The 54181-nt window shown below is 74.5% G+C and carries 53 protein-coding genes (1 of these 53 cut by a window edge); 33 read left to right on the top strand and 20 right to left on the bottom strand.

Annotated elements, in window-relative coordinates; all coding sequences use genetic code 11:
• On the top strand, positions 1-303 hold the end of the coding sequence (locus tag F6X51_RS22505; protein WP_150965919.1) for a patatin-like phospholipase family protein. The gene continues 1095 nt to the left of window position 1, outside the view; only the last 303 of its 1398 coding nucleotides appear in the window; its start codon lies beyond the left edge, outside the window; it ends in the stop codon at positions 301-303.
• 17 nt (positions 304-320) lie between these two features.
• Here the strand turns inward: F6X51_RS22505 and F6X51_RS22500 are convergent, their stop codons facing one another.
• Positions 321-1595, bottom strand: coding sequence for an FAD-dependent monooxygenase (locus F6X51_RS22500; RefSeq protein WP_150965934.1), 1275 nt, complete (start codon positions 1593-1595; stop codon positions 321-323).
• 1183 nt (positions 1596-2778) lie between these two features.
• Between F6X51_RS22500 and F6X51_RS22495 the strand changes: the two genes are divergently transcribed.
• Together F6X51_RS22495 and pncA are read left to right on the top strand one after the other, a co-directional pair.
• Positions 2779-3753: a quinone oxidoreductase family protein gene (locus F6X51_RS22495; RefSeq protein WP_150965918.1), complete on the top strand. Its 975-nt coding sequence runs from the start codon at positions 2779-2781 to the stop codon at positions 3751-3753.
• Between the two features lie 163 nt (positions 3754-3916).
• The gene (gene pncA, locus F6X51_RS22490; RefSeq protein WP_150965917.1) at positions 3917-4579 is read left to right on the top strand and encodes a bifunctional nicotinamidase/pyrazinamidase; all 663 of its coding nucleotides are present in this window, start codon (positions 3917-3919) and stop codon (positions 4577-4579) included.
• A gap of 29 nt (positions 4580-4608) precedes the next feature.
• On the opposite strand, the gene rimO is transcribed toward pncA, so the two are convergent.
• On the bottom strand, positions 4609-5982 hold the full coding sequence (rimO, locus tag F6X51_RS22485; RefSeq protein WP_246696956.1) for a 30S ribosomal protein S12 methylthiotransferase RimO: 1374 nt from the start codon (positions 5980-5982) through the stop codon (positions 4609-4611).
• A 479-nt stretch (positions 5983-6461) separates the two neighbouring features.
• Between rimO and pabB the strand changes: the two genes are divergently transcribed.
• The 5 genes from pabB (at position 6462) to F6X51_RS28125 (ending at position 10154) form a co-directional block, all read left to right on the top strand.
• Entirely contained in the window at positions 6462-7871 is a 1410-nt protein-coding gene (pabB, locus tag F6X51_RS22480) for an aminodeoxychorismate synthase component I (protein ID WP_150965916.1), read from the top strand.
• On the top strand, positions 7868-8497 hold the full coding sequence (locus tag F6X51_RS22475) for an anthranilate synthase component II (protein WP_150965915.1): 630 nt from the start codon (positions 7868-7870) through the stop codon (positions 8495-8497). Before pabB ends, F6X51_RS22475 begins: the two co-directional genes overlap by 4 nt.
• Entirely contained in the window at positions 8484-9335 is an 852-nt protein-coding gene (locus tag F6X51_RS22470; RefSeq protein ID WP_150965914.1) for an aminotransferase class IV, read from the top strand. The genes F6X51_RS22475 and F6X51_RS22470 overlap by 14 nt, the downstream gene beginning before the upstream one ends.
• Positions 9332-9736 (top strand): DoxX family protein, encoded by a 405-nt coding sequence (locus tag F6X51_RS22465; RefSeq protein ID WP_150965913.1) that lies wholly within the window; start codon positions 9332-9334, stop codon positions 9734-9736. The genes F6X51_RS22470 and F6X51_RS22465 overlap by 4 nt, the downstream gene beginning before the upstream one ends.
• 244 nt (positions 9737-9980) lie before the next feature.
• Positions 9981-10154 (top strand): hypothetical protein, encoded by a 174-nt coding sequence (locus F6X51_RS28125; RefSeq protein WP_191970215.1) that lies wholly within the window; start codon positions 9981-9983, stop codon positions 10152-10154.
• Positions 10155-10169: 15 nt separating this feature from the next.
• Here the strand turns inward: F6X51_RS28125 and mazG are convergent, their stop codons facing one another.
• Positions 10170-11015, bottom strand: coding sequence for a nucleoside triphosphate pyrophosphohydrolase (gene mazG, locus F6X51_RS22460; protein ID WP_150965912.1), 846 nt, complete (start codon positions 11013-11015; stop codon positions 10170-10172).
• A 760-nt stretch (positions 11016-11775) separates the two neighbouring features.
• On the opposite strand from mazG, the gene F6X51_RS22455 reads away from it, so the two are divergent.
• The 3 genes from F6X51_RS22455 to F6X51_RS22445 all read left to right on the top strand — a co-directional run bounded on the left by F6X51_RS22455 (position 11776) and on the right by F6X51_RS22445 (position 14956).
• Positions 11776-12879, top strand: a complete 1104-nt coding sequence (locus tag F6X51_RS22455) for a replication protein RepA (RefSeq protein ID WP_150965911.1) — start codon at positions 11776-11778, stop codon at positions 12877-12879.
• Between the two features lie 152 nt (positions 12880-13031).
• Entirely contained in the window at positions 13032-13688 is a 657-nt protein-coding gene (locus F6X51_RS22450) for a winged helix-turn-helix domain-containing protein (RefSeq protein WP_150965910.1), read from the top strand.
• 140 nt (positions 13689-13828) lie between these two features.
• The gene (locus tag F6X51_RS22445) at positions 13829-14956 is read left to right on the top strand and encodes an aminotransferase class V-fold PLP-dependent enzyme (protein WP_150965909.1); all 1128 of its coding nucleotides are present in this window, start codon (positions 13829-13831) and stop codon (positions 14954-14956) included.
• Between the two features lie 20 nt (positions 14957-14976).
• Here F6X51_RS22445 and F6X51_RS22440 read toward each other — a convergent pair whose 3' ends face one another.
• The 3 genes from F6X51_RS22440 to F6X51_RS22430 all read right to left on the bottom strand — a co-directional run bounded on the left by F6X51_RS22440 (position 14977) and on the right by F6X51_RS22430 (position 18522).
• Entirely contained in the window at positions 14977-15801 is an 825-nt protein-coding gene (locus tag F6X51_RS22440) for a hypothetical protein (RefSeq protein WP_150965908.1), read from the bottom strand.
• A gap of 371 nt (positions 15802-16172) precedes the next feature.
• Positions 16173-16586, bottom strand: coding sequence for a hypothetical protein (locus tag F6X51_RS22435; RefSeq protein WP_150965907.1), 414 nt, complete (start codon positions 16584-16586; stop codon positions 16173-16175).
• Positions 16587-16839: 253 nt separating this feature from the next.
• Entirely contained in the window at positions 16840-18522 is a 1683-nt protein-coding gene (locus tag F6X51_RS22430; protein ID WP_150965906.1) for an acyl-CoA synthetase, read from the bottom strand.
• Between the two features lie 332 nt (positions 18523-18854).
• Here F6X51_RS22430 and F6X51_RS22425 point away from each other — a divergent pair, with 332 nt between their 5' ends.
• From F6X51_RS22425 to F6X51_RS22410, 4 genes are read left to right on the top strand one after another with little or no spacing between them, the layout of a single operon-like run.
• Positions 18855-20597 carry an ArnT family glycosyltransferase gene (locus tag F6X51_RS22425; RefSeq protein ID WP_150965905.1) on the top strand — a complete coding sequence of 581 codons (1743 nt, stop codon included), beginning with the start codon at positions 18855-18857 and terminating at the stop codon, positions 20595-20597.
• A gap of 8 nt (positions 20598-20605) precedes the next feature.
• Positions 20606-21439: a glycosyltransferase family 2 protein gene (locus F6X51_RS22420; protein WP_407658665.1), complete on the top strand. Its 834-nt coding sequence runs from the start codon at positions 20606-20608 to the stop codon at positions 21437-21439.
• Positions 21433-21810, top strand: coding sequence for a lipid-A-disaccharide synthase N-terminal domain-containing protein (locus F6X51_RS22415; protein ID WP_150965903.1), 378 nt, complete (start codon positions 21433-21435; stop codon positions 21808-21810). The genes F6X51_RS22420 and F6X51_RS22415 overlap by 7 nt, the downstream gene beginning before the upstream one ends.
• Positions 21811-21841: 31 nt before the next feature.
• Positions 21842-22465, top strand: coding sequence for a pyridoxamine 5'-phosphate oxidase family protein (locus tag F6X51_RS22410; protein WP_150965902.1), 624 nt, complete (start codon positions 21842-21844; stop codon positions 22463-22465).
• 13 nt (positions 22466-22478) lie between these two features.
• Here the strand turns inward: F6X51_RS22410 and metC are convergent, their stop codons facing one another.
• The gene (metC, locus tag F6X51_RS22405) at positions 22479-23669 is read right to left on the bottom strand and encodes a cystathionine beta-lyase (RefSeq protein WP_150965901.1); all 1191 of its coding nucleotides are present in this window, start codon (positions 23667-23669) and stop codon (positions 22479-22481) included.
• 246 nt (positions 23670-23915) lie between these two features.
• On the opposite strand from metC, the gene F6X51_RS22400 reads away from it, so the two are divergent.
• From F6X51_RS22400 to F6X51_RS22350, 11 genes are all read left to right on the top strand, one after another.
• Positions 23916-25004 (top strand): amino acid ABC transporter substrate-binding protein, encoded by a 1089-nt coding sequence (locus F6X51_RS22400; RefSeq protein WP_150965900.1) that lies wholly within the window; start codon positions 23916-23918, stop codon positions 25002-25004.
• Entirely contained in the window at positions 25001-26203 is a 1203-nt protein-coding gene (locus F6X51_RS22395) for an amino acid ABC transporter permease (RefSeq protein WP_150965899.1), read from the top strand. The genes F6X51_RS22400 and F6X51_RS22395 overlap by 4 nt, the downstream gene beginning before the upstream one ends.
• The gene (locus tag F6X51_RS22390) at positions 26200-27330 is read left to right on the top strand and encodes an amino acid ABC transporter permease (RefSeq protein ID WP_150965898.1); all 1131 of its coding nucleotides are present in this window, start codon (positions 26200-26202) and stop codon (positions 27328-27330) included. The genes F6X51_RS22395 and F6X51_RS22390 overlap by 4 nt, the downstream gene beginning before the upstream one ends.
• 362 nt (positions 27331-27692) lie before the next feature.
• Complete coding sequence (locus tag F6X51_RS22385; protein ID WP_150965897.1) at positions 27693-28715, top strand: PAS domain-containing protein; 1023 nt, start codon at positions 27693-27695, stop codon at positions 28713-28715.
• An 85-nt stretch (positions 28716-28800) separates the two neighbouring features.
• Complete coding sequence (locus tag F6X51_RS22380; RefSeq protein ID WP_150965896.1) at positions 28801-29553, top strand: amino acid ABC transporter ATP-binding protein; 753 nt, start codon at positions 28801-28803, stop codon at positions 29551-29553.
• 164 nt (positions 29554-29717) lie between these two features.
• On the top strand, positions 29718-30083 hold the full coding sequence (locus F6X51_RS22375; protein ID WP_150965895.1) for a hypothetical protein: 366 nt from the start codon (positions 29718-29720) through the stop codon (positions 30081-30083).
• A gap of 171 nt (positions 30084-30254) precedes the next feature.
• On the top strand, positions 30255-31139 hold the full coding sequence (rarD, locus tag F6X51_RS22370) for an EamA family transporter RarD (RefSeq protein WP_150965894.1): 885 nt from the start codon (positions 30255-30257) through the stop codon (positions 31137-31139).
• Positions 31140-31238: 99 nt separating this feature from the next.
• Positions 31239-33659 carry a hybrid sensor histidine kinase/response regulator gene (locus tag F6X51_RS22365; RefSeq protein WP_246696955.1) on the top strand — a complete coding sequence of 807 codons (2421 nt, stop codon included), beginning with the start codon at positions 31239-31241 and terminating at the stop codon, positions 33657-33659.
• A gap of 59 nt (positions 33660-33718) precedes the next feature.
• A complete protein-coding gene (locus F6X51_RS22360) occupies positions 33719-34627 on the top strand; it encodes an EamA family transporter (protein ID WP_150965893.1) in 909 nt (302 codons plus the stop codon).
• Between the two features lie 138 nt (positions 34628-34765).
• Entirely contained in the window at positions 34766-34972 is a 207-nt protein-coding gene (locus F6X51_RS22355) for a hypothetical protein (RefSeq protein ID WP_150965892.1), read from the top strand.
• Positions 34973-34982: 10 nt separating this feature from the next.
• The gene (locus F6X51_RS22350; RefSeq protein WP_150965891.1) at positions 34983-35303 is read left to right on the top strand and encodes a hypothetical protein; all 321 of its coding nucleotides are present in this window, start codon (positions 34983-34985) and stop codon (positions 35301-35303) included.
• Between the two features lie 7 nt (positions 35304-35310).
• On the opposite strand, the gene F6X51_RS22345 is transcribed toward F6X51_RS22350, so the two are convergent.
• Positions 35311-36348, bottom strand: coding sequence for a P1 family peptidase (locus F6X51_RS22345; protein ID WP_150965890.1), 1038 nt, complete (start codon positions 36346-36348; stop codon positions 35311-35313).
• A gap of 380 nt (positions 36349-36728) precedes the next feature.
• Here F6X51_RS22345 and F6X51_RS22340 point away from each other — a divergent pair, with 380 nt between their 5' ends.
• Positions 36729-38402: an ATP-binding protein gene (locus F6X51_RS22340; RefSeq protein ID WP_150965889.1), complete on the top strand. Its 1674-nt coding sequence runs from the start codon at positions 36729-36731 to the stop codon at positions 38400-38402.
• A gap of 14 nt (positions 38403-38416) precedes the next feature.
• Here the strand turns inward: F6X51_RS22340 and cysC are convergent, their stop codons facing one another.
• The 6 genes from cysC to F6X51_RS22310 all read right to left on the bottom strand — a co-directional run bounded on the left by cysC (position 38417) and on the right by F6X51_RS22310 (position 42495).
• The gene (cysC, locus tag F6X51_RS22335; protein ID WP_150965931.1) at positions 38417-39022 is read right to left on the bottom strand and encodes an adenylyl-sulfate kinase; all 606 of its coding nucleotides are present in this window, start codon (positions 39020-39022) and stop codon (positions 38417-38419) included.
• 236 nt (positions 39023-39258) lie between these two features.
• Positions 39259-39672 carry an acyl-CoA thioesterase gene (locus F6X51_RS22330; protein WP_150965888.1) on the bottom strand — a complete coding sequence of 138 codons (414 nt, stop codon included), beginning with the start codon at positions 39670-39672 and terminating at the stop codon, positions 39259-39261.
• 50 nt (positions 39673-39722) lie between these two features.
• Positions 39723-39917, bottom strand: coding sequence for a hypothetical protein (locus F6X51_RS22325; RefSeq protein WP_150965887.1), 195 nt, complete (start codon positions 39915-39917; stop codon positions 39723-39725).
• 224 nt (positions 39918-40141) lie between these two features.
• Entirely contained in the window at positions 40142-40432 is a 291-nt protein-coding gene (locus F6X51_RS22320; protein ID WP_150965886.1) for a hypothetical protein, read from the bottom strand.
• 161 nt (positions 40433-40593) lie between these two features.
• Positions 40594-40779, bottom strand: coding sequence for a YegP family protein (locus tag F6X51_RS22315; protein WP_150965885.1), 186 nt, complete (start codon positions 40777-40779; stop codon positions 40594-40596).
• A gap of 162 nt (positions 40780-40941) precedes the next feature.
• The gene (locus F6X51_RS22310; protein WP_150965884.1) at positions 40942-42495 is read right to left on the bottom strand and encodes a DEAD/DEAH box helicase; all 1554 of its coding nucleotides are present in this window, start codon (positions 42493-42495) and stop codon (positions 40942-40944) included.
• Between the two features lie 607 nt (positions 42496-43102).
• Here F6X51_RS22310 and F6X51_RS22305 point away from each other — a divergent pair.
• Both F6X51_RS22305 and F6X51_RS22300 read left to right on the top strand, forming a co-directional pair.
• Complete coding sequence (locus F6X51_RS22305; protein WP_150965883.1) at positions 43103-44530, top strand: lipopolysaccharide biosynthesis protein; 1428 nt, start codon at positions 43103-43105, stop codon at positions 44528-44530.
• Positions 44530-45762 carry a GNAT family N-acetyltransferase gene (locus F6X51_RS22300; protein WP_150965882.1) on the top strand — a complete coding sequence of 411 codons (1233 nt, stop codon included), beginning with the start codon at positions 44530-44532 and terminating at the stop codon, positions 45760-45762. The genes F6X51_RS22305 and F6X51_RS22300 overlap by 1 nt, the downstream gene beginning before the upstream one ends.
• 58 nt (positions 45763-45820) lie before the next feature.
• Here F6X51_RS22300 and F6X51_RS22295 read toward each other — a convergent pair whose 3' ends face one another.
• The 3 genes from F6X51_RS22295 to F6X51_RS22285 all read right to left on the bottom strand — a co-directional run bounded on the left by F6X51_RS22295 (position 45821) and on the right by F6X51_RS22285 (position 46971).
• Positions 45821-46177, bottom strand: a complete 357-nt coding sequence (locus tag F6X51_RS22295; RefSeq protein WP_150965881.1) for a hypothetical protein — start codon at positions 46175-46177, stop codon at positions 45821-45823.
• A 128-nt stretch (positions 46178-46305) separates the two neighbouring features.
• Positions 46306-46659 carry a hypothetical protein gene (locus F6X51_RS22290; RefSeq protein ID WP_150965880.1) on the bottom strand — a complete coding sequence of 118 codons (354 nt, stop codon included), beginning with the start codon at positions 46657-46659 and terminating at the stop codon, positions 46306-46308.
• An 84-nt stretch (positions 46660-46743) separates the two neighbouring features.
• Positions 46744-46971 (bottom strand): hypothetical protein, encoded by a 228-nt coding sequence (locus F6X51_RS22285; protein WP_150965930.1) that lies wholly within the window; start codon positions 46969-46971, stop codon positions 46744-46746.
• A 173-nt stretch (positions 46972-47144) separates the two neighbouring features.
• Here F6X51_RS22285 and F6X51_RS22280 point away from each other — a divergent pair, with 173 nt between their 5' ends.
• Entirely contained in the window at positions 47145-47432 is a 288-nt protein-coding gene (locus F6X51_RS22280; RefSeq protein WP_150965879.1) for a hypothetical protein, read from the top strand.
• Between the two features lie 50 nt (positions 47433-47482).
• Positions 47483-47638: a hypothetical protein gene (locus F6X51_RS28120; RefSeq protein WP_191970213.1), complete on the top strand. Its 156-nt coding sequence runs from the start codon at positions 47483-47485 to the stop codon at positions 47636-47638.
• Positions 47639-47655: 17 nt separating this feature from the next.
• Here F6X51_RS28120 and F6X51_RS22275 read toward each other — a convergent pair whose 3' ends face one another.
• Together F6X51_RS22275 and F6X51_RS22270 are read right to left on the bottom strand one after the other, a co-directional pair.
• A complete protein-coding gene (locus tag F6X51_RS22275) occupies positions 47656-49095 on the bottom strand; it encodes a protein adenylyltransferase SelO (protein WP_150965878.1) in 1440 nt (479 codons plus the stop codon).
• Between the two features lie 109 nt (positions 49096-49204).
• Entirely contained in the window at positions 49205-50380 is a 1176-nt protein-coding gene (locus F6X51_RS22270; RefSeq protein ID WP_246696958.1) for an SMP-30/gluconolactonase/LRE family protein, read from the bottom strand.
• 288 nt (positions 50381-50668) lie between these two features.
• Between F6X51_RS22270 and F6X51_RS22265 the strand changes: the two genes are divergently transcribed.
• Together F6X51_RS22265 and F6X51_RS22260 are read left to right on the top strand one after the other, a co-directional pair.
• Positions 50669-52021 carry an L-serine ammonia-lyase gene (locus F6X51_RS22265; protein ID WP_150965876.1) on the top strand — a complete coding sequence of 451 codons (1353 nt, stop codon included), beginning with the start codon at positions 50669-50671 and terminating at the stop codon, positions 52019-52021.
• Positions 52022-52370: 349 nt separating this feature from the next.
• Positions 52371-53594 carry an acyl-CoA dehydrogenase gene (locus tag F6X51_RS22260; RefSeq protein WP_150965875.1) on the top strand — a complete coding sequence of 408 codons (1224 nt, stop codon included), beginning with the start codon at positions 52371-52373 and terminating at the stop codon, positions 53592-53594.
• An 85-nt stretch (positions 53595-53679) separates the two neighbouring features.
• Here F6X51_RS22260 and F6X51_RS22255 read toward each other — a convergent pair whose 3' ends face one another.
• Entirely contained in the window at positions 53680-53874 is a 195-nt protein-coding gene (locus tag F6X51_RS22255) for a hypothetical protein (RefSeq protein ID WP_150965874.1), read from the bottom strand.
• Positions 53875-54181: the final 307 nt, after the last annotated feature.

Below are 54181 nucleotides of genomic sequence, written 5' to 3'. Positions count from 1 at the left end.
GCCGAGATCGACGGGCGCTTCGGCCAGACCACCGCGACGCCCTTCGACCAGAAGTACATGCAGGCGCTGTTCGCCCACGGCGAGCGCCTCGGCCGCGACGGCACGGCCTTCGCGGGGCTGACGCCGGAGGGCACCCTGGCGGGCCAGTCCGGCGCGGGCGCCGACGCGGCCCTGGCGACGGGGGCGATCGCCGACGCCCCGTCGGCACCGCGTGCCGAAGCCGCCCCCCGCGCCGGGGCCACGCCCCGGGCCGGGGCCGCGCCCCGGGCGCAGCCGGCGACCCGGGAGATGGCCGGGCGCTGAGGCGCCGCGCCGGACCCCTAGATCCGCCGCCGCGCCCCCTTCGCCCCCTTCGCCCGCATCAGCTCCGGGGCGCCGAGGCGCGGCAGCACGCCCTCGCGCATCACGAGGCGGCGCAGGGGGCCGATCGTCGTCATGGCGAGGAGCCCGAGGCCCCGCAGGGCGTCCACCGGCAGCAATTCGGTCAGCAGGCTGCGGTTGAGGGCGTCGACCGCCCCGGTGCGCAGGCCCGCGTCGCGGCGGCGGCGGCGGCCGAGCCCGTCGAGGGCGGCCCGGCCCCCCGGGTCGCGGCGGTCGCGCAGCGCCGCCAGCACGGCGTCGCGGAGCGCCGCGGCGTCGCGCAGGCCGAGATTCAGCCCCTGCGCGCCGATCGGCGGGAAGACGTGGGCGGCCTCGCCGATCAGCACGAGGCGGTGCGCCACCGGGCTCTCCACCGCGAGGCCGCGCATCGGCACGAGGCCGCGGGGGCCGTCGATCCGCAGGGCGCCGAGCAGGCGCTGGGCCTGGTCCTCGATGGCGGCCGCGAGCCCGGCATCGGGCAGGCCGGAGAGGTGCCGGGCCGTGCCCTCGGCGGCGACCCAGACCAGGCTGGAGCGGTGGCCGCCGGGCAGCGGCACCAGGGTGAAGGGCCCCTGGCGGGTGTGGAACTCGGTCGAGACGTCCCGGTGCGGCAGCGCGTGGGCCAGCAGCGTGGTGAGGGCGGCCTGGGGGTAGGACCAGTCCCGCACCTTGAGGCCCGAGGCCGCCCGCAGGGGCGAGCGCCCGCCATCGGCCCCGACCACGAGCCGGGCCGAGACGGCGCGGCCGTCCTCCAGGGTCAGGTCGGCGGCGGCCTCGCCCCGGAGGCAGCCCGCCGCGTCGCTCTCGAACAGGGTCAGGCCCGGCGCGGCGCGGGCCCGGTCGCGCAGGCCCGTCACGAGGCGGGCGCTCTCGAGGTTCCACCCGAAGGCGTCGAGGCCGATCTCGCCGGCCCGGAACCGGGCCGGGGGCGGCCGGAACAGGCTGCCGGTGTCGTCGATGATGTGGAGCTCGGCCAGGGGCGCCGCGTGCGGGCGCAGCGCCGGCCAGGCCCCGAGGGCGTCGAGGAAGCGCACCGAGCCGTCGAGGAGCGCCACCGTGCGCCCGTCCGCCACGGGGGCGTGCCGCCCGATCAGCGCCGTGGCGACGCCCTCGCGCGCCAGGGCCAGGGCGGCGGCGAGCCCGGCCGCGCCGGCCCCCACCACCGCGACCTCGAACCGGGGCCCGGGGCGGGCGGCCGGGGCGGGCGGCGCGGATGCCACGGGTTCGGGCGGCATGGTCTCGGGCAAGGGGGTCACCGGCTTCGATCCTGGCGGCGCTGCGGGCGGTCCCGGGCCTCGCCTGATCTAGGACGATGCGGCGCCGCTGTCTCGGCCCGGCGACGTTCGGTCCCGGGCGCGCACGCGATCCATGCGCGGATCCATGCGCGGATCCATGCGCGGATCCATGCGCGATCCGCGAACAATCCGCGAACAATCCGCGAACAATCCGCGCGCGCCGACCCGAGCCGAGGGGGGTGCCGGGCCGGCGCGCACAGACGTCCCGGTCCTCAGAGAAGCGGGCCCCGTCACCTTGACGCAAAATCGTTGAGAAAGTCGCATTCCGGCGCGACCTCGTGCACACAAAGTCGTCATCGGACGGGGACATCCCGCCCGGTCCCGGCCGCCGGACGGGGACCTCCCGATGTTCGCCGAAAGTTCTTGACAATAATCCTAATCCGTGCTTCCTATCCGGCACCGGCCACCCGATCCGAAGGGGGCCTGCCCGGGGCCGACCGGGCGGGCCGGGGTGGACGGGCGGTGCCCGCGTCGGTGGTCTCGGCCATCACCGCCCCGGGCGACGAGCGCGACGCGACGCCTGCTCGGCCTGCGGCGGGGCCACGGGAGGAAATGCCCGGCGGTCCCGACCCTGGTCTGGGGGGTAGCGACAGAGACTGCGGCGGCGCCCATCACGAGGCGGCGTGCGGCGGAGCCTCGCTCTGATCTTGCCGGGGTCGTTTCGAACCCGGGAATCGATGGCGCAGGTCGCGACTGGTCGAAAAGCACCGCGACGCGAGGAAGGCGGCGGCCCCCTGGGGTTCGCCGCGGGACGCCGGGAGACCGGCCAAACTCCTTAAGCGCTCAAGTGGTCTCGCGGCGTCCCGCGTCCCCTTGGCGATCCGAGCGGGCCCTGCCTCCGGCGCCGAACGGCGCGCGGGGCCGAAGCCGTTTGGGGCCGAAGCCGGTCGGATCCGCCCCGGCGCTGACCGGCGGCGATCAGACCCAGCGCGGGCGGCGCCCCCCCTCTCCCGTCCGGGAGAGGGGGGGCGCCGCCCTCCGCTCCGGGGCGTCGCTCCGGGGCGCTGCGATTGGCGCGGGCAGCGCGACGCCCCGGCATTGCCCCGGCCCGGCCCGCCCTTATCTCACCCCCGCCGGCCCGGGGCCGTCCCAAGCCCCGCGCCGCCCAGTCGAGGAGTTCACGATGCCCAAGGCGATCCGGGTTCACGAGTACGGCGGCCCCGAGGTGATGCGCTACGAGGAGGTGCCCCTGGCCGAGCCGGGGCCCGGCCAGATCCGGGTGCGCCAGCACGCGATCGGGGTGAACTTCATCGACATCTACTTCCGCACCGGCGCCTACAAGGCGGCGCAGCTGCCCTTCACCCCCGGCAAGGAGGGCGCGGGCGAGGTCACGGCGGTCGGCCCCGGGGTCACGGGATTCCGGGTCGGCGACCGGGTCGCCTACGGCTCGGCCGAGGGCACCTACGCGGAGGAGCCCCTGGTCGCCGTGGGGGCCGCCGTGCGGGTGCCGGAGGGCATCGGCTTCGACACCGCCGCCGCCATGATGCTGAAGGGGCTCACCGCCGAGTACCTGCTGCACCGGACCTACCCGGTGAAGGCCGGCGACACCATCCTGTTCCACGCCGCCGCCGGCGGCGTCGGCCTCATCGCCTGCCAATGGGCCAAGCACCTCGGCGCCACGGTGATCGGCACCGTGGGCTCGCCCGAGAAGGCGGAGCTCGCCAAGGCGCATGGCTGCGATCACGTCATCCTCTACCGGGACGAGGACTTCGCCGAGCGGGTGCGCGCGATCACCGACGGCAAGGGCGTGCCGGTGGTCTACGACGGCGTCGGCCAGGCCACCTTCCCGGCCTCCCTCGACTGCCTGTCGCCGCTCGGCACCTTCGTGAGCTTCGGCTCGTCGTCGGGCCCGGTCGCGGCCTTCGACATCGGCATCCTGGCCCAGAAGGGCTCCCTCTACGCCACCCGCCCGACGCTGTTCACCCATGCGAGCCAGCGCCCGGTCCTCGACCGGATGGCCGAGAACCTGTTCGGGGTGGTGGCGAGCGGGGCGGTGAAGGTCCCGGTCCACGCCCAGCACAGGCTCGCCGAGGCGCAGCAGGTGCACCGCGACCTCGCCGGGCGCCAGACCACCGGCTCGACCGTGATGCTCCCCTGATCCCTGTCTCCTTGTCTCCTTGTCTCCTTGTCTCCCGTGAGCGCGGGAACCCGGGATCAGGGGACCAGCGGATCCCGGGCCGGACGGATCCCGGGACGGACGGGCCGGGGCGCCGTGCCCCCACCGGGCGGCGGCGGCGGCGGAAGGCGGAAGGCAGGCAGGCATGAGGCTCGAACCCGGCGACGTCCTCCTCGTCATCGACGTGCAGAACGACTTCCTGCCGGGCGGGCGCCTCGCCGTGCCGGGGGGCGATGCCGTGATCGGGCCGATCAACCGGCTGATCGGCCTGTTCCCGCACGTGGTGGTGACGCAGGACTGGCACACGCCGGGCCACGCCTCCTTCGCGGAGAGCCATCCGGGCCGGGCGCCCTTCGACACGGTGGCGCTGGCCTACGGCCCGCAGGTGCTGTGGCCGGAGCATTGCGTGCAGGGCACGGCGGGGGCCGAGCTCGCCCCCGGCCTCGACGCGACCCGGGCGGGCCTCGTGATCCGCAAGGGCCACGCGCCCCTGGTGGACAGCTACTCGGCCTTCCTGGAGGCCGACCGCCGCACCCGCACGGGCCTGTCCGGCTACCTGCGGGAGCGGGGGCTGACGCGGCTGTTCCTGTGCGGCCTCGCCACGGATTTCTGCGTGCTCTGGAGCGCCCTCGATGCCCGCGAGGCCGGCTTCGACACCCTCGTGGTCGAGGACGCGGTGCGGGGCATCGACCGGGACGGTGCGGTGTCGCGGGCCTGGAGCCGGATGGCGGCGGCGGGCGTCCGGCGGATCGCGAGCCCGGCGATCACCGGCCCGGGATCAGGGGATCCCGGGATCCCGGGCCGGTGACGCGGGCGAGGGCCCGCGCGGATGCAGGCTCACACCGCGGTGCCGTGCAGGTCGTAGGCGTCCGCGGCCTCGATCTTGACCGTGACGATGTCGCCGGCGCGCACGGGGCGGCGGAAGGCGACGTGGACGGCGCCGTCGATCTCGGGGGCGTCGTACTTGGAGCGGCCCTTGGCCACGCCCTGGCCGACCGTGTCGATGATGACGGGGATGCGCTTGCCGACCCGGGCCTTCTGGAGGCGGGCCGACACCGCCTGCTGCGCCTCCATGAAGCGGCGCTTGCGCTCGGCCTGCACCTCGGGGGGCACCGCGCCCGCGATGTCGTTGGCGGGGGCGCCCCGCACCGGCTCGTAGGTGAAGCAGCCGACCCGCTCGAGCCGGGCTTCGCGGATCCAGGCGAGCAGCTCCTCGAACTCGGCCTCGGTCTCGCCCGGGAACCCCACGATGAAGGTCGACCGGATGGCGAGGTCCGGGCAGGTCTCGCGCCAGCGCCGGATGCGCTCCAGCTGCTTCTCCTGGTTGCCGGGGCGCCGCATCCGCCGGAGCACGCTCGGGCTCGCGTGCTGCAGCGGCATGTCGAGATAGGGCAGGATCTTGCCCTCGGCCATCAGGGGGATGACCTCGTCGACATGGGGGTAGGGGTAGACGTAGTGCAGGCGGACCCAGGCCCCGAGGGTGCCGAGCTCACGGGCGAGGTCGTAGAAGCGGGCCCGCACCTCCCGGTCCTGCCAGGTGCTCGGGGCGTAGCGGGTGTCGACGCCGTAGGCGCTGGTGTCCTGCGAGACGACGAGGAGCTCCTTGACCCCGGCCTTCACGAGCTTCTCGGCCTCGCGCAGCACCTCCGCGGCCGGGCGGCTGACGAGGTCGCCCCGGAGCGAGGGGATGATGCAGAAGGTGCAGCGGTTGTTGCAGCCCTCCGAGATCTTCAGATAGGCGTAGTGCCGCGGCGTCAGCTTCACGCCCTGCGGCGGGAGCAGGTCGAGGAAGGGGTCGTGGGCCGGGGGCACCGCCTCGTGCACCGCCGCCACCACCGATTCGTAGGCCTGGGGCCCGGTGACGGCGAGGAGGTTCGGGTACTTCTCGCGGATCTCCTCCGGCTGCGCCCCCATGCAGCCCGTGACGATGACCCGGCCGTTCTCCGCCATGGCCTCGCCGATGGCCGAGAGGGACTCGGCCTTGGCCGAATCGAGGAAGCCGCAGGTGTTGACGATGACGACGTCCGCCCCGTCGTGGCGCCGCGCCAGCTCGTAGCCCTCGGCGCGCAGATGCGTGAGGATGCGCTCGGAATCGACGAGCGCCTTGGGGCAGCCGAGGGACACGAAGGAGATGCGCGGGGCGCCGGCCTTCGGGCCGGGCGAGGGGGTCGAGGGGGTCGAGGGGGACAGGGACGAGGGGGACAGGGTCATGGCGGCTCGTGCGGCACGATCGCCGCAGGGTCGGGCGCGCCGCGCCGGCCGTGACGATCAGGAGGATCTCGGGATGCTCCCGGCCCTATACCGGGATTGCGGCGGCGAGGCGAGCCTCGCCGGGGCAGGGGCGGCGTGACGCGGGCGCGGAGCTGGGGCCAAGCTTTGCCGTTCCGGATCAGGGCTTTGAGGGCCGGCCCGGAGGCACCACATCAGGGCGAGGCGTCGAGGTCGGGCCGGGGCGGGGGCCCGGCCCGCGAGGACCGGCGGGCCGCCAGCGATGCACCGCGCTCAGCCCCCGTGCGCGCCCGGCGGCGCCGTGCCGGCTTTCCCCGGGCGGCCGCCTGTGCGAGGCGTGGCGGACGGGAGCGGCCGCGGCCGGCCCGGGAGGAACAAGGCCCCTGGCGGGCGAAGGCCTCTGGCGGGCGAGACACGTGCCTGGCGCGGCACCCACGAGGCGAAGCGAAGTCCGGACGACCATGTGGACCCGTGAGATCCCGTACCTCGATGCCATCGCGGCGGCGGAGCGCCTGGCCCGCCTGCCTGGCCTCGCCTTCCTCGACAGCGCGATGCAGCACGACACGCTCGGGCGCAGCTCGACGGTGGCGGCCGACCCCTTCGGCCGCTTCCGCTACCGCGCCGGGCAGGCGAGCCTCGACGGGCGCCCGGTCCCCGGGGGACCGATCGCGGCGCTGCGCGCCTGCCTCGCCCCCTACCGGCTGGCGCCGGAGGCCGGGACTCCGTTCCCGGGGGGCGCCATCGGGTACTTCGCCTACGATCTCGGCCAGTCCCTGGAGCGCGTCGCCGCACCGCCCCGGCGCGCCGGCCTGACCGACGACATCGCCTTCAACCTCTACGACACGGTGCTGACGATCGACCACGAGGCCGGCACCTGCCGGCTCGTCGCCACGGGCTTCCCGGAGACCGGGCCCGACGCCCGCCGGGCCCGGGCCGAGGCGCGCCTCGACGCCTTCGCGGCCCTCCTGGCGGCGCCGGCCGAGCCGGGCCGCCCCGCCCCGCCGCAGCCCCTCGCCTGGCGCTCGAACTTCGACCGGCCCGCCTACGAGGCGGCCGTCCAGCGGGTGCGCGACTACATCCGGGCCGGCGACATCTATCAGGCCAACATCGCCCAGCGCTTCACCGCCGACCTGCCCCCGGGCTTCGACCCCTTCGCGCTCTATCACCGCCTGCGGGAGACCAACCCCGCCACCTTCGGGGCCTACCTCGCCTTCGAGGGCCTGACGGTGGCCTCGAGCTCGCCCGAGCGCTTCCTCAAGCTCGAGGGCCGCCATGTCGAGACCCGGCCGATCAAGGGCACGGTGCGCCGGGTGGGCGACCCGGAGGCCGACCGGGCGCTCGGCGCGGCGCTCCGGGCCAACGCGAAGGAGCGGGCCGAGAACATCATGATCGTCGACCTGCTGCGCAACGACCTCTCCCGGATCTGCGAGCCGCACAGCGTCGCGGTGCCGGTGCTCTGCGGCCTGGAATCCTACGCCTCGGTCCACCATCTCGTCTCGGTGGTCACCGGCACCCTGCGGGCGGGGAGGGACGCCCTCGACCTCATCGCCGCGACCTTCCCGGGCGGCTCGATCACGGGCGCGCCGAAGCTCAGGGCCATGGACATCATCACGGAGATCGAGGGCGACGCGCGCGAACTCTATTGCGGCGCCATCGGGCGCATCGGCTTCGACGGGGCGCTCGACACCGCGATCGCGATCCGGACCGTGTTCATGAACGCGACCACGGCGGTGCTGCAGGCGGGCGGGGGGGTGACGCTCCTGTCCGAGCCCGGCCCCGAATACGAGGAGACCCTGACCAAGGCCGCCCGCGTCTTCGCGGCCTTCGAGGCGGCTCCGCGAGACGCAGCCCCGCGAGAGGCGGCGCGATGATCCTCGTCATCGACAACTACGATTCCTTCGTCTTCAACGTCGTCCGCTACCTGGAGGAGCTCGGCCAGACGGTGCGGGTGGTGCGCAACGACGCCCTCGACGTCGCCGGCATCCGGGCCCTCGACCCGGAGGCGATGGTGATCTCGCCCGGCCCCTGCACGCCGGCCGAGGCCGGGATCTCCCTGCCGGCGATCCGGGCGCTGTCCGGGGCGGTGCCGATCCTCGGGGTCTGCCTCGGCCACCAGGCGATCGGCGCGGCCTTCGGGGGCAAGGTCGAGCGGGCCTTGCGCCCCCTGCACGGGCAGGCGACCCCCGTGACCCACGAGGGCCGGGCCCTGTTCTCCGGCCTGCCCGCCCCGATGCAGGTCGGGCGCTACCACTCCCTCATCGTCACCCCCCAGCCCGGGATGGAGCGCCAGCTCTCCGTCGACGCGGTCTCGGCCGAGGGCGAGGTGATGGCCCTCTCCCACCGGGCGCACCCGACCTACGGCATCCAGTTCCACCCGGAATCGGTCCTGACCGAGAACGGGCACGCCCTGTTCGGCAACTTCCTCGACCTCGCCCGCGGGTGGCGGGAGGCGGAGCGGCGCAGACCCGCCGAGGCGCGCTGCGATGCTGTGGTCTGACGGACGGCTGGGCCCGGAGGCCCGCGTCCCCTTCGATCTCGGCGACCGCGGGCTCCTCCTCGGCGACGGGGTCTTCGACACCGCGCTCATCCTGAACGGACGGGTCGCCTTCGCGGCCGCGCACCGGGACCGCCTCGTGGCGGCCGCCGCGAGCCTCGGCTTCGCGGTCGAGCCCGCGCGGATCGAGGAGGCGATGCGGGCGCTCGCCGGACAGGTCCCGCGCGGATCGATCCGCACCACGGTGACCCGGGGCTCGGGCCCCCGGGGCCTGAGGCCCCCGGCCGAGCCGCGCCCGACCCTCTTCGCCAGCGCGAGCCCGCTGACCCCCGGCCTCGCGGGCGCCCCCTTACGCCTCTGGCCGACGGGGATCCGCCGCAACGACACGGCGCCGACGGCGCGCCTGAAGACGCTCGGCTACCTCGACGCGGTGCTGGCCGCCCGGGAGGCGGCGGAGCACGGCTTCGACGAGGCGCTGTTTCGCAACACGCGGGGCGACGTCGCCTGCGGCGGGACCGGCAACCTGTTCGCGGTCCTGGGCGAGCGCCTCGTCACGCCGCCGCTCTCCGACGGCGTGCTCGACGGGATCGTCCGCGCCGAGATCCTGCGCCTCGCCCCCGCCTGCGCCCTCGCGCCCGAGGAACGCTCCCTCCCGCTCGACACCCTCCTCGGCGCCGACGCCGTCCTCCTCACGAACTCCCTGCGGTTCGTCGCGCCCGTCCAGGGCATCGGCGCCACGGCCCTCGCCAGCGCCGCGCACCCGGCCGTGGCGCGCCTCACGCGCGCGCTGTCCGCGCGCGTGAGGGCGGAATGCGGCGTCGCGCCCGAGGCCGTCCCATGACGGGGCAGGGGACCCGAACCTGGCTGCGCGGAGCCCTCGTGCTCCTCTACGGCGGCATCGGCGCGGTCCACCTCGCGGCGCCCGAGCGGCTGATGCCGATCATGCCGGGCTGGGTGCCGGAACCTCGCCTCGTCATCCTCGGCACGGGCCTGTGCGAGATCGCGGGCGCCGCCGCGCTCACGCTGCCGCGCCTGCGCGGGGCGGCCGGTCTCGGGCTGGCGCTCTACGCGGTCTGCGTCTTCCCGGCCAACCTCAAGCAGGCGCTGGAGGGCATCCACGTGGAGGGCCTGCCGGATTCCTGGTGGTATCACGGACCGCGCCTCGCCCTTCAGCCGGTGCTGGTCTGGGCGGCGCTCTACGCCTCCGGCCTCCTGGACTGGCCCTTCGGAAAGAGGGCGTGAACGTGCCGGGCGCTCGCCCGCAAACATTACTGCAGCTTGTACGAGTATAAAATCACGCAACCACTGATCGCGGAAGTGCTTCGCCGCTCGTCCCAAGGCATCGGCAGCACGAGCGGAAGAGCACGCTCCTGCTTCTCCCTATGATCGACCGGACATGCGTGACGCAGCTCCCCGCAAGTCCGCATTAACCGTCGTAAAGCCGCCGGCATCGCAAGATTGATCGAAGTCTGGTACGACCCACGACATGCCGAAGCGCAGCGACACGAGCCGAACGAAACAGTCAGGACGGGCCAATCCCTCGGAACATCCGCCCGCGCAGGAGGATGTCGAGCGGGCGATCGCGGCGACCCTCGACCGCTTGGCACCGAAGGGCCGGCGCCCGCCGAAGACCGACGGCCTGCCGGCTCGCAAGACCTGAACCGAGATCCGCGCCCTACGTCGCCCGCTCGTCGCGCTTCACGGCGGCCCAGGCCGCTTCCATGTCGGCGAGCCCGCTCCCTGCGAGATCGCCCCCGTCGGCCCGAAGCCGGTCGGCCATGGCGGAGAACCGGCGCTCGAACTTGGCGGTGCCCCGGCGCAGGGCGATTTCCGGATCGACTCCGGCGTGGCGCGCGAGATTCGCCACTGAGAAGAGCAGGTCCCCGATCTCCTCCGCGACAGCCGTCGGGTCGTCCCCCTGGAGGGCCTCCGCCACCTCGTCGGTCTCCTCACGAACCTTGGCGATGACCTCGCGCGCGTTGGGCCAGTCGAACCCGTAGGACGCGGCCTTTCGGGAGACCTTCTCTGCCCGTGACAGCGCGGGGAGGGCCTGTGCGATCCCGGCGAGGGGCTCGACCGGCCCCTCCCCGCGTTGCGCCGCGCGCGCGCTTCGCTCGTTCCGCTTGATCGTCTCCCACAGCGCCTTGATCTCCGCCGGGTCACGGGGACGCTTCGCGTCGTCGAGGGGGCGCCCGCTCGCGTCGAAGACGTGGGGATGCCGGCGGATCAGCTTCTCGGAGATCGTTCGCGCCACGGCGTCGAACCCGAACGCGCCCGTCTCCTCCGCCATGCGGGCGTGGAAGACAACCTGGAGCAGCAGATCGCCGAGCTCGTCCTTGAGATCGGCCATGTCGCCCCGCTCGATGGCGTCGGCGACCTCGTAGGCTTCCTCCAGCGTGTAGGGAACGATGCTCGCGAAGGTCTGGGCGACGTCCCAGGCGCAGCCGCTGTCCGGATCGCGCAGCTGTGCCATCAGCCGCAGGAGTGTCTCGATCGGAGGGTCGGACGGCGGTGAGACCATGTCGGGTCCTCGTGAGCAGGGGTGCCGCGGGGGCTGATCGGTGCGCACTTAACCCGATCGGATTCGGGTTGGCACGGTGGGTTTTGGGGGTGGGGCTGGGGAGAACTCGCGCATATTCCCTGTATTCCAATTGGACAGGAGCAGGGTTGCCGGCTGGTTCTCCATACCGAACACGCTGCTCCGCCCGTAGGAAAGATATCAGACAGGATTCTCAGAGAGTCAGTTCTGCAAGTTATAGGGGGAGCCGAAAATCCCTGCTCGGCGAAGGGGATGACGGGTGTTCGCGGATCCGACTCTGCGTGGGTCGGCATGCAACTCTGCGTGAGCCCGTATCGAACTCTGCGCGGGTTTGGCGGGGGGGCGTATGGGATTCGGCGCGGGACCGCATGGGATTCGGCGCGATGGCGCGGCCCGGTGCGGTGCAGAGCGGGGATAACCGCCGGGCCGGGGGCGTATGGAACTCTGCGCAGGCCGGAAACCGGGAAACCGGGGCGTATGCAAGTCTGCGCGGCGGCGGGATCCGCCTGAAGCCCCGGCCCCGCCCGGGGAGTCCCCCCGCGCAGGCCCCGGAGAAGCGGGGATTGCCGGGATAAGCCCGGCCCCGGGGCGCGGGGGCCGAGACTCCGGGGGGGCGAATCGTGCGATGAGGATCGGTCGGCGGATCGACCACCGGCGGTTGCGGGAGCGCGCGGCGTTCCGGACCCGGGGGCGCGCCGCCGGGGGGCCGGGGCATCAGGGATCGGGGCTTGGGGATCGCGGCATGGGGATCGAGGACAGACTGGCCGGCATCCGCGACGCCGACCTCCTGGCGGAGGTCGAGGCGGCGCGCGGCGGCTTCCTGTTCGGCGCCATCGTCGAGCACATCCTGCACCGCCAGCGCGAGCGCGACGCCGAGCGCGCGGCCAAGGGCGCCGTCGCCGACCGCCGCGCCGGGATGGGCCGCGACCAGCGCCGCCGGGACGCGATCCGCGAGGTCATCGAGAACGAGCCGACGGCGCCCGAGAACCTGCAGCACATCCACTCGGTGCTGGCCCTGTGCGGCCTGCCCTACCGGGATCCGGGCGGCGCCCGCGAGTTCTTCCGCGAGTACGGGCGCAACACCCTCAGCATCCTGGCGGGCCGCCTCAAGAGCCCGCTGACGGGCGAGATGGAGGCGCAGGGCCTGCCCTACGGCCCCAAGGCGCGCCTCGTCCTCCTGCACCTCTGCACCGAGGCCGTGCGGCAGCGCAGTCCCACCATCGCGGTCGCCGACAGCCTCTCGGGCTTCATGCGCGAGATGGGCTTCGCGGTCACGGGGGGCGAGCGCGGCACCATCCGGCAATTCAAGGAGCAGTTGAACCGCCTCGCCGCCTGCACCATGCAGATCGGCCTCTGGGACGGGGATGCGAAGGCCAGCACCCTCAACGTGCCGCCCTTCCGCAGCCTCGATCTCTGGCGCGGCAACGGCGCCGAGGGCCTGGTCTGGTCGAAGACGGTGCAGTTCCACCAGGATTTCTACGACAACCTGATCCGCCACGCCCTGCCGGTCGACATCCGGGCCGCCCGGGCCTTCTCGGGCTCGGCCCGCAAGCTCGACCTGCTGTTCTGGATCGGCTACCGCCTGCGGGCCCTGCAGCGCCCGCTACGCCTGACCTGGGACAACCTCCACGGGCAGTTCGGGGCCGAGAACGGCAGCATCCGCAGCTTCCGGCAGGCCTTCAAGGCCGACGTGGCCCACCTCGCCGAGGTGTTTCCGAAGCTGCCCGTCGCCCTCGACGACAACGGTATGACCCTGCAGCCGGCCGATCCCGGGGCGCTGCTGGTGCCGCCGCGGCAGGGAAGACGCGAGGGAAAATCCGCCCGTTCCCGGCTCGTCGCCCCTTGAACAAATCATGAGCGGACCCGCGGTTTTCCGGAACAAATCCAGTGAACACCGCCATATTCCCTGAAGGCATGCGGCGCGCCTTCCGCCGGAGGGAATAACGCGCTAGGATGCCCATTCCCTCCGCTGCAGGGAATGGAACGCCCGGAGCCCGCATGTTCCCGTCGGAAGCCGAGATCGAGATCCGCCTCGCCGCGCTGCGCCGCCGCCGCGAGGCCCTCGACCGGGAGATCGCCGACCTCGCCCTCTACCGCGAGCTCGGCCGGCGCCTCGGGGGATCGGGGCCCGGCCTCGAACCCGGGGCGGGCCCGGAGAGCGAGGCGCCGGCCCGGCCGGGGCATCCCGCCGCGTCCGTCGAGGCCGCCCCGGCGCCGGCCTGGGCGGCCCCCGCCCCGCTGCGCCCGAGCCCGAGCGTTGCAAGTCGGGCGGGTTTCGATGGGCCGGGTGTCGACCGGCCGGCCCCGGACCTGCCCGCCCCGGACTTGCCGGTCCCGGACTTGCCCGTTCAGGACTTGCCCGTTCAGGACTTGCCCGTTCAGGACTTGCCGGTCCCGCCGGTGGCCTTCGAGGACGACCCCGTGGCGGCCCGCCGCTACGGCCGGGCGGTGATCGAGGCGGCGATCGGCGTGCTGGAGGCCGCGGGCCGGCCGCTCCATGCCGGCGAGATCCTGGAGCGCCTGTCCGCGCGGGGCTTCACCCTGCCGGGGCAGGACCCGGTGGCGGCCCTCAACACCCGCCTGTGGAAGCGCGCCGGCCCCGGTGGCCCGGTGCGCCGCATGGGGGACGCGGTCTACGCCCTGGCGGAGCCTTGAGGGCCCGGGCCGGCTCGGGCTTCGCGGGCCGGGCTTCGCGGGCCGGAGGTTGCGGGCCAAGGATCGAGGGGCCAAGGTCGGCCCCCCGAAATTCGCGGATCGAGGCCGCCGCGCGGATCCCATCGCATGACCCGGATCGCATGATCTCCGCCGAACCGCTCCCCTGCCAGCGCCACCTCTTCGAGGTGCCGGAGGATGTCAGCTACCTCGATTCCGCGGCCTGGTCACCGCTGCCCCGCGCCGTGCGAGCGGCCGGGGAGGCCGGGCTGCTGCTCAAGAGCCGGCCCTGGTCGCACCCGCGCGCCGCCGCGGCCGAGGGGGCGGAGCGGGCGCGGGCCGCCGCCGCCGGGCTGATCGGGGCGGCGCCGGACGATGTCGCCATCGTCGGCTCGGTCAGCCACGCCGTCGCCACGGCGGCGCGCAACCTGCCGCTGCGGCCGGGCGGGCGCATCCTGCGGGTCGCCGACGAGTTCCCCTCCCTCTGCCTCGCCTTCGACCGGCTCGCGGCGGAGCGCGGCCTCGCGGTCGAGGCGGTGGCCCGCCCCGCCGACGGCGACTGGACGGCGGCGCTCGCCGCCGCGATCGCGCGCCCGGGGGCGCCGCCCCTCGCGGTCGCGACCCTGACGCCCCTGCACTGGGCCGATGGCGGCCTGATCGACCTGGCGCGCCTCGCGCCCCTGATCCGGGACGCGGGCGCCGCCCTGGTGGTGGACGCGACCCAGGCGGCCGGGGCGATGCCGCTCGACATCGCCCGGCTGCGGCCCGATTTCCTGGCCTTCCCGACCTACAAATGGGCGCTCGGCCCCTACGGCGTCGCCTTCCTGTACGCCGCGCCCCACCGGCAGGGCGGGGTGGCGCTGGAGGAGAATGCCGGCAACCGCCCGCCGGCCGCCGGGGCCCGGCGCTACGACCGGGGCGAGCGCGACGACCCGGTGGCGCTCCCCATGGCGGCGGCCGGGCTGGAGCTGATCGCCGGCTGGGGCGTGCCGGCCGTGGCGGCGCGCCTGCGCGCGCTGACCGACCGCCTGGCCGCGGGGGCCGCCGAGCTCGGGCTCGGCCCGCTGCCCCGGCACCTGCGCGCGCCCCACATCCTCGGCCTCGCCTGGCCCGGCGGCGTGCCGGAGGGGCTCGTGGCCGGGCTGCGCGACCGGGGGGTCTTCGCCAGCGCGCGGCTCGGGGGCCTGCGCCTCAGCCCGCACGTCTTCGCCCACGCGGCCGACCTCGGGCGCTGCCTCGCCGCCCTGGCGGAACTCCGGCGCGGCGCCTGAGCCGGCTCCCCGGGCCGGCTTCAGCGGCGGCCGGGCCGGCGCATCCGCAGGCGCTGCGCCCCGAGCAAAGCCGCCGACCAGGCGAGGGAGACGAGGAGGGCCGAGACCAGGGCCGCCGCCACGCCCCGGCTCTCCGCCAGGAGGTGCAGGGTCAGGAGCGTCAGGCCGAAGCCGAACACGCCCCGGATCGCCGTGCTGGCGAGGTGCGCCGTCGCGGCCCCGCCGACGCGCGGGTGCAGGATCACGATGGTGCAGGTGAGGGCCATCGGGAAGGCCGCGATCACCCCCGTGCGGGCCGGGCTGAGCACCGCGCTGAGCCCGATCACCCCGGTGACGAACAGGGCCACGGCGACCGCCCGGACCACGAGGTCGAGCCAGCGCCGCCGGGCCACCGGGCTCGGCGCGTAGCTCGGCCGCGCCCGCGCCCGGCACAGGACGATCCCGGCCCCGTAGACGGCGCAGTTCAGGAGGAGCGCCGTCAGCGGCGTCCAGCGCCCATGCGCGATGGCGAGGGCCGCGGCGAGCCAGGTCAGGACCGCCGGTCCGAAGGCCCGGGCCAGGCCGTGCCCCGGCCCGAGCTTGGCGTAGACGATCAGGAAGGCCCCGGTCGCCGCGTTCGCCGCGAAGCCGTTGAGCGCCGCCGCGGCGATGAAGCCGGCCTCGTGCTGCAGGGCCATGAAGACGTAGGCCGGCCCCGCCGTGACCGGCAGGCTGATCACGAGCGCTCCCCAGAACGGCCCGGCCGCCTCCGCGATGGCGGAGGCCAGCACCACGATGAGGCCGGTCGCGACCGCCCGGACGAGGGGCGGCAGCCAGGGCGCCGAGAACAGGGCGGTGGTGAGCATGGGGGCGTCGCGGCGGCGTTGCGGGCGGAAGTGCCGCGCGCCCGGTACCACGACCCGCGCCCCCCGCGGCGCGAAAAGCGCGGCGGGGAAGGGGCGGGGAAGGGGCCGGGAAGGGTTGAGGAAGGGGTGAGGAAGGGCGGGCATGGGGGCCGGGAGCGGTCCGGCGGCGCGGATGAGCGAAGCTCCGTCTCCCGTGCCGCCGGACCCGGGCCCCGGAGGCCGGCGACGCCTCGTGGGTCCGCCGCCCATGAGAGCACCGCGGCCCTCGGCGTTCCAGGGCCTAAAACGGCTTACGGCCGAGGGCGAAAGGGGGAGCCGGCGGCGGCTGAGGTCCCGCGCGGGGGGACCGCTTGCCCCGCCAAGGCCGCCCGTCAGTGCAGGGAGGCCGAGACCGGGGCCGAGACCGGAATCGGGACCGGGATCGGCGCCTCGTCCGGGGGCGGCGCGGCGGGCCCCGCATAGCCCAGGGCCTCCGCCGCCTGGCCGATGCGCAGCTCCGCCCGGACGGCGCGGGCCTCGAGCGCCGCGACCGCCCGCCGCTCGGTCTCGAGGGCGTCGCGCAGCTCCGCCGCCGCGGCCCCGGCCTCGATCAGGCGGGCCTCGGCCCCGTCGCGCTCGGCCCGCAGGGCCTCGGCCTCGACCGCGGCCGCCTCCAGGCGGGCGGCGAGGTGGTCGGCGAGCTGGTCGGCGGCGGCCTCGGCCCGCTCGGCCCGGGCATTCGTCCTCCGGACATGCTCGACCACGCGGGACAGGAGGGTGAGGAGCTGGTCCGACCGGGCGCTCATCGACGCGGACAATCCCTTCTGGCGATTCGGCGCGGGCGGCCCCGCGCGGTCAAGCTTCTGCCACGCGCCCCGGCCGAAGGCCACCGGGCCCTGCGGGTGCTGCGGCCTGGAATTGTGCGCGGCCAGCAATCATCCAGAAAAGTTCGGGCCCGATGCTGGCCCCGCCGTCGCCGTCCGCCCCCAGCGCGGGCCGGCGCGACCAGCGGGCCGAGCCCGAACCCGCCCCCAGACGGGCTCGGCCCGCATGGATCGCCTAGGAGCCCGTCCCGTCCTGCGCCGACGCCTTCGCCCGCTCGCGCAGGACGTATTTCTGCACCTTGCCGGTCGAGGTCTTGGGCAATTCGCCGAACACGATCGCGCGGGGCAGCTTGTAGGGGGCGAGGCGCTCGCGGCACCACGCGATCAGGGCGTCGGCCTCGACGCTCCGGCCGGGCTTGAGCTCGACGAAGGCCACCGGGGTCTCGCCCCATTTCGGGTCGGGCCGGGCGACCACCGCCGCCGCCGCCACGGCTTCGTGCCGGAAGAGCGCGTCCTCGACCTCGATCGACGAGATGTTCTCGCCCCCCGAGATGATGATGTCCTTCGAGCGGTCCTTGAGCTGGACGTAGCCGTCGGGATGCTTCACCCCGAGGTCGCCCGAGCGGAACCAGCCCCCCGCGAAGGCGGCCCGGGTCGCCGCCGGGTTCTTGAGGTAGCCGCGCATCACCACGTTGCCGCGGAACATCGCCTCGCCCATGGTCTGCCCATCCGCGGGCACGGAGTCCAGGGTCTCGGGGTCGCGCACGTCGAAACCCTCGAGGACGGGGTAGCGCACGCCCTGGCGCGCCATCTTGGCGGCCCGCTCCTCGGCCGGGAGCGCGTCCCAGGCTTCGTGCCAGGCATTCACCACCGCGGGGCCGTAGGTCTCGGTCAGGCCGTAGAGGTGGGTCACGTCGAAGCCGGCCTCGCCCATCGCCGCGAGCACGGCCTGCGGCGGCGGGGCCGCGGCCGTCAGGAAGGCGACCCGGCGGGGCAGGGGGCGGCGCTCCGGATCGGGGGCGTTGAGGAGGAGCTGCATCACGATCGGCGCGCCGCACAGATGCGTCACCCCGTGCTCGGCGAGCGCCTGGTACAGGGCGCCGGCCCGGACCTGGCGCAGGCAGACATGGGTGCCCGCCACCACCGACAGGGTCCAGGGGAAGCACCAGCCGTTGCAGTGGAACATCGGCAGCGTCCAGAGATAGACGGGGTGCCGCCCGAGCCCCCCCGTGATGACGTTGCCGAGGGAGAGGAGCGCCGCCCCCCGGTGGTGGTAGACCACGCCCTTCGGGTCGCCGGTGGTGCCGGAGGTGTAGTTGAGGGAGATCGCGTCCCACTCGTCGCCGGGCATCGCCCAGTCGTGGTCGGGGTCCCCCTCGGCCAGCAGCGCCTCGTAGTCGAGGCTGCCGAGGCGGGCGCCCTCGCCCGCGTATTCCGGATCGTCCACGTCGATCACCAGGGGGCTCACCCCGGCCCGCTCCAGGGCCGGGCCCGCCACCTTGGCGAATTCCCGGTCGGTGATGAGGATTCTGGCCTCGCCGTGGTCGAGGCAGAAGGCCAGCGCCCCGGCGTCGAGGCGGGTGTTCAGGGTGTTGAGCACGGCGCCCGTCATCGGCACCCCGTAATGGCACTCGATCATCTCGGGGGTGTTGGCGAGGAGCACCGCCACCGTGTCGCCGCGCCCGATGCCGCGCGCCGCGAGCGCCGAGGCCAGGCGGCGGCAGCGCCCGTAGAGCTCCGCGTAGGAGCGCCGGAGCGGCCCGTGGATCACGGCGACCCGGTCGGGGAAGACCTGCGCCGCCCGGTCGAGGTAGCTCAGCGGCGTCAGCGGCTGGTAATTGGCCGGGTTCCGGTCGAGGTCCCGGTCGTAGATGGTGTCGCGGGCCGTCTCGGGCGCGGCGTCGGTGCGGGCGTTCATGGCATTCGTCTCCCTGGCGCCACAGTACCGCGCCCGCGCCGCCGGTCCAACGCGTCCCGGCGCACCGCCGTGCCCCTGACCCGCGGGAAGGCCCCGCGCACGATCCCCCGCGGGCCGACGCGGCCGGGCGGGGCCGGCCCCCGCCATTTGACTTTCCGGGCCCAATCATCGACACGGCCGGCCGCGGCCCCGACCTCTCCGGAGTCTCGTCCTCGCATCCCGCGCCGGGGGCCGACGGCCGGTCCGAAGCCGTCGAGGAATGCCGTCCAGGAATTCCGTCCATGAACGCCCCATGAGCGCCCCATGAACGCCCGCGCGGGCCGCCCAACGCCATGACGAGCCTCTCCGCCGGCCGCGTCGCCCCGGGCGATCCGCACGCCCTGCCCGAGCGCCTCCTCGCCGCGGCCGCCGCGAGCCATGCCCGCGCCTGCGCGCTCCTCCTCGCCCTCTGCCTCGTCTGCTTCCTGCCCGGCCTCGCCTCCCTCCAGCCCATGGACCGGGACGAGCCGCGCTTCGCCCAGGCCTCGAAGCAGATGCTGGAGACGGGCGACCTCGTCGACATCCGCTTTCAGGGCGAGGCCCGGCACAAGAAGCCGGTGGGGATCTACTGGCTCCAGAGCCTGAGCGTCGCCCTGGGCGAGGCCGCGGGGGTGCCGCAGGCCCGCACCCGCATCGCCCTCTACCGGCTGCCCTCGCTCGCGGGCGCGGCGGCGGCGGTGCTGCTGACCTACTGGGCGGCGCTGGCCGTCCTGCCGCGCCGGGGGGCGCTGCTGGCCGCCGCCCTGTTCGGGGCCTGCCTGATGCTCTCGGCCGAGGCGCGCCTCGCCAAGACCGACGCGGTGCTGACCGCCTGCTCGGTCGCGGCCCTCGGGGGGCTCGCCCGCGCCTGGCTCGGGCGGGCCGGTCCGCGCCTTCCGCCCGCCAAGGTCCCGCTCGGCAAGCTTCCGCTCGCCACCGTCCTGGCCTTCTGGCTCGGCCTCGCCCTCGGCATCCTGGTCAAGGGCCCGATGGTGCCGCTCTTCGTCGGGCTCGCGGCGCTGCCGCTCTCGCTGCGCGCCCGCTCCGGGGTCTGGCTCCGGGCCCTGCGCCCCGGCCTCGGCCTCGCCCTGGTCCTCGTCCTCGTGGCGCCCTGGTTCCTCGCCATCGCCTGGAAGAGCGGCGGCGCCTTCTTCGGCGAGGCGGTCGGCCAGGACATGCTCGGCAAGGTCGGGAGCGCCAAGGAGAAGCACTGGGCGCCGCCCGGGACCTATCTGCTGATCGTCTTCGCGACCTTCTGGCCGGGCGCGGCCTTCGCGGCCCTGAGCCTGCCCTTCGGCTGGCGCCAGCGGGGGAGCGATGCGGTCGCCCTCCTGCTCGCCTGGATCGTGCCGGCCTGGATCCTGTTCGAGGCCGTGCCGACGAAGCTGCCGCACTACGTGCTGCCCCTGATGCCGGCCGTGGCGATCCTCACCGTGATGGCGGCGACGGGGGGCGCCCTCGATCCGCGCCGGCGGGGCGCCGTCGCGGTGGCGCTCCTGGCGGTGCTGATCCCGCTGGGGCTGATGGCCGGCCTGTCCTATGCCGGCTGGCAGCTCGACGGGCGCCTGCCCTGGGCCGGGCTGCCGCCGCTGGCCGGGGCGGCCGGCCTCGCGGGCCTCGCCGTCCTGGCCTTCGCCCGGGCCCGGGCCGAGCGGGCCCTGGTCCTCGCGGTGCTCGCCTCCGCCCTGGTCTCGCCCGCGGTGTTCGGGCTGGTGCAGCCGGCGCTCCCCGCCCTGAAGGTCTCGCCGCGCCTCGCCGCCCTGCGCGACGGCCTCGCCTGCCCCCATCCGCAGGTCGCGAGCCTCGGCTACCGCGAGCCGAGCCTCGTCTTCCTGATCGGCACCGACCTCGCCATGCTGAATTCCGGCGCCGAGGCGATCGACTTCCTGCGGGCCGGCGGCTGCCGGCTCGTCTTCGTCGAGGGCCGGTTCGCCCCCGAATTCGCGGCCGCCGCCGGGGCCGCGGGCCTCGCGCCCCCGGCGGCGGGCCGGGTCTCGGGCTTCAACATCAACGGCGGCCGGCGGGTCGACCTCACGGCCTACGGGGTGAGCCCATGACGGGACCGATGACCGGACCGGCCAGCGCACCGATGCCCGATTCGCATCCGGCATCGGACGTGTCCCCGGCCCTGACATCGGATCTCGCGGGCGCGCCGCCCCGCCTCGCCGTCGTGGTGCCGGTGCGCAACGAGGCCGGCAACATCGAGGGCCTCGTGGCCGAGATCGCGCGGGCCTGCGCCGGCCTCGCGCCCTTCGAGGTGATCTATGTCGACGACGGCTCCACCGACGGGACGCCCGCCGCCCTCGAGGCCGCCCGGGCCGGCCGGCCCTGGCTCCGGGTGCTGCGCCACGCCCGCGGCGGCGGCCAGAGCGCGGCGGTGCGCAGCGGCGTCGCGGCGGCGCGCGCGCCGGTCGTCGCCACCCTCGACGGCGACGGCCAGAACGACCCGGCCTTCCTCCCGGCGCTCGTGGCGGCCCTGGAGCAGGGCGGCCCCGGGATCGGCCTGGCGCAGGGCCAGCGCACCGGCCGCAAGGACGGGCCCTTCAAGATGCTGCAGTCGCGCATCGCCAACGGGGTGCGGGGACGCATCCTCAAGGATTCCACCCGCGACACCGGCTGCGGCCTCAAGGTCTTCCGCCGCGAGGTCTACCGGGCGCTGCCCTATTTCGACGCGCTCCACCGCTTCATGCCGGCCCTCGTGGCCCGGGAGGGCTTCGGGGTGGTCCACCGCGACGTGGTCGACCGGCCGCGCCACACCGGCACCTCGAATTACGGCCTGTTCGACCGCCTCTGGGTCGGGCTCCTCGACCTCGCCGGGGTCTGGTGGCTGATCCGGCGCAAGCGCCCGACCCCGTCGGTGACCGAGGTGGTGGCGCGCCGGGAGGAGGCGTCGTGCTGATCGAGATCTCGGATCACCTGCGCGGCTACTTCTACGACGTGTTCGTCACGCGCTTCGATTTCTGGCTGGTCTTCGGCATCCTGGCGCAGCTCATCTTCGGCTCGCGCTTCATCCTGCAATGGATCGCGAGCGAGCGGGCGGGCCGGAGCGTGATGCCGCTCTCGTTCTGGTTCCTGTCGATCGTGGGCGGCCTGATGACGCTGGTCTACGGCTTCGTCCGGCGCGAGCCCGTGATCATCATCGGGCAGGGGCTCTCGACGGGGATCTACCTGCGCAACCTGTCGCTGATCTTCCGCGAGCGCCGCCGCAGGCTCCAGGGCGAGGCCGCCGCCCGCCGGGCGGGCTCCGCGGCCCCGGACGGCGGCGCTTGATCGGGCCGCGCGGGCCTGCGAGCCTGCCCGCATGAGCCCGGACGCGCGCACCCCCCTGCCTCCCTTCCACGACGACCTCGCGGCCGCCTGGGCCGAGCTCTGGCGGCTCCTCGCGGACGGGGTCCGCCGCGGCCGCTCGGCCTTCCACACCCCGAGCCTCGCCACGATCGGGGCCGAGGGCCGGCCGCGGGTGCGCACCGTGGTGCTGCGCGCCGCCGACCCCGAGACCGCGACCCTGCGCATCCACTGCGACCGGCGCTCCGACAAGGCCGCGGAGCTGCTGGCGCGGGCGCCCTGCGCGCTCCACGCCTACGATCCCGAGAGCAAGGTGCAGATCCGCATCGAGGGCCGGGCCGGCCTCCACGCCGACGACGCGGTGGCGGAGGCGGCCTGGGCCGGGAGCCAGCCCATGAGCCGGGTCTGCTACGGCGTCGAGCCCGCCCCCGGCACGGCCCTGGCGCGGGGCGGCGCCTACGCCCAGCCCGACCCGGAGGCGGCCCGCGCGCTCGGCCGCCCGAACTTCTGCGCGCTCCTCGTGCGCGCCGAGTCCCTCGACTTCCTCTACCTCGACCGCCGCGGCCACCGCCGCGCCGGCTGGACCCGCGGGGCCGGGGGCTCGCACGGGACCTGGCACGGCACCTGGCTGGTGCCGTGAGGCGGGCCCGCGCTCAGCCGGCCGCCGCCCGCAGCCGCGCGAACCCGGCCTCGAGGTCGGCCTTGAGGTCGGCGACGTCCTCGAGGCCGATGTGGAAGCGCAGCGCGGGACCGCCCGGGGCCCAGCGCGTCGCCGTGCGGTAGGGCTTGCAGTCGAAGGGGATGACGAGGCTCTCGAAGCCGCCCCAGGAGAAGCCCATCCCGAACAGCTCCAGCCCGTCGAGCAGGGCGGCGACCGCCGCCTCGGGCACCGGCTTCAGGATGACGCCGAAGAGCCCGGACGCCCCGGAGAAGTCCCGCCGCCAGATCGCGTGGCCGGGATCCTCGGGCAGGCCCGGATGCAGCACCCGCAGCACCTCCGGGCGCGCCTGCAGCCAGCGCGCCATCTCCAGGCCCTGGCGCCCGTGCTCGCGCAGGCGCAGGGACATGGTGCGCAGGCCCCGGAGCGCCAGGAAGATGTCCTCCGGGCCCGCGCACATGGCGAAGTGGTCGAAGGTGCGCCGCACCGCCGGGAAGTGCTGGGCGGTGGCGGAGGTCAGGCCGATGAGCAGGTCCGAGCCGCCGCTGAGATACTTGGTGCCGGCCTCCACCGCGATGTCGACGCCGCGCGCGTGGGGCGGGAACAGCAGCGGCGTCGCCCAGGTGTTGTCCATGATCACGGTGCCGCCGCGGGCATGCACCGCCGCGGCGATGGCCGGCACGTCCTGCATCTCGAAGCTCTGGGAGCCCGGCGCCTCGACGAGCACGGCCTTCGTGTCGTCCCGCATCAGCGCCTGGATGCCGGCGCCGATCGTCGGGTCGTAATAGGTCACCGCCACGCCGAAGCGGGACAGCACCCCGTCGCAGAACTGGCGCGTCGGGCGGTAGGCGGAATCGGTGACGAGCAGGTGGTCGCCCGCCGACACGCTCGCCATCAGGGCGACCGTCAGCGCCGAGAGGCCGGAGGGCGTCACCACGGTGCCGGCCGCCCCCGCGACCTGCGTCCAGGCCTCCGTCAGCGCGTCCATGGTGGGGGTCGCCGAGGTGCCGTAATTGTAGCGCCCGCGCCGGTGCTGGATGTCGTCGTAGGTCGGGTAGAGCACCGTCGAGCCGCGGTAGATCGGCGTGTTGACGAAGCCGTGCTGGGCGGACGGGTCGCGCCCCGCATGGACCAGGCGGGTGGCTTCGCCGAAGCGGCCGGGATCGCGGGGCGGGGATTTGGACATGCGGGCTCGGGGCAGGTGAGGGCGGGCGAGGGCGTCGGCTCGGCGACGACAAGCCCGGCCCGCGGCGGAAGGTCAAGTCGGGCCCCGGGCCTTGACCGGCGCGCCCGCCGCGCGCAATGGCGCCGGACGATCCCCGCGGGACCTGGACCCTTGCCGATCCTGACCCTTGCCGATTCTCTTGCCGATTCTCTTGTCGGTCCTCTTGCCGACCCTCTTGCCGGTTCTCTTGCCGGGTCCGGTCGACGGATGCGCCCGGACCCGGACGCGGCGACGCCGGCGGGCGGGGCGCGGGCGGCCCGCGGGCTCGCCGCCGCCCTCCTGGCCGCCCTCCTCCTGGCCGCCCTCCTGGCCGCCGCCTTCCCCGCCACCCCGGCCCGCGCCGAGGGCCTCCTCGGCGAGATCCGGGCGCGGGGCCACCTGACTTGCGGCTCGAGCCCGGGCGTCGCCGGGTTCGGGGTGCCGGATTCGAAGGGCGAGTGGCGCGGGCTCGACATCGATTTCTGCCGGGCGCTGGCCGCCGCGATCTTCGACGACCCGGGCAAGGTCCGGTTCGTGCCGCTCGCCGCGCCCGCGCGCTTCACGGCGCTGCAATCGGGCGAGATCGACGTGCTCGCCCGCAACACCACCTGGACGCTGGCCCGCGACACCAGCGCCAAGCTGAACTTCCCGGCGATCAACTTCTACGACGGGCAGGGCTTCCTGGTGCGCAAGGACCGGGGCATCGCCCACGTGGAGGGGCTCGACCGGGCCACGATCTGCCTGCAGCAGGGCACCACCACGGAGCTCAACCTCGCCGACTGGTTCCGCACCCGCGGGCTCACCTACAAGGTGGTCGCCTTCGCCACCGCCGAGGAGACCGGCCGCGCCTACGATTCCGGACGCTGCGACGCCTACTCGACGGACAAGTCCTCCCTCTACGGCGAGCGCCTGAAGATGGCCGAGCCCGAGGCGCACGCGGTCCTGCCCGAGACGATCTCGAAGGAGCCGTTCTCCCCCGTGGTGCGCCAGGGCGACGACCAGTGGCGCGACATCGTGGCCTGGACCCACTACGCCATGCTGGATGCCGAGGAGGCCGGGATCGGCCAGGAGAACGTCGAGGCCATGCGCAGGGACGCGCTCAGCCCGGACGTGCGCCGCATCCTCGGCCTCGAGGGCAAGTACGGCGAGGCGCTGGGGCTGACGAACGACTGGGCCTACCGGATCATCCGGCATGTCGGCAATTACGGCGAGGCCTACGCCCGCAACCTCGGGGACGGCACCCCGCTGAAGATCCCGCGCGGCCTCAACGCCCTCTGGAACAAGGGGGGCCTGCAATACGGGCCGCCGATCCGGTGAGGGCGGGGCGGGGCCCCGCACGGGGCGGGGACCGGGCTGGGAACCGGGGCGGATCCTGGCGCGGGCTGGCGCTGCAGGCGCTGCTCCTCGCCGGCCTCGCCGCCCTCGCCTACGGGGCGTGGGCGAACGCGGCGGACAAGCTCGCCCGCCAGGGGATCGTGGCGGGGTTCGGCTTCCTCGAGCGCGCGGCCGGCTTCGACCTCAGCCAGAGCCTGATCCCCTACGCGGCCGCGACCGCGAGCTACGGGCGGGCCTGCCTCGCCGGGCTGCTCAACACCCTCCTCGTCTCCGGCCTCGGCATCGTCCTGGCGAGCGCGATCGGGTTCGGCCTCGGCATCGCCCGGTTCTCGCCGAACCTGATCCTGCGCGGGATCGCGCGGGCCTATGTCGAGCTGTTCCGCAACGTGCCGCTGCTGCTGCAGCTCCTCGTCTGGTACGTGGCGGTGCGGGTGGCCCTGCCCGAGCCCCGCGACCCCGCCGCCTGGCGGGACGCGGTCTTCCTGACCCAGCGCGGCCTGTTCCTGCCCCGGCCCGATTTCTCGGACTGGAACGCCCTCGTGCCGGGCGCCTTCGGGCTCGGCCTCCTGGCGACCCTGGGGCTGGCCCGGGCCTCGCGGCGCCGCGCCGCCCGGACGGGGCGGGGGCTGCCCCTGCTCGGGCCCGGCCTCGCCCTCTGCCTCGGGCTGCCGGCCCTGGCCTGGATCGGGCTCGCGCTCGCGGGCCGCCCGGTGCCGGTCGCTGTCCCGCTGCGCGGCCCCTTCGACATCGAGGGCGGGCTCGCGCTCCAGCCCGAATTCACCGCCCTGCTCGCGGGGCTCTCCACCTACACGGCGGCCTTCATCGCCGAGATCGTGCGGGCCGGCATCGCCAGCGTGCCCCGCGGCCAGGTGGAGGCCGCGACCGCCCTCGGCCTGAGCCGGGCCAAGGCCCTGCGCCTCGTCGTGCTGCCCCAGGCGCTGCGGGTGATCCTGCCGCCCCTGACGAGCCAGTACCTCACCCTCACCAAGAACTCCTCGCTCGCGGTGCTGATCGGCTACCCGGACCTCGTCCACGTGATGATGGGCACCGTGCTCAACCAGACGAACCAGGCGGTGGAGGCCGTGACCATCACCATGGCGGTCTACCTGGCGATCAGCCTCGCCACCGCCGCCGCGATGAACCGCTACAACGCCCGCGTCGTCGCGGTGGGGCGCCGATGAGCGTCGTGCGCGCCGAGCCGGTCCCGCCGTCCCCGCCGCCGCGGGCCGTCACCGGCCCCGTCGCCTGGGCGCGCCGCAACCTGTTCTCGAGCCTCGGCAACGGGCTCACGACCCTGGCGATCCTCCTCCTCCTCGCCTGGCTGGTGCCGGCGGCCCTGCGCTTCCTCGTCCTCGACGCGGTCTGGACGGGAGAATCCGGCGCCGCCTGCCGCCCCGAGATCGCCGGCCGGCCCGTCGGCGCCTGCTGGGCCTTCGTGGCGGAGAAGATCGGCTACCTCGCCTACGGCGCCTACCCGGTCCCCGAGCGCTGGCGGGCGAACCTGTTCTTCGCCCTCACCGCCCTCGCGACGGGCTGGATGCTCTGGCCCGGGGCGCCCCGCCGGCGCCTCGGCGCCGCCTACGCCTTCCTGATCCTGCCGCTCTGCGCCTACGCCCTGCTCTCCGGGGCGCCGTGGCTCGGCCTCGCCACCGTCCCGACCGGGCGCTGGGGCGGCCTCCTCGTCACGGTGGTGGTCTCCCTCGTGGGCATCGTCGCCTCCCTGCCGCTCGGCATCCTGCTCGCCCTCGGGCGGCGCTCCGAGCTGCCGGTGCTGCGCCTCCTCTGCACCGGCTTCATCGAGTTCTGGCGCGGGGTGCCGCTCATCACCGTCCTGTTCATGGCCAACGTGATGCTGCCCCTGTTCCTGCCGGGCGACCTCACGGTCGACCGCCTCGTGCGGCCCCTCGTGGGCATCGCGCTCTTCGCCTCCGCCTACATGGCCGAGGTGGTGCGCGGCGGCCTGCAGGCGGTGCCGCGCGGCCAGGAGGAGGCCGCCGCCGCCCTCGGCCTCACCCGCCCGCAGGTCCTCGCCACCGTGGTGCTGCCCCAGGCCCTCAAGGTGGTGGTGCCCGGCATCGTCAACACGATGATCGGCCTGTTCAAGGACACGACCCTGGTCTCGATCGTGGGCATCAGCGACTTCATCCGGGCGCTCGAGGCCGCCCGCGCCGACCCGCGCTGGTCGGCCCCCTCCGTGCCGGTCACGGCCTACGCCTTCGCGGCCCTCGTCTACTTCGCCGCGTGCTTCGCCATGGCGCGCTACGCCGGCTTCATCGAGCGGCGCCTCGCCGCCGGCGACCGCCGCTGAGGGGCCCGCGCGCCGGTCCGAAGCGATTCTGACCTGTATTCCGGATACGGCCGGCGCGATCGGCCCGCGGATCCTCCGTCGGCAAGACGTATTCGTTTCGAATACGTTCGCATCTTTAAGTTGAACTATGAGAAGTCTTTGAATTCCCGACAAGATGTGTTAACCCGGCCGGGTTCCGGTGTGAATCCGATGGGCCGCCGGGCGATTCCGACGGCATCGAAGTCTCTCGGGTGGCCCGCGCGGGTCCGGTTCGGAGGGGCTCAGCGGATCCGCTTGCTTGGGTGAGGGGGGCGGCCGGCGCGGAACACGCTCGGACATCCGGCGGCTTCGCCGGGCGCCCGCGATGGACGGGGCTTTCTGCGATGCACGGCACTTCTCCGACCTTCTCGTCCCGCGAGTTCCTGCGGATGATCGAGGCGCAGGGCCTGACCGGGACCTGGAGCTGGGTGTTCGCCACCGGGGCGCAGGCCTGGTCGCCCGGCCTCTACGACATCCTCGGCTTCGAGCCGGGCTCGGTGCAGCCCGATTACACGCTGCTGCGCGCCCTCGCCCATCCGGACGACCGGCCGAGCCTGGAGGAGCCCGGCGAGATCGCGCGCACCGGCATCCTCGGCGACCACACGATCCGCATCGTCCGGCGCGACGGCACGATGCGGGCGCTGGCGACCCGCGGCGAGGTGTTCCACGCCCCCGACGGCCGCCCGATGGGGGCGGTCGGCGTGGTGCTCGACGTCACCGACCGCGAGCGCCTCGGCCGGGCGCAGATGGCCGAGCAGCGCCGCCGCCACGCCCTGGCCCGGCAGGCCCGGATCTTCACCTTCACCGAGACGGTGGTGCCCTTCTGCGAGTACGGGCCCGAGTTCCTGGAGATGACGGGCCTGCGGCGCGAGGAGATCGCCGAGAACTGGCTCGCCCCGGTGGTCCCCGAGGAATGGGCGCAGTGGCGCGAGCAGATGCCGCCCCTCTACGCGGCGGGCCAGCCCTTCACCGTCACCCCGACCCTGCGGCTCGCCGGGGGCGAGCGCGTGCCGTTCCGCCAGACCCTGATCCCGACCCGCGACGCCGCCGGCGCGGTCGAGAGCTGGACCATGGTGATGGTGCCGACCGACACGGTGGCGCCCCAGCCCGAGACCGATCTCGGGGCCGGGCTGGAGCAGGCCATCGAGGGCCGTCACCTGCGCGCCGCCCGCGCCCTCCTCGACTGGTCGATGGCCGATCTCGCCCGGGCCAGCGGCCTGTCCTTCTCGACGGTCCGCCGCCTGGAGGAGAACGCGGACGGTCCCGCCGCCCGCTCGCGCCAGACCGCGATCGCCACCCTGCGGGCGGCCGGGATCAGCTTCACGGTGATCGAGGGCAACGCCATCGCGCTCACCCGGGCGGATTGAGGCCTCGGGCCGGCCGGGCCGGGCTCGGCAGGTCGGGCCGGGCGCGGCTTGCGCCGCCGGCCGAAACCGCCTTTCTCTGGCGCCCATGACCGCATCCGCACCCGCACCGGATTCTGCCCGATCCCGCCCGCCCGCGGTGGAGTTCCGCGGCGTCGGCGCCTGGTTCGGGACCCAGCACGTCCTGCGCGACGTCGACCTGACGGTGGCGCCGGGCGAGCGGATCGTGATCTGCGGCCCCTCGGGCTCGGGCAAGTCGACCCTGATCCGCTGCATCAACGGCCTGGTGCCGCATCAGGCCGGCACGATCCGGGTCGGCGGCCGGGCGCCGGGCGGGGAGGGGGCCCGGGTCGGCATGGTGTTCCAGGCCTTCAACCTGTTCCCCCATCTCAGCGTGCTGGAGAACTGCACCCTCGCGCCGATCCATGCCGGGCGGATGGAGCGGCGGGCGGCCGAGGAACTCGCCCGCCGCCACCTCGACCGGGTGCGCATCCTCGGCGAGGCCGCGAAGTATCCGGCGCAGCTCTCCGGCGGCCAGCAGCAGCGGGTGGCGATCGCCCGGGCGCTCTGCATGAGCCCGGAGGTGATGCTCTTCGACGAGCCGACCTCGGCCCTCGACCCCGAGATGGTGCAGGAGGTGCTCGACACCCTGGTGGGCCTCGCCGAGGGCGGCATGACCATGCTGGTCGTGACCCACGAGATGGGCTTCGCCCGGCAGGTCGCCGACCGGGTGGTGTTCATGGACGAGGGCCAGATCCTCGAGGACGCCCCGCCGCGGGACTTCTTCGCGGCACCGGGCCACCCGCGGGCGCGCAGCTTCCTCGCCCGGGTCCTGGGCTGAGGGCGCGCGGGCGGCTTCCCGGGTTCGAGGCCTCCTCGCAGGCCCGCATCCGGGCGGCGCGGTCCATCGGATTTCCGTGCGCGCCGTGGCGGGACAGAGTGCCTTCGTTAACGGCCGCCTGCCTATCCTGAGGCCCTGTTCGCGTATCCGGGATGAGTTCGCCCTTGCGTATCCTGCGTCTCCTGGCCGTGGGGGCCGTCGTGGCCGCCAGCACCGGCATCGTCGGCTTCACCTGCGTCGACCGGCTCGCCCACCTGCAGCCCGCCCCGCGCCTCGCCCGCGCCCTCCCCCTCGAACCCTCCGCCACCGGCTCGATCCTGCCGGATCCGGGGTTCGGCGAGATCCGGCCCGGCGAGATCCGGCCCACCGGGACGAGGCCCGGCGAGGCGCGGCCCGGCGCCCGGGCGGCCGAGGCCAAGCTCGCCGCCCTCCCGCCGAAGCCCGCCGCGCCCAAGATCCCGAACGGCTTCGACACCGAGCGCCTGAACGCCCTGATGCGCGGCGACCCGATCGCCCCGGTTCGGCGCTGAAGTTCGGCGCTGAAGTTCGGCGTCGAGGGGCCGTGCCGGAGGGCGCGGGGCCCGCGGGGGCAGTCCTCAGCGCAGGTCAGGCCCGGCGCGGAAGGCCCTGACGTCCCGTGCCCGCGCCCGCTATGAAGCCTGCCCCCGCCGCACCCGGCGGGCTGGGAGGGATCTCGGGACGTGGGCCTCGTCTACGCACTCGGCGCCTATCTGAGCTGGGGCCTCGTGGTCCCGGTGCATTTCCGGCTGCTCAACGGGCTCAGCCCCGGCCTGATCCTGGCCGAGCGCATCGTCTGGTCGAGCCTGTTCGCCCTCGGGCTGGTGGCGCTGTGGCGCGCCCGCCTGCGCAGCCCCTTCCCGCTGCGGGCCCGGCACGGCTGGCTCGTGGCCTCCGCCGCCCTCATCGCGGTCAATTGGCTGCTCTATCTCGGGGCGGTGAACAGCGGGCACCTGCTCGACGCCAGCCTCGGCTACTACATCAACCCCCTGGTCAGCGTCGCCCTCGGGGCCCTGGTGCTCGGCGAGCGCCTGCGCCCGGTCCAGGTCGCGGCCGTGGGGATCGCGGCCCTCGGCGTCCTGACGGCGGTCGTGATGGCCGGGACCCTGCCCTGGGTGGCGCTGGCGCTCGCCGCCAGCTTCTCCCTCTACGGGCTGATCCGGAAGGTCGTCGGAATCGATCCGGTGGTCGGGTTCCTGGCCGAGACCCTGCTCCTCACCCCCTTCGCGCTCGCCTACTGGGCCTGGACCCCGGAGACGACCCCCCGCGACGGCCAGACCCTCGGGCTCCTGGCCCTGACCGGGGTGACGACGGCGCTGCCGCTGATCTGGTTCGCGGCGGCCGCCGAGCGGATGAAGCTCGCCACCCTCGGCCTGCTGCAATACCTCGCGCCGACCTGCCTGCTGCTCCTGAGCGTGCTGGCCTACGGCGAGCACGTCGCGCCCCACCAGGTGCCCCTGTTCGGCCTGATCTGGCTGGCGCTCGTCCTCTACGCCCTCGATTCCTGGCGCTCCGCCCGGCAGGCCGCCCGGGCCTCCGGCGCGGGCCCGGCGGCGCCCCCGCGCTGAATTCCGGGGGCCCGGCCGATCCGAACGGGCCCGGGCAACTTATATGCAAGGCGTGCCCGCGCGCGGCGTGGCGCGGCGGGCCGGGAGCCGGTGGGACGCATGAGCCGAGACGACGCGATGCCGGATCCTGACATCGGCGAGGCCGATTACCGCAACCTCGCCGAGGCGCTGCCGCAGCTCGCCTGGATGGCGCGGGTCGACGGCACCATCGTCTGGTACAACCGGCGCTGGTACGACTATACCGGCTCGACCTTCGACGAGATGCAGGATTGGGGCTGGCGCAAGGTCCACCATCCCGACCACGTCGAGGCGGTGACGGCGCGCTACAAGGCCGCCATCGCGGCCGGCGAGCCCTGGGAGGACACCTTCCCGCTGCGCGGGAGCGACGGGCGCTATCGCTGGTTCCTGTCCCAGGCGATGCCGCACCGGGACGCACGGGGCCGGATCCTGCGCTGGTACGGCACCAACACCGACGTCACCCGCACCCGCGGCGCCGAGGCGCGCCTGCGCCAGTCGGAGGAGCGCTTCCGGGCGCTGGTCGAGGCCTCGGCGGCGGTGATCTGGAACACCAACGCGGCGGGCGAGCTGATGCCGCCGCAGCCGCGCTGGAGCGCCTATACGGGCCAGAGCGACGAGGCCTACCAGGGCTGGGGCTGGGTCGACGCCGTCCATCCGGACGACCGGGCCCGCGCCGCCGAGATCTGGGCGGAATGCCTGGAGGCCCGCAAGCCCTACCAGGTCGAGTACCGGCTGCGCCGGGCCGACGGGGCCTGGCGCGACACCGAGGTGCGCGGCGTGCCGGTGGTCGAGGCGGACGGGTCGATCCGCGAATGGGTCGGCCTCAACGTCGACATCACCGAGCGCAAGGAGGCGCAGGCCGAGGTCGAGCGGGCGCGGGCGGCGGCGGAGGCGGCCAACCTCGCCAAGAGCCAGTTCATCGCCAACATGAGCCACGAGCTGCGCACGCCCCTCTCGGCGGTGATCGGCTACGCGGAGATGCTCGGCGAGGAGCTCGAGGATCTCGGCCAGTCCGATCTGCTGCCGGACCTGCGCAAGATCGAGACGGCGGCGCGCCACCTCCTCAGCCTGATCAACGACGTCCTCGACATCTCGAAGATCGAGGCCGGCCGCATGACCGTCTCGGCCGAGACCTTCCCGGTCGCCTCCCTCGTCGAGGACGTGGCGGCGGCCACCGATTCCCTCGTCGCCAAGAAGCGCAACCGCTTCGTGGCCGATCTCGGCCCCGATCTCGGGGAGATGCACCAGGACCAGACCAAGATCCGCCAGTGCCTGCTGAACCTCGTGGGCAACGCCGCGAAGTTCACCGAGGACGGGCGCATCACCCTGTCGGTGCGCCGCCACCGGGAAGCGGGGGCCGACTGGCTCAGCTTCGCCGTCGCCGACACGGGCATCGGGCTCACCGAGGCGCAGATCGGGCGCCTGTTCGAGCGCTTCGCCCAGGCCGACGAATCCACCACCCGCCAGTTCGGCGGCACCGGCCTCGGCCTCGCCATCACCCGCGCCTTCTGCCGCAAGATGGGGGGCGACATCGCGGTGGAGAGCCGGCACGGCGCCGGCTCGACCTTCACGGTCCGCCTGCCCGCGGAGCTCAGCCCCGAGGACGAGGCCGTGGCCGAGGTCGAGGGCGCCATCGAGGCGCCCCCCATCCCCGAGCACGAGGAGCACGACGCGGTGCTGCTCGTGGACGACGACCCGGCCGCCCGCGAGATCCTGCAGCGCTTCCTCGAGCGCGAGGGCTTCCGGGTCCGCACCGCCAATGACGGGCGGGCCGGGCTGACCCTCGCCCGCGCCCTGAAGCCCCGGGCCATCCTGCTCGACGTCGAGATGCCGCGCATGGACGGCTGGGCGGTGCTGCACGCCGTGCGCAGCGACCCCGAGCTCGCCGGCATCCCGGTCATCATGACCTCGGTGGTGGCCGAGCAGGGCCTCGGGCAGGCGCTGGGCGCCACCGACTACCTCGTCAAGCCGATCGAGTGGGGGCGCCTCAAGGGCCTGATGGACCGCTACCGGCCCGAGGGGATCGATGCCTGCGTGCTCGTGGTCGACGACGACCGCGACGCCCGCGAGCGCCTGCGCCGGACCCTGGCGCGCGACGGCTGGACCGTCGACGAGGCCGAGAACGGCGCCGCCGCCCTGAAGCGCCTCGACGCGGTGCGCCCGAGCCTGATCCTCCTCGACCTGATGATGCCCGAGATGGACGGGTTCAGCTTCCTGCGGGCCCTGCGCGCCCGCCCCGACGGCGGGGACGTGCCCGTGGTGGTGCTCACCGCCAAGGAGATCACCGAGGCCGAGAAGGCGAGCCTCGCCGCCCAGGCGGACCGGGTCATCCTCAAGGGCTCCCTCAGCCTCGCGGAGATCGGGCGGCAGCTGCGCACCCTCTACGCCCGCGAGGCGGAGACGCCGGTGCCCAGCGGCATGCAGGGGCTGATCGACCGGCTCGCGGCCAATGACGGGCCGGGGGACCGGCCGGAGCCGGGGCAGGGGGCCGCGCCGGAATAAGGCCCGCCGAGGCGCGGCCCGGCGCGATACGGGCGCGGCGTTTCGGGATAAGAGGCCTGATGCCCGCCCGCCCCGTCCCGCTCCGCCGCTCCGGCGGCGCCTCGCTCGTGCTGCCCGTCGGCGCCCTCGTGGCCGGGATCGTCTCCCTCTGCGTCGGCACGGCCTTCGCCAAGCACCTGTTCCCGGCCGTGGGGGCGGCGGGCACCACCGCCTACCGGGTCGGCTTCGCGGCCCTCCTCCTCTGCGCGGTCTGGCGGCCCTGGCGCTGGCGCCTGTCGGGGCGCGATGCCGGGACGCTCGCGCTCTACGGGGCGGTGCTCGGGGCCATGAACCTCCTGTTCTACCTGTCGCTGCGCACGATCCCGCTCGGGATCGCGGTGGCGATCGAGTTCACCGGCCCCCTCGCGGTGGCGCTCCTCGCCTCGCGCCGGCTCGCGGATGTCCTCTGGGTCGGCCTCGCCGCCCTCGGGCTCGCCCTGCTGCTCCTGCCCGGATGGCTCACCGCCGGCCCGGGGGCGATGCGGCCCCTCGACCCGACCGGCCTCGCCTGCGTCCTCGGGGCGGCCCTGTGCTGGGCCCTCTACATCGTGTTCGGGCAGCAGGCCGGGCGGCTGCACGGGGGGCAGGCGGTCTCGCTGGGGCTCGGGGTGGCCGCCCTCGTGGTGCTGCCCGCCGGCATCGCCGAGGCCGGCGCGGCCCTGCTCGACCCGCGCCTGATCGGCCTCGGCCTCGCGGTCGCGATCCTGTCGAGCGCGCTGCCCTACTCCCTCGAGATGGTCGCCCTGAAGCGGCTGCCGCGGCAGACCTTCGGGGTGCTCCTCAGCCTAGAGCCCGCCATCGCGGCCCTCGCCGGGCTGGCGATCCTGAGCGAGCGCCTGAGCCTGCCCGAGGGGTGTGCCATCGCCTGCATCGTAGCGGCCTCGGCGGGCAGCACCGTGAGCGCGGCGCGGGCCCGCCGGGCGGATTGATGCCCGGGGCAGGGGCCGTCCCTGCGACGACGCGGGCCCTTGGGAACGCCGGGGCGATGCTGCAGCTTGGGTGCTCTCCCATGCCGGATTCGCCGCGCCGTCCCCGGCGCGCGCCCGCACCGGAGCCAGGGAGGGTCCATGAACGCCATCCTCGTCGTCGCGCTCGTCTGCGCCTCCACGGTCCAGGCCCCCGATTGCTCGCGCGAGACCGCCCTCGACGTGATCACCGGCCCGGCCCATACCCTGCAGGAATGCCTCGTCCAGGGGCCGGTGCTCGCCGCCAATGCGGGTCACGTCGGCGGCGAGGGCAGCTACGTGAAGACCCGCTGCGAGCCGCGGCGCTGAGGCCGAGAGCATGAGCGACGAGGATGTGAGCCCCGACCGGGCCGTGATGATCCGCCTGCGCGCGCGCCTGGCGGTGGTGGAGCGGGCGGCCTGGTTCGGCTTCGTCCGGGCCCTGCGCACGCAGCCCGCCGAGACCGAGGCCTACATCGCCGCCGAGCGGGCGCGCTGCGCGGAGGGCTTCGCCGGGCCGCGATGGGCCCGGGACCTCACCGAGGCCGAGCGCAGGATGCTCGGCGCCGAGGTCGATGCCGGCCTCGCCCAGCTCCTGCGGGACGGGCACGAAGAGATCGGCGGCCCGGATGGGCGCGACGGAATCGGCGACGCCGGCTGAGGCGCGCTCAGGCGCCGTGCCCGAACAGGTCCCTCCAGGCCGGCGGCAGGCCGAGGAAGGACGGGGGCGCCCCCGCCGGGGTCCCGGGCAGGCCGGGCAGGGCGCGGGCCGCGTGCACGCCCCGGGCGACCGCGCGGGCGAGGACCTGCGCGGCCGTGTCGCCGAGGCGGGCGAGGTCGACGACCGGGTCCGCGAGGGGGAGGCGGCCCGTCGCCACGGCGAAGACCACGTCCCCGTCGAGGGGCGTGTGCACCGGGTGGATCGCCCGGGCGAGCCCGTCCTGCGCCGCCACCGCGAGGCGGCGCGCCTGCGCCTTCGTCAGCACCGCGTCGGTCGCCACCACGGCGAGCGTCGTCGAGGCGCCCGGCATCGCGCGGGCCGGGAAGGCGAGGGCGCCGGGCTCCACCCGCGCCGGCCAGCCGAGGCCGCCGAACTCGTCCGCCCGCTCGAAGGGCGCGGCCCAGAAATGCGGCCCCTCCCCGATCGTCGCCCGCCCGAAGGCGTTGACGGCGACGAGCGCCCCGACGCCCAGATCCGTGCCGGCGACCGGCGCCGAGGCGGTGCCGAGGCCGCCCTTCAGGTTGGCCGTGCGGGCGCCGGTCCCCGCCCCGACGGAGCCGATCGCGAAATCCTCCGCGGCGGCGGCCGCCGCCGCGTAGCCGAGCTCGCGGTACGGCGGATAGCGGCCCCAATCCTTGTCGCCGCCGTTGAGGAGGTCGAACAGGATCGCGCCGGGCACGATCGGCACCCGCAGGCCGCCGATGGGAAAGCCCCGGCCGTTCTCGGCGAGCCAGGCCACCACCCCCGCCGCCGCGTCGAGCCCGAAGGCCGAGCCGCCGGACAGCATCAGCGCGTCGATGCCCGCCACCGTGCGCTCGGGGTCGAGGAGGTCGGTCTCGCGGGTGCCGGGGCCGCCGCCCCGCACGTCGATGGCGGCCGTGACCGGCGCGTCGAACAGGATCGCGGTGGTGCCGCTCGCGACCCGCGCGTCGCCCGCGTGGCCGACGCGGATGCCGGGGATGTCGGTGAGGCTGTTGCGGCGCATGGCGGTCGTGGCTCCCGGGCCGGAGCTTCGCACGGGCGGGCGGGACGGGCCAAGGCGCGGGAAATCTCGGCGCGGGAAATCTCGGCGCGGGGAATCTCGGCGCGCCCCCGGCGGGGCAGGGGGGCGGCCACCCGGTCCCGGGTATTCGAGCCTGGGTATTCGAGCCCAGGTTCAAAGACCTAGGCAAACGTGCCTAGGGTAAAAAACCTAGGATTGCGCGCCCTGCGACCGCATCCCTGTGGACGCGCCGGGCCCGGGCGGAAACGGCACGCCCCCGCGCATGTTAGGGTCCCGGACCTGCCGCCGCCCTGCCCCGCGAAAAATCCCGCCGGGCCCGGGCGGCACGGGATTTCGGAACACGGCCTGCAACCGGAGCGGTGATGGCGTTCGGCATCGAGATGGGTCTGAGCATGGGCGCGGCGGGGCAGGCTGCCCCTGAGCCGGCGCGGCTCGACCTCGAGGAACTCCTCGCCACCCGCCTGCTGGTCCAGGGCAATTCGGGCTCGGGCAAGTCGCACCTGCTGCGCCGGCTCCTGGAGCAGAGCGCGGGCCAGGTGCAGCAGGTGGTGATCGACCCCGAGGGCGACTTCGTCACCCTGTCGGAGGCCTACGGGCACGTGGTGGTGGACGGCGCCCACGCGGAGGCCGACCTCCAGGCCATCGCCGCGCGGGTGCGGGCGCACCGGGTCTCGGTGGTGCTGAACCTCGAGAGCCTCGACATGGAGGCGCAGATGCGCGCCGCCGCCGCCTTCCTCGGCGGCCTGTTCGAGGCCGAGCGGGCGCATTGGTACCCGATCCTCGTCGTCGTCGACGAGGCGCAGATCTTCGCCCCCGCCGCCGCCGGCGACGTCTCGGACGAGGCCCGCAAGGTCGCCCTCGGGGCCATGACCAACCTGATGTGCCGCGGGCGCAAGCGGGGGCTCGCCGGGGTCATCGCCACGCAGCGCCTCGCCAAGCTCGCCAAGAACGTCGCGGCCGAGGCCACCAACTTCCTGATGGGCCGCACCTTCCTGGACATCGACATGGCGCGCGCCGCCGATCTCCTCGGCCTCGACCGGCGCGGCGCCGAGCGCTTCCGCGATCTCGCCCGCGGCGAGTTCGTGGCCCTCGGCCCGGCCCTGAGCCGGCGCCCCCTCGCCCTGCGCATCGGCCCGGTCTCGACCTCGGCCCGCTCCGGCTCGCCCAAGCTCATCCCTCTGCCGGAGCCGAGCGAGGCGGACCTGCGCGCCCTGATCCTGACGCCCTCGCCCGAGGAGGCGTTCCTGCCGCCCCGCGCCCCCGCGGCGCGCCCACCGTCCCAGCCCCGGGTGACGCCCGCCGACCTGATGCGCGAGTTGAGCGCCTACCGGCCCGAGCCCGTCGAGGCGTCCCCGGCCCTGAGCGCGGCCGGGAACCGGGAGGGCTGCGAGGCGGTTCTGCGCGGCCTGATCGGCGACCCGGATGCGGGCGGCCAATCCGTGGCGGTGGTCTACCAGGATTTCCTGGTGCGCTGCCGGATGCGGGGCCTCGACGGGGAGGCGATCGGCCTGCCGGCCTTCCGGCGGGCGCTCAGCGTCGCCCGCGCCGGGATCGACGAGGCGGCCCTGTCGGCGGCGGCCGAGTCCGAGGCGGACGGGCGCTGGGCGCAGGCGCAGGAGGCGGCCGCGGCGATGCCCGAGGAGGTGCAGGGCCTGTACCTGCTGCTCGCCCGCGCGGCGCTCGCCGACGAGCCCTGCCCCGGGGACGCCGCCCTCGCCCGCGCCATCGGCAGCCGCTCGCCGGGCCGGGCCCGGCGCCTGCTCGGCTATGTCGAGAGCCGCGGCGCCATCGTCTGCCGCAACGATTTCCGCGGCAACCGCGTCGTGGCCCTGCCGGCGCTCGGCTGCGAGACGGCGCCGGGGGATCCCAAGGCCGGCGATGTCAGGCCCGCGGCCGACATCGAGCCCGCGACCCACGGCATCGAGCCCGCGGCCACCCGCGCCGGTCCCGGCGGCGCCGTCGCCACGCCGCCCGCGGCCCCCGGGGCGTCGCCGGCGCCCGCCTCCGATGCCTGGAGCCTGTTCGCCGCCGAGTGACGCCGGGCAGCGCCTCAGGCCGGGGCGCTGAGGCGCAGGAGGGCGGGGATCAGCGCCCCGGCCGACTCCTCCACGGTACAATTCTGCGTGGTAATCGTGAGGTCCGGCGCCTCCGGCGCCTCGTAGGGGGCCGAGATGCCGGTGAAATCCGGGATCGCCCCCGCCCGCGCCCGGTCGTAGAGCCCCTTCGGGTCGCGCGCCTCGCAGACGGCGAGCGGCGTGTCGATGAAGATCTCCAGGAACGGGATGTCGCCCGCGATCTCGCGGGCCGCCGCGCGCTCGGCCCGGAAGGGCGAGATCAGCGACACGATGGTGATCAGGCCGGTCTCGGCCATCAGCCGGGCGGTCTCGGCGGCGCGGCGGATGTTCTCGGCCCGGTCCCGGGCGCTGAAGCCGAGATCCCGGTTGAGGCCGAGGCGCAGGTTGTCCCCGTCGAGCACCATGGTGGGGCGGCCCTCGGCGGTCAGCGCCCGGTCGACCGCGTTGGCGATGCTCGACTTGCCGGCCCCCGACAGGCCCGTGAACCAGGCGATGGCGGGCCTCTGGCCGAGGCAGGCCCAGCGGTTCTCCCGCGGCTGCAGAGTGTGCCGGGTCAGGTTGGCGGCCGGTGCCGGCCCGATCCTGTCGATCTGCTCAGGCGGCGGGCAATCTTCGCGACGCGCCCGAAGGATCTCCCGCCGAGTGTTGCCGGCTTGTATCCAGATTGTTTCTTCGGCACGCGCAGCGGAAGCTTTGCTCGGACCAATTGCGTGCAATCGACTACACTCCGGTACGAAGATTCTACCCTCGCAGAGCAGTGTTGTAGTCGAGTTTGCTCGAGAATGAAACCGCTGCGTGTGGAACGCCGCGCGCCGGCTCAGTCGGCGGGGCGCGGCTCCCGCGGGATCGGGCGGGGGCGGCCCTCGTCGTCGATGGCCACGAAGGTCAGGGTCGCCTCCGTGACCTTCTCGCGCAGCTGCGTGCAGAAGCGGCGGGCCCAGGCCTCCACCTCGATCTTCATCGAGGTCCGCCCGACGCTCGCCACCCGGGTGTAGACGCAGAGCACGTCGCCGACCCGCACGGGGCGGATGAAGGTCATGGCGTCGAGCGCCACGGTGACGACCCGTCCCTGCGCCCGGTCGACGCCCGCGATGCCGCCGGCCTGGTCCATCTGCGACAGGACCCAGCCGCCGAAGATGTCGCCGTTGGCGTTGGTATCGGCCGGCATCGCGATCGTGCGCACCGTGAGGTCGCCCCGCGGCTCCGCCGCCGCCGTCTTCACCCCGTTCATCCAGACCGTCCCTCCGAGGCGCGTTCGCGCGATGCCGGCGTGGCCGCCGATCAGGGCATCAGCCCGGCAAGTTTCAGGGCCGCCGCGACGAGGACCGCCACCGCGCAGACGATGCACTCGAGCGGGATCGATTGCCACGGCTCGGCCCGGCCGGAGCCGGTCCGCCGGGCCCGCACGGGGGGCACGAGGGAACCGAGGATCGGGGGTTTCGGGGGCGGGGTGGCCCGGGTCGCGATGTCGTCCATGGCGTATCCTCGGCGTATCCTCCGGAGCGGCCCGATCTGTCGCGGGCCGTCTCGCGGGCCGCCAGGATATCAGCAAATCCGGCCCTTGGACAAACCGGCCGGGGCCTCAGGCGCCACGGACCGGGCCGCCTGACATTGGGCTCGCCCTGACGCCCGGGCATGAAAAAGCCCGGCGGCTCGGGGGAGCCGCCGGGCGGGATCCGCGCGGGGAGCGCGGGGTCCGATCAGTAGTAGAAGCGGCGCGGGCCGTAGAAGCGGCGCGGGCCGTAATAGGGACGGCCGTAGAACCGGCGCGGGCCGTAGAAGCGGCGGCCGTAATAGGGGCGGCCGTAGAAGCGGCGCGGGCCATAGAAGCGGCGCGGGCCGTAATAGTACTGCGCCTTCTCGGCCAGCGCTGGGGCCGCCTCGGTCTGGAGGGCGAGGGCGGGACCGACGGGGGCCGCCGATGCACCCTGGGGGCTCGCGGCGGCGAAGCCGAGGGCCAGCAGGGCGGCCAGGAGGAACTTCCTCAGCACGTTCACAACTCCTTGGTGTGTCAATCGACAGTTTCGGGCGAAGGGTTGCAGATCTGGCCCGGTCGCATCAAACGCGCGAGCCGCTCAAAGCGTTTCAGTGCAACCGATACGGCCCGGGCCTGGAGGCGGCCGGGTTCGCGGCGCCGGACGACCCGTCCGATTCAGGCGATCTTGGTCGTCATGTCGACCGTCGAGGCCGCGCCGCTCCCCTTCACGAGGCTGATCCCGTGCTCGCAATCCTCGCGGCGGGCATAGCCCTCTGCCGAGTCGGCGATGACGTTGCCGTTCTGCACGCGCAGGCGCCAGCGCCAGTCGCCGCTGGAATCCCGGTAGAGTTCGAAGCGCATGGGGTGGTGGCCTCCCGTTCCGTCTCCGGGGGGAGAGATGGCGCGCGGGCGCGGCTTGGCAATATGGCGGGCCGATTTCCCGCGCGCCGGGGAGGCCGAGACGAGAACGCCGCCCCGGAGGTCCGGGGCGGCGCGGTGTCGTGATGCCGAGGGCGCCGGGCCTCAGGAGCGCGGGGCGCGCTCGAGCCAGCCGATGGTGCGGCCCTCGCCGCCGCCGCCGCTGCGCGGACGATTGCCGGGGCGCTGCTGGGGACGGCCCTCGGAGGCGCGCTCCGGCCGGGCATTCTGCTCGGGGCGGCCGCCGGACGGGCGCGCATCGCGGCGCTCGCCGCGGCCCTCCTGCGGGCGTCCTTCCGGCGGGCGTCCGGCGGGACGGCCGTCCTGGGGACGCCCGGCGGGACGACCCTCCGAGGGCCGTCCGCCGCGGCCGGCCTCGCCGGGGCGTCCGCCCCCGAAGGGACGGCCCTGGCGCTGGCCGCCGGGGCGCTGCCCCTGCGGACGCTGGCCGGGGCGCTGCCCGCGCGGACCGGGGCGGCGCTCCTCGCTGTCGGCGATCTCGGCGGCTTCCTGGCGGGTCGGGGGCGTGAAGCCCTCGGGGAAGCCCGCGACCGGCACCTTCTGGCGGGTCAGCCGCTCGATGTCGCGCAGGTAGGCCCGCTCCTCGTCGTTGCAGAACGAGATGGCGAGCCCGTTCGCCCCGGCGCGCGCGGTGCGGCCGATGCGGTGGACGTAGCTCTCCGGCACGTTCGGCAGGTCGAAGTTGACGACGTGGCTCACCGCCTCGACGTCGATGCCGCGGGCGGCGATGTCGGTGGCCACCAGCACCCGGCAGGTCCCGTCCTTGAAGGAGGCGAGCGCCCGCTCGCGCTGGGGCTGGGACTTGTTGCCGTGGATGGCGGAGGCCGGGGTGCCGACCTTCTCGAGGCCGCGCACCACACGGTCCGCCCCGTGCTTGGTGCGGGTGAAGACGAGCACGCGCTCGATCTTGGGATCGCGCAGGATGTGGGCGAGCAGCGCCTGCTTGGCCCCCGTATGGGCGAAGATGACCTGCTGCTCCACGCGCTCGGCGGTGGTGGCGACGGGGGTCACGGCGACCTGGACGGGGTTGCGCAGGTACTGGTCGGCCAGGCCCGCGATGTTCTTCGGCATGGTGGCCGAGAAGAACAGGCTCTGGCGCTGCTGCGGCAGCATCTTCACGATGCGCTTCAGCGCGTGGATGAAGCCGAGGTCGAGCATCTGGTCGGCCTCGTCGAGGACGAGGATCTCGACCCCCTCGAGGGTCAGGGAGCGGCGGTCGACGAGGTCGATCAGCCGGCCCGGGGTGGCGACCAGGATGTCGACGCCCGGCGCCAGCGCCCGCTCCTGGCGGCCGATGGTGACGCCGCCGAACACGACGGTGGTGGTGTAGGGCAGGTGCCGCCCGTAATCCGAGAAGCTCTCGGCGATCTGGTTGGCGAGCTCGCGCGTCGGCGAGAGCACGAGCACCCGGCAGCCGCGGCGCGGGGCGCGGCGGTTCTCGAGGGAGAGGCGGTGCAGGATCGGCAGCGCGAAGGCGGCGGTCTTGCCGGTTCCGGTCTGGGCGATGCCGCAGAGGTCGCGGCCCTCCATGGCGGGGGGAATCGCCTGAGCCTGGATCGGCGTGGGATTCTGGTAGCCGGCCTCCGCGAGCGCCCGCAGCACGGGCTGGGCGAGGCCGAAATCAGTGAATTGGGTCAAGTCTGGACTTTCAGAGCAGCGAATCTCGGGCCGTGCGCGTCGGCGCAGTGCGGGCCGGTGTGATCCGTCGGCAGGTGGCCGCCCGCGTGATGGGGCAGCCCAGGTGCATGAACGTTTGAAGAGAGGGGCCGGACTGTTCGAGCCGCTGATGCGCGGTTTCTCCCCGTCCGTCACGCAGCCCTCTCAAGCGGATCCGCTGAACGGCCGCTGACGCTGCAACTGCGATATGCGGCTTCGCAGCTGCGAAGTCAATGCCGAGGATCGGCCCAGGCTCGGCCCAGGATCGGCAAAGGATCGGCCGAGGCTCGGCAAGGGATCCGCCGAGGCTCAGGCGGCACGCCCCCTGCGCATGCAGGTCCGCCATGCGACCGAGGACGGATTCCTGCCCCATCGTGACACATTCGCGTTCCGGCACGGCGCAGGGTGCCGCGCGCGGGGCGTTCGGCGGCGCGTTCGCAAGGTGGTTTTCGCAGGCGCCGGTCTCGCCGCGGCTTGCCGCCGTGCTACAGCCCCACGCGCCGCGGCCGGCCGGGCCGCGGCTTCCGCGCGCGACGTCGCGCACCACCCCGCCCGCCCGTCGGCGGAGGGCGCCGCCCCGGGTTCGAGGATGATCGCGCGCCACACCTTCCTGTATGTCGGCGCGCGGGGGCTGGCCGCCGCCCTCAACATGGCCTCGGTCGCGGTCTTCACCCGGCTCGCGCCGGTGGAGACCTACGGCGCCTACCTCCTCGTCCTGTCCTGGGCGCTGGTCCTCTACGGCGCCACCTGCCAGTGGCCGAAATTCTCGTTCTTCGCCCTCTACGACGAGGCGCGCGCCCCCGCCCAGGTCGGCACTGTGGCGCGGCTGCTCGCGGCCATGCTGGTCCTGGCCGGCGCGGCGGCCCTGCTCGCCGCGCTCTTCGGCCTCGCGAGCCCGCGCACCGCCGCGATCCTCGTGGCGGCCGTCCTCGGCATGACCCTGTTCGAGGCCGCGAGCGAGATCGCGCGCGCGCGCCTCGAGGCCGGTCCCGTCGCCCTCGCGATCGTCGTCCGCGCCGTGCTGATCCTCGGGCTCGGCAGCTTCGCCCTCGCGGCGACCGGCGACCCCGCCGACCTCGTCCTCGCGGTGGCGGCCGCCAACGTCCTGGCGGCGCTGCCCGCCCTGCGGGCGATCCTGCCAATCCTGCGCGGCGGGGCGAGCCGGCTCGAGGCGCGGCGGCTCGTCGCCTATGGCTGGCCCCTCGTCCTGTCCTTCGGCATCGCCGCCCTCGCCCAGACCAGCGACCGCCTGATCATCGGCCGGATGGTCGGCCCGGAGGAACTCGGCGCCTACGGGGCCATCGCGGACTTCCTGCGCCAGAGCTTCGTCGTGTTCGGCGAGAGCGTCGCCCTCTCCCTGATCTCCATCGCCAAGCGCGATGCCCGCGCGGGCGGCATGGCGGCGGCGGAATCCGCCCTCGGGGACGCGGCCCGGGCCCTGACCCTCGTGGCCGCCTTCGGGGCGGTGTTCGTCCTCGGCTTCGACGACCTCATCGTGGCGATCCTGCTCGGGCCCGGGTACCGGGCGCAGGCCCTGACCCTGGCGCCGGTGCTCCTCGTCGCCAGCATCTTCCTGATGTTCCGGTCCTATTATTTCGGGCAGGTGATCTACTTCACCCGCACCAGCCACCTCGATGCCGTCGCCTCCCTGGTGCTCCTCGTCGCGGTGGCGGGGCTCTCCGTCCTGCTGATCCCCCGCATGGGGGTGATGGGGGCCGCGCTCGCCTTCGCGGTGGGCCAGGGGCTCGCCTGCCTCGTCTTCGTCCTCGGCGCGCGCCTCGCCCCCGCGGGCGAGCGGGTGCGCATGCCGGTTCCGGGCGCGGACCTCCTCGGGATCGTCCTCGTCGCCCTCGCCTGCGGGACGCTCCTCTACGGGATCGGGCAGGTGCCGGGCGGCCGCTCCGCCGCGGGGCAGGCGGCCCGGCTCGGCCTCCTCGCGGCGGGCTTCCTCCTCGCCGCCTGGCACTTCAACGTCGTGGGCATCGCCGACGCCCTGCGCCGGCGGCGCGCGGCCTGATGCGGCGGGCTCCGCCCTACCCGACGGTCACCCTGGCGGGCGGCCCCGCGGACGGTCTCGTGGCAGCCCTGCATCCCCTCGACCCGGGCGCGCCCTACCGGGCCGCCTGGGACGCGCTCGGGCGGGAGGCCTTCGCGGCGAACCCCTTCTACGAGGCGGACTACGCCCTCGCGGCGGCCCCGGCCTTCGGCCGGGGCGTGCAGCTCCTCCTCGTCGCCGACCGGCCCCCGGAGGAGCCGGGCGCCCGGCTCCTCGCCCTGTGGCCGTTCCGGCCGTCCCGGACCCGCTGGGGGCTGCCGCTCGGCGTGCTGGTGGGCTGGGCGCACGGCTACAGCGCGCTCGGGGTGCCGCTGCTGGCGCGCGACGCGCCGGAGCGGGCGCTCTCCGGCCTCCTCGCCGCCCCGCGGGCCCTCGGGCTTCCCCCGCGCCTGCTGATGTCGACCCTGCCGCAGGAGGGGCCCTTCGCCGAGTTGCTGGCGGGGTGCGCCGCCCGGGCGGGCCTCCGTCGGGCAGCCTACTGGCCCTACGCCCGGGCCTTCCTCGACCTGCAGGGCCTCGCGCCGTCCGAGCGCGCCGCCTATCTCGAGCACATGCCGGGCAAGCGCCGGCGCAAGCTGCGCCAGCTCCTCAAGCGCCTGGAGGCGGAGGCGCCCCTCGGGCTGGAGACCGCCCGCGCCCCCGCGGCGCTTGCCGAGGCGCTGGAGGATTACATCGCCCTCGAGGGGGCGGGCTGGAAGGGCCGGGCCGGCACCGCCATCACCGGCCGCCCGGCCGAGATCGCCTTCATGCGGGCCCTCGTCGCGGCCCTCGGGGCGGAGGGGCGGATCCGCATCGACCGCCTGCGCCGCGGCCCGCGGACCCTGGCGGCCGCGATCCTGCCGATCACCGGGGGAGAGGCGGGGCGCACGGCCTGGTGGCTCAAGATCGCCCATGACGAGGCGGAGGCGCGCAACTCCCCCGGGGTGCAGCTCGTCCACCGCCTGACGCGGGCGGTCCTGGACGATCCGGACCTGGCGCAGGTCGATTCCTGCGCCGCCGGCGATTACCGCCTCGCCGAGATGTTCTGGACCGGCCGCCGCAGCCTCGCGCACGTGCTGATCGAGGGCGGGGGGCCGGGCGCGGGCCCGGCGGGGAACGGGGGCGACCGCCTGTTCCCCCTCGCCGCCGCCCTGGAGCGGGCGCGGGAGCGGGTCGCCCGCATCAGGGCCGCGCGCCGCGCCGCCGAGCCTTGAGGCCGGCGCGCCCGGCGCGCGGCCCCGACATTCGCCGCCCCGCGGGGCGCAGGTGCCCTCAGCGCAGCAGCCAGAGGGCGAGGCCCACCACCACCGCGACGGCCACGATGGTTCCGAAGAAGGCCGGCAGGATCCAGCCGCGGCTGCCCTCCGGGTCGGCCGCCGCCCGGACCGACGGCTTGGCGGCCTCCGTCTCCCGCGCCAGCCGGACCCGGTCGGGCCCGTTGGGCCGGTCCGCCGCCTCGTCGTCGGTGCCGAGCTGCGACAGGCCCGGATCGTAATGCGCCACCTTGTCGCCGGTGCGGCCCCGGTCGATGTCGGCCTTCAGCTGCGCCGTGGTCGGGCGCGCGGAATCGGGGGGCGCGCCGGCATCGAGGTCGGCGGGCGGGGGAGGGGTCTCGGACCTGAGGGTCATCGGCCTGTCGTCCTTGAAGCCCACGACGGGCGGGTGCGGGTCACCCGGTCGTGCGGAAGTCTCCTCGGACAAGGATCAGCGCACCGAACCGTTCCCCGGCCCCGGCGGCTCCGGGGACGCACCCCGCCTCACCAGCCGAAGCGGGCGATCTGGGCGAGGCGGGCCTGCGCGGCGGCCTCGTCGCGCCCGATCAGGGCGAGGCGCTGCGACAGGTTCTGGCAGGCGGCGCAGAAGGGCAGCGACAGGAGCGGGATGCCGGTCCCCCGCGCCCGGTTCACCGAGGCGATCAGGCAGGCGATGGCGGGCTCGGATTCGGGGGTGCCGAGGCAATCCCCCCGCGGGCTGCCGAAGAGGGGCCGGTTCGGCCAGGCGAGGGAGACCGTGGTGCCGCCCCGCCGGTCCGGCGCGGGCGGGACCGTGTAGCTGCGCACGAACAGCAGGCCGAGGAGCACGGACAGGGCGAGGGCGGCGAGGAGGCGCATGGGGTGAGGCGCATGGGGTGAGGCAACGGTGATGCGCGGCGGGGCCGCTCACCGCGAGATAGGGCGCGGCCCGCGCGGGGGAAATCAGTCCCGCTCGTCGAAGCGGGTCCAGTGAAAGACCTCGCGCCCCGCCCCGTCGATCACCCGCACGGCCTCCGCCGGCGTGCCGTGGCGCTGCGGCACCCGGGCCCGGGCGAACAGGCGCAAGGCCCGCTCGCGCGCGCCCTCGAGATCGTGGGTGCGCACGGAGATGCGGGTCTGCACCTCGCCCTCCTCGGGGCCGAGGACTTCGATGTGAAAGGTCTCGCGCAGGCTCAAGGTGTCGGTGGCTCCGCTCGGGGCTGGGATGTCCGGTTTGCGAGGACACATAGGGGCTCGGGCCCTCGCCCGCACGGGGGCGTCGGGCCCTCGCCCGCCGGATACCGGAGGCGCCCCCGCGCGTTTCCACGCCGCGCCGGAGGACGGCGGCAGCGGGAGGCGTGACGATGCAGGACGAGGTCGAGCGGCTGCGGGTGCTCGTCGGCGCCTTCGAGCTCGCGATCGGGCACCTGTTCGCGGACAGCCCCGGCGGCGAGGCGGCGAAGGGCAGGTTCGTCGCCGACCTGCGCGCGCTCCTCGACGCCACGACCGAGCGCCAGCCCGGATCCCCGGCCGCCGAGACCTACGCGGCGCTGCTGCGACGCCTCGGCGCGGCCGGGCCCGACGATCCCTCCGGGCTCGGCGTCGTGCCGACCCCGGAGCAGGGCGCGCCGCCGGTCGGGCCCGGCGCCTGAGGCGCGCGAGGCCCGCGCGGGCGCTGCCCCGGCATGGTAGGAACCCGGCGATGCAGCCCCTGAAGATCGCCGCGGCCGTCGCGCTCTGCGCCATCCTGTTCTGGCTCGGCCTGCGCCTGACCCGGCGTGCCGTCGATCTCGGCATCGCGGCAGGCCGCGCGGAGGCCCGCCGGCGGGAGGCGGAATCCGAGGCTCCGACGGATTGAGGCGCATGGGCCCGGCCTCACGCCGCCGGCACCGCCTCGGGCGCCGTGCCGTAGGCCTCCGCCATCGCGTCGATCGCCGCGAGCTTGTCCCGGAAGCGGGACCAGTCGTCGGCCTCCGCGATCGGAGCCCAGATCGCCTCGACCTCGTCGATCAGCATGGTGCAGGGGGCCGCGGCCTGGAAGTAGGGGTGGTCGAGGCGGATCCGGGGCGCCGGCTGAAGCGTGGCCAGCGCCTCGCGGACCGGCACGAAGACCTCGCTCGCGTAGAGGGCCGCCGAGGGGCTGCGGCCGGCCCGCTCCAGGCTCGCCAGCCCGCCGTACCAGTCGAAGAAGGTCTGCTCGAAGGGCGCGCGGCTCTCGGCGAGGAAGCGCCAGAAGGTCGCGACGAAGCGGTGCGCCGCCCCATCCTCCGCCGGCGCGAGCCCGAGGCGGGCGAACAGGGCGTCCGCGAAGGCGTCCTGAAGCTCAGGGCCGAAGCCCTTGAGCGCCGCCTCGAGCCGGGGCTGGTCGGCCAGCGGCAGCAGGCAATCGGCCAGCCGGCTGAGGTTCCAGAACAGGGCCTCGGGCTGGCGCCCGTAGGCGTAGAGGCCCTGGCTGTCGAAGTAGGCCGCCGTGAAGCCGGAATCGCTGTGGGGCAGCCAGCGCCAGGGGCCGTAATCGAAGCTCTCGCCCGTGACGTTGATGTTGTCGGTGTTGAGAACCCCGTGCACGAAGCCCGCCGCCATCCACTGCGCGCCCATGCGGGCGACGCGCCCGCACACCGCCTCGAGGAAGGCCACCGACCGGTCGGCCGGGGTCTCGCGCCAGAGCTCCGGCATGTGGGTCCGGATGGTGTGGTCGAGGAGCATCGCGATGTTGTCGGGCTCCCCGAGCGCCAGGAAGCGCTGGAAGCTGCCGATGCGGATATGGCCGTGGCTGAGCCGCACCAGCACCGCCGAGCGGGTGGGGGAGGGCTCGTCGCCCCGCTCCAGGGCCTCGCCGGTCTCGATCAGGCTGAAGGATTTCGAGGTGTTGACCCCCTGCGCCTCCAGCATCGCGGTGGCGAGCACCTCGCGCAGGCCCCCCTTGAGGGTGAGGCGCCCGTCGGCGCCGCGCGACCACGGGGTCTGGCCGCTGCCCTTGGTGCCGAGATCGAGGAGGCGCCCGTCCGCGAGGTCGTGGAGCTGCGCGTAGAGGAAGCCGCGCCCGTCGCCGAGATCGGGATTGTACGAGCGGAACTGGTGCCCGTGATAGCGCAGGGCCAGCGGCTCGGGAAAGCTGCCGGGCAGGGGCTCGAACCGGCCGAAATGCGCGATCCAGGCCGCGTCCGGGAGGTCCGCCAGCCCGACGCGGGCCGCCCAGGGGTCGTTGCGGTAGCGCAGGATCGTCTCGGGGAAGCGGGCCGGGGCGACGACGTCGTAGAAGGCGGGCCCGAGATCGGCGTGGCGTCGGGAGGGGCGGAGCGTTTGCGCGGTCATGCGGGTTCCGGGTCTGCGGGCGCTCTCCTTAGCCCGGTGCGGGGCTCGAGGGCGAGGCGGAGGGGGGAAGCGCCGCCCTGGCGGCGGCGCTCCCGGACTCGCGCGGCCCTCAGCGGGCCGGCGCGCTGCGGGTCGAGCCGGTGGCCTCGGCGGGGCCCGGCTTGATGCTCCAGAGCTCGGTCGGGAGGGAGGCTGGCGCGTCCGGCTTGTAGAAGGCCGAATCCTGGATATGCGAGGTGGTGACGTAGAGCGTGCCGTCCGGCCCCTCCGCGAAGGTGTCGGGCCAGCGCAGGCGCGCATCCTGCACCAGGATCGCGGGCTTGCCCGCCTTCGCGCCGAGGTCGCGCACCTTCACGGCGTTCTCCTCCGGTGCCGTGATGTACAGGCGCCCGTCGCGGCGCGCGACGATGAGGCCGTCGGCCGGCCCGTTCTCGCCCACGACCGAGACCTTGCCGGACAGGCCCTTGTCGGCGAGCCCGCTCGGCACCACCGCGGCGGTGAGCCAGCCCGTCAGCGCGTCGGTCGGGATGCTGTAGAGGGTCCTGCCCTTGATCGCCTGCCAGTAGAGGGTCTTGCCGTCCGGCGAGAGGGCGATGCCGTCGGCCGCGAACTCGACGCCGCGCCCGTCGGGACGGCGCAGGGGCTTGCCGTCATAGGTCACCGTCACGCTCGCGTCGGGCTGGGTCGAGGGGTCGCCGTCGAGGACGCGGCGCGCCCGCCCGCTCTCGAGATCGACCACCACCAGGGCCCCCTTCGCGCCCGAATCCGTGATGTAGGCGGTCTTGCCGTCCGGGGCGAAGCGCACGTCGTTGAGGTAGGAGCCCTGCGGCGCCACGCTCTCGTCGAAGGCGATGATGCGGGCCGGCTTGTCGGTCTTGAGGTCGATCTCGACGAGCTTCGGCCCGTCCTTGACCACCGCCGCCATGGCGGGGGCGGCGGGATCGAGCACCCAGACATTGCCCTGGTGATCGGCCACCACGCTCTGGACGCAGACCCAGTGGTCCTTCGCCGAGACCGCGTCCTTCCGGGCATTGCGCCAGGCGTTCCACTCGGCATCCGGGAAGGGGGTGAGCTGCCCGTCCTTCAGCTCGGCCACCGAGACCGGGCTGTCCTCGGTCCAGCGCGGGAAGTTGACGAAGATCCGCCCGTCCTTCGAGACCGTGACACCGGTGACCTGATGGGCGAAGTCGGCGACCTTCGTGAGCACGGCGCCCCCCGGCCGGGCGGGCTCCGCCGCGGCGGATTGGGCGAGGGCAGGGGCGGCGAGGGAGGAGCCGGCCAGCATCGATCCGGCGAGGAGGATCGGCAGCAGGCGAGCGGAGGACGTCGGACGCGGCATGGTTGGGCTCTCGCGAGGGGGGGTGATGCGGGGCCAACGCGCGGCATGGCGGTCAAGCTTCATCGCGGGGCCGCGGCGTCTGCGCCCGCCGTGTCATCGCGTCCCGTCCGTCATCGTCCCGTTCTTGCTTCGGGTCCCTGGCCGCACGACGTGCGGGGGGAAAGCCGGACCCGCCCGTGCGCCTCGTCCGACAGGTCCTCCTTCGCATCAGGTCCTCCTTCGCATCAGGCTCCCATGATCAGCGTCTTCGATCTCTTCAAGATCGGCATCGGCCCGTCGAGCTCCCACACGGTCGGCCCGATGGCGGCGGCGGCCCGCTTCCGCGCAGGGCTCGGGCCGGCGACCGCGCAGGTCCGGGCCGAGATCTTCGGGTCCCTGGCCTGGACCGGGCGCGGGCACGGCACCGACATCGCGATCAGCCTCGGCCTCCTCGGGGAGAGCCCCGCCACCGTCGACCCGGACGCGGTCGCGGGCCTGGTCGCCGGCCTGACGGCGACGCGGCGGATCCCGATCCCCGGCAGCGCCCGGGGCGCGGCCTTCGATCCCCGGACGGATCTCGTCTTCAACTTCACCGAGATCCTGCCGCGCCACACCAACGGCATGCGCTTCCGCGCCTACGATGCCGGGGGCGCGTGCCTCGACGAGGCGGTGCTCTACTCGATCGGCGGCGGCTTCGTGGTGGGGGCGGAGCAGGGCACCGAGAGCCTGCTCGCGGAGGCCGCCCTGCCCTTCGGGAGCGGGGCCGAGCTCCTCGATCTCTGCGCCCGCACGGGCCTGAGCGTGCCGCAGGTGCAGCTCGCCAACGAGCTGACCCGGCGCGGGCGGCCGGAGATCGAGGCGGGGCTCGACGCGATCCGGGACGCGATGTTCGCCTGCATCGAGCGGGGCCTGCGCCAGGACGGGGAGCTGCCCGGGGGGCTCAAGGTCCGGCGCCGGGCCAAGCGCCTGTACGAGGCCCTCGACGGCAGCCGCCTCGCCAACGACCGGCCCGCCCACGAGATCATGGACTGGATCAGCCTGTTCGCGCTGGCGGTGAACGAGGAGAACGCCTCGGGCGGGCGCGTCGTCACGGCGCCGACCAACGGAGCGGCCGGCATCGTGCCGGCGGTCCTGCGCTATTGCCGCGACTTCTGCCCCGGCTGGTCGGACGCGCGCGGGCGCGACTTCCTGCTGACCGCGGCCGCGATCGGCGGGCTGATCAAGCGCCGCGCCTCGATCTCGGGGGCCGAGGTCGGCTGCCAGGGGGAGGTGGGCTCCGCCGCCTCGATGGCGGCGGCCGGGCTCGCGGCGGCGCTCGGCGCCACCGCCGGCCAGATCGAGAACGCCGCCGAGATCGCGATGGAGCACCATCTCGGCATGACCTGCGACCCGATCGGCGGCCTCGTGCAGATCCCCTGCATCGAGCGCAACGCCTTCGGGGCCAACAAGGCGATCGTGGCCGCCTCCCTCGCCCTGCGGGGCGACGGCCTGCACCGGGTCAGCCTCGACGAGGTGATCGAGACCATGCGCCAGACCGGCGCCGACATGCAGTCGAAGTACAAGGAGACCGCGCTGGGCGGTCTCGCGGTCAACGTCGCGGCCTGCTGAGCGCCGGGCCCCTGCCCGGTGAGTCCCGCGGCGGGGGCGATCCTCGGGGTTGTTCGCGTTTCGCTTCTGGCGCGTGCGGAAGGACGTGCGGAAGGACGTGCGGAAGGACCGGGCGTGCCCGCCCGATGCGGTGTGATGCCGCCACGATGCCTCAAGGGGACGGTCGAGGGCGTCTCCGTGCCAGGGACGGGGGCCAGGGACGGGGGCCAGGGACGGGGGCCAGGGACGGGGCCGGATCGACCGCGGCCTCGCGCAGGAATATTTCGGCGCCCGCCATTCCCGTCCGCCGGCCACGCGCGACATGAGGTTGGGCGGCCGTCTCGGCGCGCGTTCAGACATCGGAGCACAGATGACCAATCCCGAGACGCTCGAAGTCGTCCGCCCGATCCCGGCCTCGGCCGCCTTCTCGTGGGAGGACCCGTTCCTCCTCGACGACCAGCTCAGCGAGGACGAGCGCGCGATCCGCGACACCGCCCGCGCCTTCGCGCAGGAGCAGCTCCTGCCCGGCATCGTCGAGGCCTACGCGACGGAGACGACCGACCGGGGGCTGTTCGAGCGCATGGGGGCGCTCGGCCTCCTCGGCGTGACCCTGCCGGAGGAGTACGGCTGCGCGCAGGCGGGCTACGTCGCCTACGGCCTCGTCGCGCGCGAGGTCGAGCGGGTCGATTCCGGCTACCGCTCGATGATGAGCGTGCAATCCTCCCTCGTGATGTACCCGATCCACGCCTACGGCTCGGAGGAGCAGCGCCGGAGATACCTGCCGAAGCTCGCCTCCGGCGCCTGGGTCGGCTGCTTCGGCCTGACCGAGCCCGACGCGGGCTCCGATCCCGCCGGCATGACGACCCGGGCCGTCCGGATCGACGGGGGCTACCGCCTCTCGGGGGCCAAGACCTGGATCTCGAACGCGCCCTTCGCCGACGTCTTCGTGGTCTGGGCGAAATCGGCCGCGCATGACGACGCCATCCGGGGCTTCGTGCTGGAGAAGGGCATGAAGGGCCTCTCCGCCCCGAAGATCGCCGGCAAGCTGTCGCTGCGCGCCTCGACCACGGGCGAGATCGTGATGGCGGACGTGGAGGTGCCCGAGGGCGCGCTCCTGCCCCACGTCTCGGGGCTGAAGGGCCCGTTCGGCTGCCTCAACCGGGCCCGCTACGGCATCGCCTGGGGGGTGATGGGGGCCGCCGAGGATTGCTGGCACCGCGCCCGGCACTACACCCTCGACCGCAAGCAGTTCGGCCGGCCGCTCGCCCAGACGCAGCTGGTGCAGAAGAAGCTCGCCGACATGCAGACCGAGATCGCGCTCGGGCTCCAGGCCGCCCTGCGGGTGGGGCGCCTGTTCGACGAGGGCCGGATGGCGCCCGAGATGGTGAGCCTGATCAAGCGCAACAATTGCGGCAAGGCCCTCGACATCGCCCGGGTCGCCCGCGACATGCACGGCGGCAACGGCATCATGGGCGAGTACCACGTGATGCGCCACGCCCAGAACCTCGAGACGGTCAACACCTACGAGGGCACCCACGACGTGCACGCCCTGATCCTCGGGCGGGCCCAGACGGGGCTGCAGGCCTTCTTCTGAGGGCCTGCACCGGGACTGCCGACCTGCGGGTTCCTCGGGACGAGGGGGGCCGGGAGATCTTCGCAGGTCCTGCCCCCCTGAGCGCTCAGCCGCGCTTCGGAGGCCGCCGCGCCGGCGCGCGTCCCGCGAGGCAGGCTTCGCAGACCGCACCGGGGAGCCGGACGAGCGTGCGGCCGGCCACGTAGGCGGCGGCGATCAGGAGCAGAAGGCGGCCCGGCGGAACCTCGGGCTCCGCCGCGTCGTACCAGAGCGGGTCGTCATCCGGTTCGTTCAGACGCATACCTGCCGAGCCTATTGGTTCACGACAGCTTAACCAAGAACCGTGCCATGGACGTCCGCTCCGCGCGGCTCCGGCACGATCCTGGCGGCCCTCGGCCCCATCCGATCATCGGGGTTAGGATCGGCGCGGCCCGGACGCGCCTCGGGCATCGTCCCAATCTCGGGGTCCCGGCTCGCGCGATGAAGCGCCATGCGCCCGGAGCGCGGGCCGGCACGGTCTCCCCGACGGCCGACTTCATCGACTGTCAAAAAGCTTTGGAACGGGACCCCGGATCGGCGTGCAATTGGGACCCCTTCGCAAGCTGGGT

It is taken from the genome of Methylobacterium planeticum (assembly GCF_008806345.1).
Lineage (GTDB): Bacteria > Pseudomonadota > Alphaproteobacteria > Rhizobiales > Beijerinckiaceae > Methylobacterium > Methylobacterium planeticum.
The sequence above is the reverse complement of the archived record's forward strand: the minus strand, read 5'-3'. Positions and strand labels throughout refer to the sequence as shown.

What these genes read in the sequence shown, in the direction of transcription:
- F6X51_RS22500 (WP_150965934.1), bottom strand. Translation starts at nt 1,595, where the DNA reads ATGCCGCCCGAACCCGTGGCATCCGCGCCGCCCGCCCCGGCCGCCCGC.
- F6X51_RS22495 (WP_150965918.1), top strand. Translation starts at nt 2,779, where the DNA reads ATGCCCAAGGCGATCCGGGTTCACGAGTACGGCGGCCCCGAGGTGATG.
- pncA (WP_150965917.1), top strand. Translation starts at nt 3,917, where the DNA reads ATGAGGCTCGAACCCGGCGACGTCCTCCTCGTCATCGACGTGCAGAAC.
- rimO (WP_246696956.1), bottom strand. Translation starts at nt 5,982, where the DNA reads ATGACCCTGTCCCCCTCGTCCCTGTCCCCCTCGACCCCCTCGACCCCC.
- pabB (WP_150965916.1), top strand. Translation starts at nt 6,462, where the DNA reads ATGTGGACCCGTGAGATCCCGTACCTCGATGCCATCGCGGCGGCGGAG.
- F6X51_RS22475 (WP_150965915.1), top strand. Translation starts at nt 7,868, where the DNA reads ATGATCCTCGTCATCGACAACTACGATTCCTTCGTCTTCAACGTCGTC.
- F6X51_RS22470 (WP_150965914.1), top strand. Translation starts at nt 8,484, where the DNA reads ATGCTGTGGTCTGACGGACGGCTGGGCCCGGAGGCCCGCGTCCCCTTC.
- F6X51_RS22465 (WP_150965913.1), top strand. Translation starts at nt 9,332, where the DNA reads ATGACGGGGCAGGGGACCCGAACCTGGCTGCGCGGAGCCCTCGTGCTC.
- F6X51_RS28125 (WP_191970215.1), top strand. Translation starts at nt 9,981, where the DNA reads ATGCCGAAGCGCAGCGACACGAGCCGAACGAAACAGTCAGGACGGGCC.
- mazG (WP_150965912.1), bottom strand. Translation starts at nt 11,015, where the DNA reads ATGGTCTCACCGCCGTCCGACCCTCCGATCGAGACACTCCTGCGGCTG.
- F6X51_RS22455 (WP_150965911.1), top strand. Translation starts at nt 11,776, where the DNA reads ATGGGGATCGAGGACAGACTGGCCGGCATCCGCGACGCCGACCTCCTG.
- F6X51_RS22450 (WP_150965910.1), top strand. Translation starts at nt 13,032, where the DNA reads ATGTTCCCGTCGGAAGCCGAGATCGAGATCCGCCTCGCCGCGCTGCGC.
- F6X51_RS22445 (WP_150965909.1), top strand. Translation starts at nt 13,829, where the DNA reads ATGATCTCCGCCGAACCGCTCCCCTGCCAGCGCCACCTCTTCGAGGTG.
- F6X51_RS22440 (WP_150965908.1), bottom strand. Translation starts at nt 15,801, where the DNA reads ATGCTCACCACCGCCCTGTTCTCGGCGCCCTGGCTGCCGCCCCTCGTC.
- F6X51_RS22435 (WP_150965907.1), bottom strand. Translation starts at nt 16,586, where the DNA reads ATGAGCGCCCGGTCGGACCAGCTCCTCACCCTCCTGTCCCGCGTGGTC.
- F6X51_RS22430 (WP_150965906.1), bottom strand. Translation starts at nt 18,522, where the DNA reads ATGAACGCCCGCACCGACGCCGCGCCCGAGACGGCCCGCGACACCATC.
- F6X51_RS22425 (WP_150965905.1), top strand. Translation starts at nt 18,855, where the DNA reads ATGACGAGCCTCTCCGCCGGCCGCGTCGCCCCGGGCGATCCGCACGCC.
- F6X51_RS22420 (WP_407658665.1), top strand. Translation starts at nt 20,606, where the DNA reads ATGACCGGACCGGCCAGCGCACCGATGCCCGATTCGCATCCGGCATCG.
- F6X51_RS22410 (WP_150965902.1), top strand. Translation starts at nt 21,842, where the DNA reads ATGAGCCCGGACGCGCGCACCCCCCTGCCTCCCTTCCACGACGACCTC.
- metC (WP_150965901.1), bottom strand. Translation starts at nt 23,669, where the DNA reads ATGTCCAAATCCCCGCCCCGCGATCCCGGCCGCTTCGGCGAAGCCACC.
- F6X51_RS22400 (WP_150965900.1), top strand. Translation starts at nt 23,916, where the DNA reads ATGCGCCCGGACCCGGACGCGGCGACGCCGGCGGGCGGGGCGCGGGCG.
- F6X51_RS22390 (WP_150965898.1), top strand. Translation starts at nt 26,200, where the DNA reads ATGAGCGTCGTGCGCGCCGAGCCGGTCCCGCCGTCCCCGCCGCCGCGG.
- F6X51_RS22385 (WP_150965897.1), top strand. Translation starts at nt 27,693, where the DNA reads ATGCACGGCACTTCTCCGACCTTCTCGTCCCGCGAGTTCCTGCGGATG.
- F6X51_RS22380 (WP_150965896.1), top strand. Translation starts at nt 28,801, where the DNA reads ATGACCGCATCCGCACCCGCACCGGATTCTGCCCGATCCCGCCCGCCC.
- F6X51_RS22365 (WP_246696955.1), top strand. Translation starts at nt 31,239, where the DNA reads ATGAGCCGAGACGACGCGATGCCGGATCCTGACATCGGCGAGGCCGAT.
- F6X51_RS22360 (WP_150965893.1), top strand. Translation starts at nt 33,719, where the DNA reads ATGCCCGCCCGCCCCGTCCCGCTCCGCCGCTCCGGCGGCGCCTCGCTC.
- F6X51_RS22355 (WP_150965892.1), top strand. Translation starts at nt 34,766, where the DNA reads ATGAACGCCATCCTCGTCGTCGCGCTCGTCTGCGCCTCCACGGTCCAG.
- F6X51_RS22350 (WP_150965891.1), top strand. Translation starts at nt 34,983, where the DNA reads ATGAGCGACGAGGATGTGAGCCCCGACCGGGCCGTGATGATCCGCCTG.
- F6X51_RS22345 (WP_150965890.1), bottom strand. Translation starts at nt 36,348, where the DNA reads ATGCGCCGCAACAGCCTCACCGACATCCCCGGCATCCGCGTCGGCCAC.
- F6X51_RS22340 (WP_150965889.1), top strand. Translation starts at nt 36,729, where the DNA reads ATGGCGTTCGGCATCGAGATGGGTCTGAGCATGGGCGCGGCGGGGCAG.
- F6X51_RS22330 (WP_150965888.1), bottom strand. Translation starts at nt 39,672, where the DNA reads ATGAACGGGGTGAAGACGGCGGCGGCGGAGCCGCGGGGCGACCTCACG.
- F6X51_RS22325 (WP_150965887.1), bottom strand. Translation starts at nt 39,917, where the DNA reads ATGGACGACATCGCGACCCGGGCCACCCCGCCCCCGAAACCCCCGATC.
- F6X51_RS22315 (WP_150965885.1), bottom strand. Translation starts at nt 40,779, where the DNA reads ATGCGCTTCGAACTCTACCGGGATTCCAGCGGCGACTGGCGCTGGCGC.
- F6X51_RS22305 (WP_150965883.1), top strand. Translation starts at nt 43,103, where the DNA reads ATGATCGCGCGCCACACCTTCCTGTATGTCGGCGCGCGGGGGCTGGCC.
- F6X51_RS22300 (WP_150965882.1), top strand. Translation starts at nt 44,530, where the DNA reads ATGCGGCGGGCTCCGCCCTACCCGACGGTCACCCTGGCGGGCGGCCCC.
- F6X51_RS22295 (WP_150965881.1), bottom strand. Translation starts at nt 46,177, where the DNA reads ATGACCCTCAGGTCCGAGACCCCTCCCCCGCCCGCCGACCTCGATGCC.
- F6X51_RS22290 (WP_150965880.1), bottom strand. Translation starts at nt 46,659, where the DNA reads ATGCGCCTCCTCGCCGCCCTCGCCCTGTCCGTGCTCCTCGGCCTGCTG.
- F6X51_RS22280 (WP_150965879.1), top strand. Translation starts at nt 47,145, where the DNA reads ATGCAGGACGAGGTCGAGCGGCTGCGGGTGCTCGTCGGCGCCTTCGAG.
- F6X51_RS28120 (WP_191970213.1), top strand. Translation starts at nt 47,483, where the DNA reads ATGCAGCCCCTGAAGATCGCCGCGGCCGTCGCGCTCTGCGCCATCCTG.
- F6X51_RS22275 (WP_150965878.1), bottom strand. Translation starts at nt 49,095, where the DNA reads ATGACCGCGCAAACGCTCCGCCCCTCCCGACGCCACGCCGATCTCGGG.
- F6X51_RS22270 (WP_246696958.1), bottom strand. Translation starts at nt 50,380, where the DNA reads ATGCTGGCCGGCTCCTCCCTCGCCGCCCCTGCCCTCGCCCAATCCGCC.
- F6X51_RS22265 (WP_150965876.1), top strand. Translation starts at nt 50,669, where the DNA reads ATGATCAGCGTCTTCGATCTCTTCAAGATCGGCATCGGCCCGTCGAGC.
- F6X51_RS22260 (WP_150965875.1), top strand. Translation starts at nt 52,371, where the DNA reads ATGACCAATCCCGAGACGCTCGAAGTCGTCCGCCCGATCCCGGCCTCG.
- F6X51_RS22255 (WP_150965874.1), bottom strand. Translation starts at nt 53,874, where the DNA reads ATGCGTCTGAACGAACCGGATGACGACCCGCTCTGGTACGACGCGGCG.